Origin of the sequence: Variovorax sp. CCNWLW186 (genome assembly GCF_037203865.1) — a bacterium.
Taxonomy (GTDB): Bacteria; Pseudomonadota; Gammaproteobacteria; order Burkholderiales; family Burkholderiaceae_C; genus Variovorax.
This window is the reverse complement of the sequence record NZ_JBBCBO010000002.1, coordinates 1-57,029: the sequence shown is the minus strand read 5'-3', so window position 1 is coordinate 57,029 and position 57,029 is coordinate 1. Positions and strand designations below refer to the sequence as shown.

The window sequence follows — 57,029 nt, the reverse complement described above, 5'->3', positions numbered from 1 at the left end:
TGCGATGGCAACACGCCTGGCCGCACTGCCGTGGCTGGTCGCGCTGGTGGCCGCGCTGGCCTGGACGCCGGCTGAAATCAACCAGTTGGTGAACGCCAGCTTCGCCGCCGTGGTCGCCACCCATGTGCTCACGGCGCTGGTACTCACGGCGCTGGTCGGCGCGGTGATGTATCGCCTGAAGGCGCTGCGCGCCGACGCGCCCGAGGCCGGCCTGCCCGAGCGGCCGATGTGGGTGGGCCTGCTGGTGGCATGCATCGGCGTGCTCATCGTCACGATCTGGGTGCTGGTCGCGGTGGGGTATGTGGCGCTTGCGAGCTTCCTGGCTTCGCAGCTCACCTGGAGCGGCATCGTCGCGGCTGCTTTCTATGTGCTGTTCAAGTTTGCCGACGACGTTTTCATGGCCGGTGTGTCGTCGCGCAGCACCTTCGGGCAGCGCCTGCAAAAGAGCTTTGGCCTTGCGCCGCAAACGCTCGACCAGGCGGCCACGGTGCTCTCCGGCCTGAGCCGCGTGGCGCTGTTCTTCTACATGCTGATCGCGCTGGCGGCGCCCCTGGGCACCGGGCCCGGCGAAGTGTTCCAGCGCAGCGGCAAGTTCGGCACCGGCGTGAAGGTGGGCGAGTTCCAGCTGGTGCCCGGCGCCATCTTCAGCGCCATTGCCGTGGCGCTGGTGGGCTTCATCGTGCTGCGGGTGTTCAAGCGCTGGCTGGCGCGCAGCTACCTGCCGAGCACGCAGTTCGAGCCGGGCATGCAGAGTTCGATCACCACGCTGCTGGGCTACGTGGGCGGCATCCTGGTGGTGGCGTTCTCGCTCTCGGCGCTGGGCATCGGCATCGAGCGCATCGCGTGGGTGGCCAGCGCGCTGTCGGTGGGCATCGGCTTCGGCCTGCAGGCCATCGTGCAGAACTTCATCTCGGGCCTCATTCTCCTGGCCGAGCAGCCGGTGAAGGTGGGCGACTGGGTGGTGCTGGGCACCACCGAGGGCGATGTGCGGCGCATCAACGTGCGCGCCACGGAAATCCAGCTCGGAGACCGCTCGACGGTCATCGTGCCCAACTCCGAGTTCATCACCAAGACCGTCCGCAACATGACGCTGGCCAATGCGGAAGGCCGGGTGCTCATTCGCCTGCCGCTGCCGCTGACCACCGACGCCCAGCGCGTGCGCGACCTCATCCTGGAGGCCTGCCGCGCGCACGAGGGTGTGCTGGAAACGCCCGCGCCTTCGCTCACGCTCGAAGGCATCGAGGGCGGCCTGCTCATCTTCCAGGCCATTGCCTATGTGCCCAGCCCGCGCCTGGCGGGCAGCGTGCGCAGCGACCTGCTGTTCACCATCCTGGAGCGCCTGCGCGCGGAACGGATCGAGCTGGTGCCCTACGCGGCCGTGGCGCCGCCGGTTGCCGCTTCGGACGGCACCGCGCCGGCCGCGGCCTAGCCGCCTGTTACATCCCGATCACCCAAGCAGGGGGCAAATGCCCGCCCTGATCGATCAATTGTCCGGAGCCCTGAAAACGAACAATCTACAGCCATGAGCAGGCGATCTCTCGCCAAGGCTCGCCCGGAGCATGAATGGCTGAAGAAAGCGACCTCGAAAAAACGGAACCCGCCTCACCGCAGCGCCTTGAAAAGGCCCGCGAGGAAGGGGACGTTGCCCGGTCGCGGGAGCTGGTCACCTTCGTAATGCTGGGTACGGCGGTCGCCGGCCTGTGGCTCACGGCGGGCTCGCTCGGCGGCACCTTGCGCGGCGCCCTGGCGCAGGGCATGCACTTCGACCGGGCCTCGGCGTTCGACCCCACCTACATGACGGCCCGCGCCGGGCTCATGGCGTACGAGGCGCTGATCGCGCTGGCGCCGCTGTTCGGCATGATGGTGGTGGCCGCGGTGGTCGCCCCCATGATGCTCGGCGGCTGGCTGTTCTCGGCCAAGGCCATCGGCCCCAAGTTCAACAAGCTCGACCCGATTGCCGGCGTCGGCCGCATGTTCTCGACGCAGGCGCTGTCGGAGCTGATCAAGGCGCTCGCCAAGTCGCTGCTGATCGGCTGGGTGGCCTGGCTGGTGATCATGGGCAACATCGACGAGGTCAATGCGCTCATGGCGCAGTCGGAGCGCGCCGCGCTGCCGCAGATGATCGCCCTGGTGGCGCGCAACTGCGCCCTGATTGCCTCGGCGCTGCTGCTGGTGGCCCTCATCGACGTGCCCTACCAGCTGTGGAGCTACCACCGCAAGCTGCGCATGTCGCGCGAAGACCTGCGCCAGGAGCACAAGGAAAGCGAAGGCGACCCGCACATCAAGGCGCAGATCCGCCGCCAGCAACAGCAGATGGCGCGCCGCCGGATGATGGCCGAGGTGCCCAAGGCCGACATCGTGGTGACCAACCCCACGCACTTTGCGGTGGCCCTCAAGTATGTGGACCACGACATGCGCGCACCGCGCGTGGTGGCCAAGGGAAGCGACCTCGTCGCAGCGCGCATCCGCGAGCTTGCACGCGAGAACAACGTCGCCATTCTCGAAGCCCCGCCGCTCACGCGTGCGCTGTTCAAGCACACCCGCCTGGGCGACGAAATCCCGGCCGGCCTGTACACCGCGGTGGCCGAAGTGCTGGCCTGGGTCTACCAGCTCAAGCGCTGGAAGAGCGAAGGCGGCGAAGCGCCGCGCACGCCCGTCGACCTGCCCATTCCCGAATCGCTCGAATACTCGTTGGACGCCGCATGAACGCCACGCTGACCCGCCTGCAGGCGCAACTGTTCTCCGGAGCCCAGTGGAAGGGCCTTGCCGGCCCGGTGCTGATCGTGCTCATCCTGAGCATGATGGTGCTGCCGCTGCCGGCCTTCCTGCTCGACCTGCTGTTCACCTTCAACATCGCGATGTCGGTGATGGTGTTGCTGGTGAGCATGTACACCATGAAGGCGCTGGACTTCGCGGCCTTTCCCGCCGTGCTGCTGTTCTCCACGCTGCTGCGCCTTTCGCTCAACGTGGCTTCCACGCGCGTGGTGCTGATGCACGGCCACACAGGTCCGGATGCCGCGGGCAAGGTGATCGAGGCCTTCGGCCACTTTCTCGTGGGCGGCAACTTCGCGGTCGGCGTGATGGTGTTCATCATCCTTGTGCTGATCAACTTCATGGTGATCACCAAGGGCGCGGGGCGCATCGCCGAGGTGGGTGCGCGCTTCATGCTCGACGCGATGCCCGGCAAGCAGATGGCGATCGACGCCGACCTGAACGCCGGTCTCATCGGTGAAGACGTGGCACGCAAGCGCCGCCAGGAAGTCGCGCAGGAAGCCGACTTCTACGGCTCGATGGACGGTGCCAGCAAGTTCGTGCGCGGCGACGCGGTGGCCGGCCTCCTGATCATGGTGATCAACATCATCGGCGGCCTGGTGGTCGGCATGGTGCAGCACGGGCTGGACTTCAGCACCGCCGGCAAGACCTACACGCTGCTGGCCATCGGCGACGGCCTGGTGGCGCAGATTCCTGCGCTGGTGATCTCCACCGCCGCCGGCGTCATCGTGTCGCGCGTGACCACCGACGAAGACGTGGGCCGCCAGCTGACCGGCCAACTGTTCTCCAACCCGCAGGTGCTCTTTCTGACGGCCGGCCTCATCGGCCTGATGGGCATGATCCCCGGCATGCCGAACCTGGCGTTCCTGCTGATTGCGGGTGGCCTGGTGTGGCTGGGTCGGCGCATCCTCAAGCGCGCACCGCAGGCCGCCGCCGAGCAGGCCGCCGCAGCGCAGGCAGCCGCCGCACCCGCGGTGGAAGCGCCCGAGGCCACGTGGGACGACGTGGCGCTGGTCGATCCGCTGGGCATGGAAGTCGGCTACCGGCTGATTCCGCTGGTCGACCAGACGCAGAACGGCGAACTGCTGGGCCGCATCAAGAGCATCCGCAAGAAGACCGCGCAAGAAATCGGCTTCCTGGCGCCGGTGGTGCACATCCGCGACAACCTCGAGATTGCGCCCAATACCTATGTCATCAGCCTGAAGGGCGTCGAGATCGGCCGCGGCGAAGCCTTCCCCAACCAGTGGATGGCCATCAACCCCGGCCAGGTGACCGGCACCCTGCCCGGCACGCCGACGCAGGACCCGGCCTTCCACCTGCCCGCGGTGTGGATCGACGCCAGCCTTCGCCAGGAGGCGCAGGTGCTCGGCTATACGGTGGTCGATGCCTGCACCGTCATGGCCACGCACCTGAACCACCTGATCCAGACCCACGCCGCCGAACTGCTGGGCCGCCAGGAAGTGCAGCAGCTGCTCGACCAGATCGGCAAGACCGCGCCCAAGCTCACCGAAGACCTGGTGCCCAAGGTCATCTCGCTGAGCACGCTGCACAAGGTGCTGCAGAACCTGCTCGACGAAGAGGTGTCGATCCGCGACATGCGCACCATTCTCGACGTGATGGCCGAGCACGCGCCCACCGTGAAGGACGCGGCCGAGCTCACCTCGCTCACGCGCCTGGCGCTTGGCCGCGCGATCACGCAGCAGCTGTTCCCTGGCGATTCCGAACTGCAGGTGATCGGCCTGGACGGCGCGCTCGACAGCGTGCTGCAGCAGGCGCTCGCCAACAACAACGGCATCGAGCCGGGCCTTGCCAACAGCCTGATGCAGCAGACCCGCGCCGCGATTGCGCGCCAGGAGCAGATGGGCCTTGCGCCGGTGCTGGTCGTCCAGCATTCGCTGCGGGTCCTGCTCTCGCGCTTCCTGCGCCGCAGCTTCCGCCAGCTCAAGGTTCTCTCGCACGCCGAGATACCTGACACCCGCAACATCAAGATCACCGCCACCATCGGAGGAAGAGTTTGAACACCCAGACAGACGTGCGGACCAGCGCACGCAAGTTCGTCGCCCCCACCAGCCGGGAAGCCCTGCGCCTTGCGCGCGAAGCACTCGGCGCCGAAGCGATGGTGCTGACCAATCGCGTGGTCGCCGAAGGCGTGGAAATCGTCGCCATGGCGCCGGACGAAGTGGAAGAAGTGCGTGCAAGCGCACCCGCGGCGCAGGCCGCAGCGCAACCCATGCCGGCCCCCGCTCCTGCAGCCGCTCCTGTTGCAGCTCCTGCAGCCGCCCCTGCGTCCGCCTTCATGCTCACCCCGGCGCCCGCCCCCGCACCCGCGGCTGCCCCCGTCGCAGTCGAGAGCGTGCTCGGAGAGCTGCACTCGATGCGCTGCATGATCGAAGAACAGCTTGCCGGCGTGGTGTGGAACGACAAGCAGCGCCGCGACCCGATGCGCGGCCGCCTGCTGCGCACGCTGCTCGGCGCCGGCTTCAGTGCGCGGCTCTCCAAGGCCATGCTGGAGCACCTGCCCACCGGCCAGAGCTATGCCCAGGGCATGGCCTTCGTGCGCTCCGAGCTGATCCGGACCCTTCCGGTGCATGAAGACGAAGACGCGCTGCTGGCGCAAGGCGGCGTGTATGCGCTGATGGGCCCCACCGGCGTGGGCAAGACCACGACCACGGCCAAGCTCGCCGCGCGCTGCGTGATGCGCTTCGGCGCCGAGAAGCTGGCGCTGGTCACCACCGACAGCTACCGTATCGGCGCCTACGAACAGCTGCGCATCTACGGCCAGATCCTCAATGTGCCGGTGTACGCCGTCAAGGATGCAGCCGACCTGCACCTGGTGCTGCAAGACCTGCGCGACAAGCACATGGTGCTGATCGACACGGTCGGCATGAGCCAGCGCGACCGCGCCGTCTCCGACCAGATCGCCATGTTCTGCAACAGCCAGCGCCCCGTGAAGCGGCTGCTGCTGCTCAATGCCGCCAGCCACGGCGACACGCTCAATGAAGTGGTGCACGCCTACCGGCATGGCGGCGGCAACGAACTGGCGGGCTGCATCTTCACCAAGGTCGACGAAGCCACCCACCCCGGCGCGCTGATCGACACCGTGATTCGCCACCGCCTGCCGGTGCACTATGTGTCCAGCGGACAGAAGGTGCCTGAGAACCTGATGCGCGCCGATCGCGCCCAGCTGGTGGACAGCGTGTTCCAGGCCAACAGCCGCAGCGCGCTCTTCGTTCCCGGCGAAAGCGACATGCAGGACGGGTCCGCGGCAAACGCCGATGCGTCCGCCGCGCAGGCCGAGGCCGAACGGCAGCGGCTGCGCTACCGCCAGCTGATTCGCGCCATGGCGCACGATGCGCAAGAGGTGGCCGCCGCCGCGGCCGCGCTCGCAAACGCCCCCCTCGGCTTCGAGCAATCGCGTGCGCTCTGGCGCCAGGCCGCCGACGAGAACGTCGGCCACAAGGCGGTGCTGGAGGCGCTCATGACGCACGCCACGAGCGAGATCGCGACCGGTTGCGACACCCACCTGCTTGCGCTGTCGAGCCAGGTCGGACTCAAGTCGGATGAAGGCGGCGACGCGTACCAATGCCATGGCAGCCTGCTGCTGTCCGACCGCACCGGCATGCCCCTTTCCGCGCCCAACCAGTGGCTTTCCACCGGCACGGCGCGCAACCCCGCCGATCCGGCGCGCAGGCCCGGCGTGCGGCAAGTGCAATGGCTGCGCCAGCAGGACTTCGGCAAGACCGTGGTGCACGTGCTGTCGCGGCTGCCCGCAGCCGAGCTCATGCTGCAGTGGAAAGTGCAGCGCCAGCAATGGCTCGCGCGCGCACCCGGCTCCACCGCGGTCATCGATCCGCGCACCGGCGAATACGCCACCCTCACCGGCCTGGACTTCTCGTTCGGCGAAGAACACCTCGTGACCTTCAAGGGCCGTCCCGCGCTGCAGGCTGAAGCCCAGGCCCACATCACGCTGCGCACCGACGGCGGCCCGCCCGGGCTGCGCTGCGTGGTCACCCGCATCACCGATCCGCGCAGCCGCAAGGTGTTGGCGCAGACCTACGCGCTCTCCAACGTCGGCCAGGAAGTTTCCGTTCAGCAGCTTGCGCAATGGCAGGCCTGGGCCGCCGAAGCGGAGCCCTGCTTCCGCCTGCTGCGCCAGGGCCTCTCGGTCATCGGCGGGCTGGGCGAGGCGGGCGATCCGCACATGATGAAGCGCCTGCTCATCGCGGGCCAGGTCACCACCACCGTGTGGCGGTTGCTGCAGGCTGAGGGCGACTGGGCCGGCCGCACGCGTGCGCTGCTGGGCCAGCTGACCGGCCGCCCGGTGCGGCCGGGCCGCCCGCTGTCGGGCAATGTTCTGTATGCAGGCATGGGCAAGCTGTTCTTCCTGCTGGAGGCGCTGGACACGTGAGCAAGCTGGTGCCGGATCAAGCCGACGGACTGCGGCGGCTGCTCGCCCAATCGTCCGTGCGGCTCATCGCCATCGCGGGTATGGAGCGCCGACAGGGCTCCACCACGGCGGCAATGAACCTGGGCGCGGCCCTGGCCCACATGGGCAAGGACGTGCTGCTGCTGGACGAGCACAAGGCCAGCGCAAATTCAGTTCGCGGCGCATGGGCCGTCGATCCGCTCGGAACGCTGGCCGATGTCGCCACCAGGCGGCTCACCTGCGAAGGCGCGGCCGCGCGCGCCGAGTGCGGCGTCAATGTGCTGCCGGCGGTGCCGGGGGCACAGCCCGACCACGTCGACCCGCGTCTTTTCTGGGACGGCGACGTGGTGCTGGTCGACGCGGCACTCGACAGCGCCGGCCACCTGTCGCCGCTGGCGCGGCTGGCGGACGACCTGGTGGTGGTGCTCCAGCCCAACCCCGCGTCCATCACCGCCACCTACTCGGGCATCAAGCGGCTGCACTACGCGCACGCGCTGCACCAGTTGCGGCTGCTGGTCAACGGCGTTGCCGAACCCGACGCGGCCCGGCGGCTCATGGCCAACCTGATCGACACGGGCAGCCGCTACCTGGCGATTTCGATGCATGCCGCGGGCTGGGTGCGCGCCGATCCGCACCTGAGCGATGCAAGGCGCCTGCGCCGGACCGTCGTGGAGGCGTTCCCGACCAGCCCGGCGGCGGTGGACTTCCGCGTCATCGGCGCCGACGTTGCGCAATGGCCGTGGCGCCCGTCGGTTCGCGCGCGTGACGCGGAGCCGGCGCCCTGGCGGCCCGAGGCACTGGCGCCGCAACAAGCACATGAGGAAAGGGAAGGCCGTGTACACCGCTCAGGGCAATATTGAAAAGTCTCATCTGCTGAAGCAGCACCAGCCCATGGTGCGCCGCATGGCGCTCCAGATGCTGGCCAAGCTGCCCGCCAGCGTCGAGCTCGACGACCTGATCCAGGCCGGCATGATCGGCCTGCTGGACGCCTCCACCCGCTACCAGGACAACCGCGGCGCGCAGTTCGAAACCTTTGCGAGCCAGCGCATCCGCGGCGCCATGCTCGACGAGTTGCGCGCCAGCGACTGGGGCTCCCGCAACCTGCGCCAGCAGGCCCGCAAGGTCGAGCAGGCGATCCAGTCGCTGGAGCACCGGCTGGGCCGGCCCGCCACCGAAGGGGAGATCGCCAAGGAACTGAAGATGGACCTGGACGACTACCAGTCGCTGCTGCAGGAGATCCAGGGCTGCCAGCTGCTGTACGTCGAAGACTTTGCGCAGGAAGGCGAATCCGACAACCCCTGGCTCGACCGCCAGGCGCGCGGCGGCCGCCCCGGCGCCGACGACGACCCGCTGGCGCAACTGCTCGAAGCCGGTTTTCGCCACGAGCTGGTCGACGCCATCGCCGCCCTGCCCGAGCGCGACCAGCTGCTGCTGAACCTCTACTACGAAGAAGAACTGAACCTGCGCGAGATCGGTGCCATCCTGGAAGTGACCCAGTCGCGCGTGTGCCAGCTGCACGCCCAGGCCATCAGCCGCCTGCGCGCAAACCTGAAAGATTCGCTCTAGCGCCGCTTGACCCTCACGTAGCGGCAGGGTCTACGATGCCTTCAACTTGAGAGGGAAGGCATGTTCTTGAAGATCGGCGAACTCGCCCGGCGCACCGGGCTGACGGTTCGCGCATTGCGTCACTACGACGACATCGCACTGCTGGTGCCGTCCGAAAGATCCAGCGCCGGCTATCGCCTGTACGGCCGCAAGGACGTGGCGCGGCTCTACCGCATCCAGGCGCTGCGGCGCCTCGACCTGCCGCTTGCGGACATACAGCAACTGCTCGACGACGACGCCGGAGGGCTGTCGGAAGTGGTCGCACGGCAGGTGGCGCAGCTCGACGAAGAGATCCAGCGGGCCTCCGCGCTGCGCGCCCACCTGCTCGCGGTGCAGGGCCTGCTGCAGGCCAGCGAAGAGCCCGGCATCGACGATTGGCTGCTGGCGCTCGAAAGCATGGTCGCGGGCGCAAAGTACTTCAGCGACAACGAGCAGCGCACGCTCGAGGCGAAGCGCGGCGGCTCCACCGACGCCATGGCGCCCGAGCGCGCGGAACTGTCGGAACTGCTGCGCAGCCTGGTCGCCGCCGAAACGCCGCCCGAGAGCCCGCAGGCGCAAGCCCTGGCGCAACGCTGGATTGCGCTGCTGCTCGAAGAGGCCGGCGGCGACGAAGGCCTGCTGATGAAGCTCTACGCCATGCACTGGAACGAGCCATCGCTGCATGCGCTGACCGGTGTCGACCGCGCGGGCATTCGCTACATCTCGCACGCCATGGCGTTCGCGCGCCTGCAACTCTATGCGCCCTACTGCAGCAAGGAAGACATGGTCAAGCTGCGCCGCCACTACGTTGCGCAGACCGATGCGTGGCCGCCGCTCATCGCGGAAGTCCGGCAGCAGATGATGGCCAACGCCCCACCCCATGGGCCGGCCATGCGCGCGCTGGCGTTGCGCTGGCAGGCGCTGTCCCTCGCCAAGGCCGGCGGTGACGCGGCACTGCATGCAAAGCTGCAGCGGGCGTTCCGCGAAGACGCGGCGCTGCGGGCCGGCTCGGGCATCGACGAGGCGCTGGCTGCCTACGTCGGGCAAGCCATTGCGCAGCTCGACGGCGCACCGCCCCTCATGAACAAACCCGAAGGCACCCAGTGAACGCAGCAGCGCAGAAGAACCCTCACTTCTTTACCGGCAACTACGCGCCGCTGACCGGGGAGCACGACATTGCCGCGCTCGAGATCGACGGCACCCTGCCCACCGAGCTCTCCGGCAGCCTGTACCGCGTCGGCCCGAACCCGCAGTTCGCACCGCGCGACGACAGCTACCACTGGTTCTCGGGCGACGGCATGGTGCATGCCTTCCATATCGGGGGCGGCAAGGTGTCTTACAGCAACCGCTGGGCGCGCACGCCGAAATGGCAGCTCGAACACGAAGCCGGGCGCGCGCTCTTCGGCACCTTCGGCAACCCTGCCACCAGCGATCCGATTGCACATGGCCAGAACGGCGGCACCGCCAACACCAGCATGCTGTGGCACGGCAACCGGCTCTTCGCACTGGAAGAATCGCACCAGCCCTTCGAGCTCGATGCGTTCACGCTGGCTTCCAAGGGGCACCAGAGCTTCGGCGGAAGCGTGGCCTCGCGCTGCACCGCGCATCCGAAGATCGACCCCGAGACCGGCGAACTGCATTTCTTCGCGTACTCGCCCGACGGACCCTGCTCGCCGACCATGCTCTACGGCGTGATGGACCCGCACTGCGAAGTCACGCAAATGCAGTCGTTCACAGCGCCGCACGCCAGCATGGCACACGACTTCATGCTGACGCGCGAGCACGTTCTCTTTCCAGTCACGCCGCTGACGCTCAGCGTCGAGCGCGCGATGCAAGGCAAGCCGCTGCTGGCGTGGGACGCCACCAAGCGCACCCACGTCGGCGTGATGCGCCGCGGCAGCGCGGCCGACACCCTGCGCTGGTTCGAAACCGACGCCTGCCACGTGTTCCACGTCATGAATGCCTGGGACGACGGCGACACCATCGTGGCCTATGTGATGCAGTCGGAAACCGCCCCCGGCCTGCCCGATGCCGAAGGCCGCGCCGGCGACCCGCACGCCATGGCGGCGCGTCTGTGCCGATGGACCTTCGACCTGGCCGGCAAGAGCAGCGGCTTCCAGCGTGAATACCTGGACGACCTGGCAGCGGAGTTCCCGCGCATCGACGAGCGCTACACCGGCCGGCGCAACTGCTACGGCTTCTACACCTGCCATTCGACACCACGCGCGCGGGACGACTCGGAGAGCGTGCTCTACGACAGCCTGGCCCGGTTCGACTTCGAGAGCTCCACGCGCAGCCTGTACACACTGCCGCAAGGAGACGTGGTGTCCGAACCGGTGTTCGTGCCGCGCGCGGCGGACGCGGCCGAGGGCGACGGCTGGCTGCTTGCCGTAGCCTGGCGCGAAAAGGAAAAGCGCAGCGACCTGCTCGTGTTCGATGCCATGCGCCTGTCCGCAGGGCCGGTTGCGGTTGCCCGCCTGCCGCACCGCGTGCCGTTCGGCTTTCACGGGAATTGGCGTCCGTGCAACAAAGTGACTTTAGACACTGGGGCCGATCGTTCCTTCCCCCTAAATTTGCGCGGGGCCTGATCTCGGCCCTTTGCAACAAACGGGGAGGATCGCATGAAGAAGTCCACGGGCAAGCCACGCCGGCTCGCACTTTCAAGATCGGCCATGGCCACGACAGCGGCTGCGCTCATGGCTCTGGCGGGCTGCCAGAACATGCCCGCTCTCGACATGCAGATGGGCAGCCCATCCGCCAAGACGGTGGCCACCGGTAGCGCGGCCGGCTCGGCCACCGCCGGCGAAAGCAGCCAGCTCGAGCGCTGCGAGTCGCCGCTGGGCACCGTCTCGCTGATCGAAAACGTCAATGCCGGCTGGTACACCGTGCTCACCGGCGAATACCGCCTGCCGCCCACGGCCAACCTGCTGCGCTTGCTGGTGCAGCAATCGAACTGCTTCGTGGTGGTCGAGCGCGGCGCGGCCGGCATGAACGCCATGAACCGCGAGCGCGCGCTCATGCAGTCGGGTGAAATGCGCGGCGGCAGCAACTTCGGACGCGGCCAGATGGTGGCTTCGGACTACGGACTTTCGCCCGAGATCGTCTTCAGCAACAACGACGCGGGTGGCCTTGGCGGTGCGCTGGGCGGGTTGGTGGGCGGAGGACGAGGCCTCGCCATCGCCAAGCTGGGCGCGAGCTTGCAGACCAAGGAAGCCAGCGCGCTGTTGACCCTTATCGACAACCGCTCGGGCGTACAGGTGGCGGCGGCCGAAGGCAGTGCCTCCAAGACCGACTTCGCGGGCTTTGCCGGCCTGAGCGGCGTCTCCGCCGCAGGGGGCATCGGTGGCTACACGCGCACTCCGCAGGGCAAGGTGATTGCCGCTGCGTTCATGGACTCCTTCAACCAGATGGTCCGCTCGCTGCGCAACTACAAGGCGCAGACGGTGCGCGGCCAGGGCCTCGGCGGCGGCGGGCGCCTCGGCGTGGATGGCGGAGCGGCGCCCTCGTCGACTTCGGCGCCGTCTGCGTCAAATCGCAGGAGAAAGTAGACCGCGGCCTTGGCTCGACCTGCCCCGGTTCCGGGGCCCTGGCAAGCCTTTAGAACCCGAGGCTCTCCAGCAGGTCGTCCACCTGGGCCTGGCCGGTCACGGCATCCGGGTTGCCGGCCACCACCTGCGGGCCGTTCTGCAGGCTGTTGGCCTCCGCCTCGTGGCGTTTTTCAAGATGCTTTTCGATGTGCGAGTTGTCGATCAGCACCTGGAGCAGTTGCGTCTCCACGTCGTTGACCACTTCCATCATCTTCTTGATGACCTGGCCGGTCAGGTCCTGGAAGTCTTGCGCCATCAGGATTTCGATCAGCTGCGTGTTGATGGCGCCGGCCTTCTGCGGCACTTCCTGCAGGTAGCCACGCGTGTCCATGACCAGCTGGCGCGCATGGTCCAGTTCGACCGGGTTCGCAAACCATTCGTCCCAGCGCTTGCTGAGCCCCTTGGCGTTGCTTGCAAGGTCTTCCTGCAGCGGCTGCGCCAGGTCGATGGCGTTGAGCGCGCGGTGCGCCGCCCGCTCGGTCATCGAGGCGATGTAGCCCAGCCGGTCGCGCGCATCCGGAATGGCCTGCGCGGCCTTGGCCACCTGCTTGTCGAGCCCCAGCTCGCGCAGGCCTTCGCGCAATTGCCGGGTCAGCTGCCCGATGCGCCCGAGCAACTCTTCGGCGGTGTTCCCGTGTTCCACGGGTTCGAGCGCAGCGTGTGTCATTTCAGGCCGCCTCTTTCTGGAGCTTCTCGAAGATCTTGTTGATCTTCTCCTCGAGCGTGGCCGCCGTGAAGGGCTTGACCACATACCCATTGGCGCCTGCCTGAGCGGCCGCGATGATGTTTTCCTTCTTGGCTTCGGCCGTGACCATGAGCACCGGCAGCTTGCCGAGCTCGGGGTCGGCGCGAATGGTCTGCAGCATGGTCAGGCCGTCCATGTTGGGCATGTTCCAGTCCGACACCACAAAGCCGAAGTTTCCGCCGCGCAGCTTCTCGATGCCGGCCGCGCCGTCTTCCGCCTCGTCGACGTTCAGGAACTCGAGTTCCTTCAACAGGTTGCGCACGATGCGGCGCATGGTCGGGAAGTCGTCCACAACCAAAATTTTGATGCTCTTATCGATCACGATTTTTCCAACTCCAACAGTTCGTTTTCAAACCCGGTTCGCGCGTTCGCCGAAGGTGCGCAGATGGGCCAGCACGCGGCGCCCCATCTCTCCCAACGGCGCCACGTCGTCAACGGCACCCAATGCAATGGCCTCGCGCGGCATGCCGAAGACGACGCAACTGGCCTCGTCCTGCGCAAATGTGTAGGCGCCCGCCTGCTTCATGCGCAGCAGGCCTTCGGCACCGTCCTTGCCCATGCCCGTCAGGATCATTCCGATCGCGTTCTTGCCGGCATGCCGCGCTGCCGAGTCGAAAAGCACGTCGATGGAAGGACGATGGCGGTTCACCGGCGGCTCCTCGTTCAGCTGGGCCACGTAGTTGGCGCCGCTGCGGCTGAGCGACAGGTGAAAGCCGCCCGGCGCAATGTAGGCATAGCCCGGCAGCACGCGCTCGCCGTGCTCGGCCTCTTTCACGGTGATGCGGCACAGGCCGTTCAGGCGCTGCGCAAAAGACCGCGTGAACCCGGCCGGCATGTGCTGCGCAATGAGCACGGCCGGTGCGTCCGGCGGCAGCGGCAGCAGCACCTCGCGAATGGCTTCCGTTCCGCCGGTGGAGGCGCCGATGATGATGAGCTTCTCGGTGCTCAGCAGCGGGCTGCGCAGCATCGGTTCCTGCGGGCTCTCCGGCGCACCCTTCGCCGAGGCGGCGTGACGGCTCGGCAGCAGCCGCGCCGCGGCGGCCGTGCGGATCTTGCCCGCGATGATTTCGGTGTACTGCATGAGGCCGTCGCGCACGCCAAGGCGCGGCTTGGTCACGAAGTCGATGGCGCCCAGCTCCAGCGCGCGTAGCGCGATTTCCGAGCCGCGCTCGGTCAGCGACGACACCATGACCACCGGCATCGGGCGCAGGCGCATGAGCTTCTCGAGAAATTCCAGACCGTCCATGCGCGGCATCTCGACGTCGAGCGTGAGCACGTCCGGATTCGTCACCTTGATGAGGTCGCGCGCCTGCAGCGGATCGGCCGCGGTGCCGACCACCGTCATGTCGGCCTGGCTGTTGATGATCTCCGTCATCACGCTGCGGATCAGCGCCGAATCGTCGACGCAAACTACCTTGATCTTCTTCATGCGACCCAACTTCCTTTGCCATACGTGGCAGACCATTTGCGCAGCAGCTCGCCTTCGTCGTGCTGGACCGCCTGAATATCGACTTGCGCGCGCAGCTTGCGCACCACCGCCTTGCCGGTGGGCAGCAGGCACACGCGGCGCGCGTGCAGGCCGCGCAAGTCCTGCGCGGCGATGGTGATGCGCTGCTTCTCGAGGTAGCGCAGCACGAAGTCGGCGTTCCGCCCGCCGATGTTGAGCATGGTCATGTTGGCCAGCACCGCTGCGCCGCCGAAGACCTTGGCCCGCAGGCGTTCGCGCCTGGCGCCGGCGCGCAGCAGCTCGGCAATGAGCACGTCCATGGCATAGGCGCCGTAGCGCATCGACTCCACCTGGTCGCGCGCATCGGCCTCGGCATCGTCCGGCAGCATGAAGTGGTTCATGCCCGCGACGCCTGCTTCCACGTCGGTGATGCAGGCCGCCACGCAGGAGCCCAGCACCGTGGTGAGCAGGATGCCTGCATCGGTCACGTAGTACTCCGCCGGCAGCAGCTTGACTGCCGTGCAGTCGAAGTCGCGGTCGAAGTAGTGGTGAGTGGCCACCGAACCCGGCACGGCCGGCGGCCTGGAACCCCGCTCCTGAAGCAGGCTCGGATTCATGCGCGCGCCTTGCTCAGCGTGTACACCGTCTGCCCGACCGTCTTGAACGTCTGGTTCACCAGCGAGGCGTTTTCGGAATGCCCTGCAAACAGCAGACCGTTCGGCTTCAACAGAGGCACGAAGCGGTCCAGCAGCTTCTTCTGCGTGGGCTTGTCGAAATAGATCATCACGTTGCGGCAGAAGATCGCGTCCACGGGCTCTTTCACCGGCCATCCAGCGTCCAGCAGGTTGAGCCGCGAAAACTTGACCATGGCGGCCACTTCGGGGCGCACCCTCACCTTGCCCGCGTTGGCACCCGTGCCCTTGTTGAAGAAGCGCCGCAGGCGCTCCGGAGAGAGTCGGTTCACCTGCTCCATGGTGAACACCGCGGCCGAGGCCTTGGCCAGCACCGAGGTGTCGATGTCGGTGGCAATCACGCGGGCGGTGCTCGCGCGCTCGCCGAGCGCCTCCATCAGCGTGATGGCGATCGAATAGGGTTCTTCGCCCGTCGATGCGGCCGCGCACCACACGGTGACGGGCTGCGTCGCCTTGCGTGCCAGGTCCGCAAGCACCGGAAAGTGGTGCGCTTCGCGAAAGAAGGACGTCAGGTTGGTCGTCAGCGAGTTGATGAACAGCTGCCACTCGTCGCCGTCGCGGCTGTCTTCCAGCATGCCCAGGTAGGTGGAGAACTGGGGCAGCCCCAGGTCGCGCAAGCGGCGCGAGAGCCGGCTGTACACCATCTGCCGCTTGTGCTCGCCCAGGGCGATGCCGGCGCGGCGGTGAATGAGCGTGCGAATCCGCGAGAAGTCGCTGTCGGTAAAGAGAAATTCGGAGGTCATGCTCAATGCCATCAATGGCCGTCAATGGGCACCGCGTCCTGCGACCAGGCCAGCGCGGAAAGGTGTGCGGCGTTGACCTGGTCGGCGCTCAGCAGCAGCGCCTCCGCCAGGCGCGGCGCATCGCCGGTGTCCAGCTCGCAGGCCTCGGCCAGCGAGAGGAAGGGGCCGTACACGCCGCCGCGCGTCAGGATGGCTTGCTGAACCGAATCGGAAAGCTGCACCTTGCTGAGCACCTCTTGCATCGGAATGCCGAGCAGCTGGTCGATGAGCGAGAACATGCCCACGACGAAAAGGTTGTCCGACTCGCCGCGCGGCAGCATGATTTCGCCCATCAGCTCGACGAACCGGCCGCGCATGATGGCCTTCTTCATCATGAAGGGCGGGCTGCCCGTCGGGTTGCTGGTTGCCAGCAGCATCGACAGCCAGCGGAACAGCGGCGAGTAGCCGAGCATGGTCACCGCATGGTGCAGCGAATGGATCTCGACGCCCGCGCCCACGGCGGGCGAGTTCATGTGGCGCAGCAGCCTGTAGGTGAGCGCCGCATCGCGCTTGAGTGCCGCTTCGATCTCGCGCAGGTCTTCGTTGCGCTGGATCATCTGCAAAAGCCGCATGATCAGGATCGATTCGGGCTCCAGCGCGTGGCTGCCGGTTTTCACCACGGGCGGCGGCAGGCCGCAGCTCGGATCGGCAAACACGTCGATGCGGCGCGCGGCGCAGGCCTCGAAGTCTTTCCACGAAGCCATGCGCGTCGCAATCGGCTGAACGGGCATGTGGTCGGGCTGCTCGCCGCGGCGCGCGGCCGCAACGAGCATGGGGTCTCCGCCGCCCACGTCGAAGTGGGTCACCATGCCCAGCAGCTCGTGGTCTTCGGGCAGCGCCGTGGCGCCGCGCAGCATGAAGCTGAACCCCTGCTCGCGAAGGAACAGCAGCACCGGCCGGAGGTCCTCGTTCGCAAGATCGGCAAGCTCCACGCAGAACACGGTGTATTCGGGCGGCAGCGATTGCAGCGCGCCGTGCGCCAGCGATTCGGCGTTCACATCGAAGAACAATTCGCTGCGCCCCAGCTGCCAGGGAGTATCCGGCGGATTGAGGTGCTCGGTCACGCAGGCCACCAGGGCCTTGAACTGCGTGATCGCGTCGGGCGCCTCTTCGGGCTTGGCCGCCGGGCGCCAGTTGAGCTTGTAGCCCGCAACGCGCTTCTGGGCATCCAGCAGCAGGGTGTAGGCCACATAGCCGTCTGCATTGCGCAAGGCCGTCAAGTCTTTCGACTGTCCGGCTGCCGCGGTTTCTTCGGCGGTGGAGCGCCGGAAAAAATCAAAACGCATTGCATCGTCTCCGTATGGTTATCGTTTTCAGGCGGCAACCGGGTCCAGCCGGGCCGCATGCGCCAGGGCGGTGGTGCGCGTCACGTGCGCGCGCTGGATGCGCGGCATGGCATCCACGTCGATGATGAAAGCCACGCTGCCGTCGCCCAGGATCGTTGCGGCCGAGATGCCCGGAACCTTGCGGTAGTTGGTTTCCAGGTTCTTCACCACCACCTGGTGCTGGCCGAGCAGTTCGTCGACCAGGAGCGCAAAGCGCGTTTCGCCGGCCTGCACGATCACCAGGATGCCCTGCGTGGGATCGGTCTGCGCGCCCGACACGTCGAACACGCTGTGCAGCTCGATGAGCGGCAGGTATTCGCCGCGCACCTTGATCACGTGGCCGTCGCTGGTAATCGAATGCAGGTGCTCGGGCCGCGGCTGCAGCGACTCGATCACGTAGCTGAGCGGCAGGATGTAGGCCTCGGTGCCTACCTTGACGGACATGCCGTTCAAAATGGCCAGCGTGAGCGGCAGCACGATGCGGGTGGTGGTCCCCCAGCCTTCGCGCGAGCTGATCTCGACATGCCCGCCCATCTCCTGGATGTTGCGCTTGACCACGTCCATGCCCACGCCGCGGCCCGAGATGTCGGTGACCTGCTCGGCCGTGGAGAAGCCGGGCGCGAAGATCAGCTGCCACACCTCGTCGTCGGGCATGGTCTCGGTCACGGGCAGCCCCTGCTGCATGGCCTTGGCCAGGATCTTTTCGCGGTTGAGGCCAGCGCCGTCGTCGCTCACCTCGATCACGATGTTGCCGCCGTGGTGCTGGGCTGACAGCAGCAGCTGCCCTTCGGCTTCCTTGCCCTTGGCAATGCGCTGCGACGGCGTTTCAATGCCGTGGTCGAGGCTGTTGCGCACCAGGTGCGTGAGCGGATCGATGATGCGTTCGATCAGGCCCTTGTCGAGTTCGGTTTCCTTGCCGAAGGTGTCCAGGCGCACCTCCTTGCCGAGCTTGGCGCTCACGTCGCGAATCACGCGCGGGAAGCGGCTGAACACATAGTCCATCGGCATCATGCGGATCGACATGACCGACTCCTGCAGGTCGCGGGCGTTGCGCTCCAGGTGGCCCAGGCCGCTCAGGAAGCGCTCGCACTCCACCGGGTCGAGCATGGTGGCGGCCTGCGTCAGCATCGACTGGGTGATGACGAGTTCGCCGACCAGGTTGATGAGCTGGTCGACCTTCTCCACGTCCACGCGGATCGAGCTCGAGTCCTTTGCGGCCGTGGCCGCACCCGCGGCGGACGGCTTGGCGGCCGCGCCTGCGGGTGCCGCGGCGGGGCGGGCCGCTGCCGGGGCAGCCGGCGCGGCGGCCACTGCTGCCACTGCTGCCACCGCTGCCACCGCGGCAATAGGCGGCGGGTTTGCCGCGCTCGCCGCGCTTTCGGCGCCCGCCGCAGCGGCGGCCTCCGGCGTGATCTCGATCTGCGATTCGTCGATGACGAAGCAGCACACGGCAATGATGTCGTCCGGCGAGCAGGTGGTCTCGAGCACCACCGTGAGCTGGTCGTTGCTGCGCGTGCGCGACAGCAGCTTGCCGAGGTTTCCGAGTTCATCGGCCAGCAGGTCGCATTCGCTGTCGGAAAGGCGCGAGAACTTGATGCGCAGCGCGTCGTGCCCCGATGCGGCCGCAGCGGCAACCACAGGGGCAGCCGCCACCGGCGCGGGTGCGGGCGCCGGGGCCGGTGCGGCGGTTGCGCCGCCCTCGGTCTCGAGCGCGAGCTGCCGGAGCACGCCGCAGATGTGGGCGACCATTTCGGGATCGGGTTCGTTCTCGGCCTGATAGGCAATCAGTTGTTCTTGCAAGGCGTCCTTCGTTTCCAGAAATGCATCGATCATCGAGCGGCTCAGGTTCAGCTGGCCATGGCGCGCGCGGTCGAGCAGGGTTTCAAGCAGGTGCGTCGTATCGGTCAGCGCAACAAAGCCGAACGTGGCCGCGCCGCCCTTGATGGAGTGCGCGGCACGGAAGATGGCGTTGAGCTGCTCGCTGTCGGGCGCATCGGCGTCCAGCTCGAGAAGCAATTGCTCCATCTGCGCCAGAAGCTCGACGGCTTCGACAAAAAATGCCTGGGTGAACTGACTGAGATCCATCGTTGCTCCGAACCGGCTTGCTGTAGGGCCGGCATCAATTTCTATGGGTGCTCTGCGGAAGCGCCGCCGCCGGCGCTCCCCCTGGCCGTTACCTTGACGCTCTGGGCGGGCAGCAGCGGCGAAGGCGACGACAGTGACTTGGCGGGCCAGCTCGCGGCGTTGCCGCTTCCGCTGTTCTCGCGCTCTATCTGGTGCTGGGTGCGGTGGTTGAGCAAAATGATGCTGATGCGCCGGTTGATCGGGTTGCGCGGATTGCTCCTGTCCAGGTGCATGCTGTCGGCCAGCCCAACCACGCGCAGCACCTTGTTCTCGGCCATGCCGCCCACCACCAGTTCGCGCCGCGAGGCGTTGGCCCGGTCGGCCGACAGCTCCCAGTTGCCGTAGGAGCGGTCTCCGTTGGTGTAGACGATGGCGTCGGTATGCCCCGACAAGGTGATCTTGTTCGGCAGCTCATTGAGCGTGGGGCCGATCTCCCGCAGGATGGCGCGCATGTGCGGCACCAGCTGCGCGCTGGCCAGGTCGAACATCGGGCGGTTCTCGCTGTCGACGATCTGCAGGCGCAGCCCCTCGGTGGTGATGTCGATCAATATCTGCGAGCGGAACTGCTTGAACACCGGGCTGTTCTCGATGAGCTTGTCCAGCCGGTCCTTCATGCTGGCCAGGCGCTCGGCGTCGGCGTCTTCCTCGGCGTCGGCCCGCTGGACCTCGCCGTCGGCGCGCGTGCTCGGGTCCATGCCGCCGCCCGGAATCACGCTTTCGCTGGTGCTGCTTTTCTCGCCGCCGCTGATGGCCACCTTCAGCGGCATGCGAAAGTGTTCCGCAATGCCTTCACGCTGCTTGGGCGAGGCATTCGACAGCAGCCACATCACGAGAAAGAACGCCATCATGGCCGTCATGAAGTCGGCATAGGCGATCTTCCAGCCGCCGCCGTGCCCCCCGCCTCCGTGGGCGGGAACGCGCTTGACGACGACCCTGTGTTTTTCCGTGCTCATGGCAATGTTCCACGCCGTGTATCAGCGGGCCTTGACCTCGCGCACGTGGCTGTCCAGCTCGGTAAAGCTGGGCCGCTCGGTCGAGAACAGCACCTTGCGGCCGAATTCCACCGCCAGCTGCGGTGCATACCCGTTCAGGCTTGCGAGCAGCGTGACCTTGGTGCACTGGTACATCTTCATGCTCTCGGCCACCTTCTGCTCGATGAGCGAAGCCAGCGGCGAGACGAAGCCGTAGGCCATCAGCACGCCCAGGAAGGTGCCCACCATCGCGTGCGCAATCAGCGCGCCCATCTCCGAAGGCGGCAGGTCCGCCGAGGCCAGCGCATGCACCACGCCCATCACGGCCGCAACGATGCCCAGCGCAGGCAGCGCGTCGCCCACGCGCGAAAGGCTGTGCATGGGCACTTCGGCTTCGTGCTTGATCGTCTCTATCTCGTGGTCCATCAGCGCTTCGATCTCGAATGCGTCCGTGTTGCCGCTGATGACCAGCCGCAGGTAGTCGCACAGGAACTCCATCACGGCCTCGTCGGCCAGGATGTTGGGATAGCGGGCGAAGATCTCGCTCTTGGCCGGGTCCTCCACGTCGGACTCCAGCTTCATCATTCCTTCCTTGCGCGCCTTGGCCAGCAGCTCGTAGAGCAGCGCCAGCAGGTCCAGGTAGAGCTGCCGGTTGTGCTTGGACGAGCGCAGCAGGAGCGGCAGCTCCTTGAGCGTCGACTTGATCGTCTTGCCGTTGTTGCCCGCAATGAAGGCGCCCAGCGCGGAGCCGCCGATCATCAGCAGCTCGACCGGCTGGAACAGCACCCCGAAGTGCCCGCCCATGAGCGCATAGCCGCCGAACACGGCGCCTATGACCACCAGATAACCAACCAAAAGGAGCACGCGCTTCCCCTACTGCCCTTGAGGCGTCGATTCAAAAGCCTTGCCCGCGGGGGCAAGGTCCGCTTTTTTCAATGAAGTCCACCGCCGTCGAGCGCCGCTTCCACGGCCAGACCAATGCTTTCCATGCCCGGCACAGCGATTTCGCCGCCCGCCGCGCGCTTCGAGCCGCGCGCCTTGCCTGCCCGCGACGGGGGCCGGCACAGCACGCAGACGTACCCGCTCTTGTGGTCGTGCGCATGCGCCACGAACTGCCCCGCGCACCGGCAGCAGGTGCTCAGTTGCAGCATGTCGCTGTCGAAGAAACGAACCATCGTGTACGCACGCGTGAAATCCAGAACTGGCTCGCTTTCCTGCGCTTCAATTTGCTGCAAATACAATTTGTAGCTTTTAATCAATACCCAAACCTTTTCTTCATCGGAATGGGTTTTCATGAATTGATACATGTTGTAAAACATTGACGAATGGATATTCGCCAACCAAGTCATATACCAATCCGTTGAAAAAGGGAGCAGCCCCTTGGGCGGAGAGACGCCCTTGATTTCCTTGTAGAGGCGGATCAGCCGCTCGCGGCTCAGGCCCACTTCCGACTCGAGGAACTGCAGGCGGGCGCCGAGGTGGATCAGCTGGATCGCCAGCTGAACTTCGCGCACCTCGCCAAGGACGCTCTTGGTGCTCATACGGCTGCGGTTTCTTTTTGGCTCTGCAGGCTTCGTGCCGACATCAGTATCGACATGTGCGCTTGTTGCAGCATCGTGTCCTTACCTTCGCCAACCACCGCCGACATCGAGGCATGCTCGTCAAGGCGGAAACTGCACAGCAGGAAGTTCGACGCCGCCAGTTTGAGGATCTGCGCCAGCGACATGCTGGCCAGCATGTCGGCCAGTTCGCGGCTCACGCCCAGGCGAAACATTGCCGCCACACGGTCCTGCTTGACCAGCTTCTGCGCAAGCAACATGTAGGCGAGATTGATGTCACCGATCTCGCGGGAGATCTCGCCGTTGGCCACGTTCATCACAATATCCGTTTCCAAAATTGCACTCCGTTCAGTCATGTCTTGAGTGAATTATTCCAACTATTTAACACTTTGTAACTTTCGATCACGGGGAAACTGTAAAGCGAGCTACAAGTACATGTAAGCTTTTGTTGCAAACACGTTACATGGTTTCCACCGATGAAATTAGTTCTCATTTATTCTCGATAGTTAATTACAAAGCATTAACTTTTCCGGGCCCTGCGGCACCCTGGTCGGCTTCGATCCCGTGGATCCACGCCATCACCTCTGCCACGGCCAGATAGAGCTGCGGCGGGATCTGCCGGTCGAGATCCACCTGCATCAGCAGCTTGATCAGGTCCGCAGAGGCGTGCACGTACACGCCGTTCTCCCGCGCCTGCCGCAGGATCGATTCCGCCGTTACCCCGTAACCCTTGGCCACGACCACCGGCGCCTTCGCCTGGTCGGCATAGGAGAGAGCCACCGCGCTCGGGCGCGTATCGGTCGAGGCAGTCATTCGGCATGCCCCACCGGGCTCATCGCCGTGATCTGCAGGTCTTGCAAGCGCAATCCGGCGGCCTCGAGGCGCGGCCCCAGTTCGCCGCTGTCATTGCGCAAGCGCGCGAGCGTTGCGGTTTCGCTTGCGGCAAGGCGGGCCTGAACGAGTTCACCCGTCAGGCTCAGCCGCAGATCGACGGCACCCAGCCTGGGCAGCGAGAGCGAAACGGTGGTCGACCAGCTGCGCGGGCGCTCCTTGCGTTCGTCGTTGCGTTGGTCTCCAGGCGCATCGGCGGGCTGGTCGGCCTCTTCGTGGATCGACCACTCCATTGGCACGTTCGGCCATGCCTGGCCGCTCCAGCGAAAAACCGAGGTGGCCAGCAGATCGAGCTGCTGGTGCACCAGTGCCACGGTTTGGGGGTGAATCATTTCAGCCGGTACGGCCACTGAAGCAGCCGTGCGCGCGGAAGAAGCAGCGGCACTGTTTTCGCCGAGGCTGCGGCTCGCGAGGCGCTCGTCGGAAACCACGCCCGCATCACTCGCATTGCCCGCAAGAGCCGGAACCGCGGCCGAAGCCACCGGAACTCCCTGGCTCGTGTAGACCGACGCGGGCGGTGTTTGCGTGGCTGCACCTGGCGGAACAGCAACGGGTTGCCCTTGGACGGGTGCGCCCTGCAAAGGCTGGCTCGCCGTGGGAACGGATGCGCCCGCGGTCGCAACCGGTTGGCCAGCGGCGGGAACCGCCAAAAGCTGACCCGCGGCAACCGGCCGACCCGGAACTACCTGGGCGGGCTGGGGCTGTGCATGCGCCTGGGATGCAGGCTGCGCCGCCCCAGCATTGGTGGGCGTGGCCGCCTGCGTCAACCGCATTTGCGGCTCCTGCGCCAGTTGCTGCACGGTGCGAAGTCCGTTGACAAATTCGACCAGGTGCGATTCGTAGAACAGGCCGCTTGCTGCCACGGTCTGCGCCAGCGCGCCGGCGAGCACGGGCGCCGCGGGCGTCTGCGCCGAGGGCCACAGGGGCGCCGCGCCACGCACAGGCTCGGGGTCGGCATGAAGATCGGCCAGCACGGCGCTGATGGCGCGGGCCGCCGCCGACCACTGGGTAGCCACCGAAGGCGGTGCATCGGAGGCGCGCGGTGCGCCCGCCGGCACCTTGGCCGGCAGCACGGCCTCGAGCAGGGAGTGGGACGGCAGCCGAACATCGTTCTTGACCTGCTGGACCTCGGCCACGGCGCCGGCCGGCAAGCTGGTGCCGACCTCGGTCTGCAGCGCAGCGAGCTCCGGCCGCAGTGCGGCGAGCTTCGTTGCGAGCGGCGCATCGGCGAGTCCGATCGATCTGTTCATTGCGTTTGCCGTGCTCTCTTGCAGGTCAATACGGCGTGCCGTATGCCCTGCCGAGTTCGCTGCGCATCTGCAACTGGGCCATCTTCGACACCAGGTCCTCGAGCTGCGGCTTGACCATGTCGCACACCTCTTCCTGGTCGGAATGGATGCAATCGATCAGGTTGCGCACCTGCTCCAGCTGCACGGGGTCCAGCGACACCTTGCCGATGGCCTTGAGGCGGTCGACCAGCGCCGCGCAACGGGCTTCGAGCTCGGCAAGCCGTTCCCATTCCTTGGCGCGGGCGAGCGCCGCCATGAGCGACATGGTCGAGGCCAGTTCGCTGTAGCAGTGGAGGACTTCGTGGCGGACCGGCATGGCCTGCGATTCCGGTGTTTCAGTTGTCGGCACTTGCACCGCCGACTTCGCGCCATGCGGACGCAATGTTCTCGAGAATCGCTTCGGCCTCGTCGAGCGCCTTCACGTCGTGGTGCAGGTTTGCGTACAGCAGCCGGCGAATCACGAAGTCGTACAGCGCCGACAGGTTGGCCACCAGCTCGGCGCCCGCGGCGCCTGCCGCCTTGGCGTCCAGGCTGGCCTTCAGCCCGTTGTCGACGATGCTGATGGCCTTGGAAATCGCGTTGCCCTTGGCCACGGTGTCGCCGCTCGTCATGTGGTGCCGCGCCATGCCGATGGTGGTGACGACGCCGTCGAACAGCATGACGATGAGCTGGTGCGGCGAGGCACTCATGGCCTGCGTTTCCACGCCGACGCGGGCATACGCGTTGGCACCGGCCCTGAAGTTGTGAGAGGTGTACATGGATTGCTCTGCTGGAATTACTTGCTGCTGCTGCTTTGCATGCTTGCGAACTGCTGCGTGAGATAAGTGCTGGTGCTGCTCATCTGGCTCATCAGCAGGTCAAGCTGGGTGAACTGCGCGCGATAGCGCTCCACCTTGGCATCCACGCGCATCTTCATGTCGGTGAATTGCTGGTCGAGCTGCTTGAGGGAGGCCGTCATGCCGTCCGAAGCCACCTTGAGCGCGCCGCCGGTGGAGGTGAGGTTGTCCACCACCGCGCTGATCTGCTTGCCGTAGCCAGCGGTGCTGCCGGTCGCGCTGGCAAAGAGCCCCGCAACGCCCGAAAGATTGGTGCTGACGGCCGTCTTGAGCTTGGCCGAATCGACGGCCATGGTGCCGTCCTTCTGGAACGTGACGCCGATTTCCGACAGCACCTTCAGATCGGTCGGGCCGCCGGCCTGCGGCGTGGTGAGCGCCTGGCGAATGCGGGTCTGCAGGTTGCGCAGCGTGGAGTCGCCGACCAGCGCGGCGCCGGTCTTCGAATCCTTGTCGTAAGTGGTCAAGGTGTTGGCGGTGGCCTGCAGGCTGTTGTAGGCCTTGACGAAATCATTGATCGCTGCCTCCACCGTGGCGGTGTCGGGCTGCGTTGCAAGGTTGCTGGAGCCGGTCTTCAGCAGGTTCAGCGTGGTGCCCTGGATGGCTTCCTTCACGGTGTTGCTCGCGCTGGTCACGGCAATGCCGTTGACCGTGAGCTGCGCGTTCTGCGCGGCCACCGTCTGGCGCAGGTTCTGCGTACCGGCGGGGTCGTTGTTCAACAGGCCCTGCAGCGACGCATCGCCGGCCACCGAGATGCGCATGCTCGATGCTTCGCCCGTTTGCGAGGACGTCAGCACCAACCGGTGCGGCGTGCCGCTGCCGTCGTTCACGATACTGGCCGACACGCCGGCCTTGGCCGCGTTGATCGCGTCGCGGATGCCTTCGAGGGTGTTGTTGGTGCCGTTGATGGTGATCGGCACGGCGGTGCGGCTCGCATCCTTCGTGAAGCTCGCACTCGTGTAGGTTCCGGTTGCGGCATCGAGCGTGCCGCCGCCCACGGTGCCGAAGTCGATGGTGATGGTGCCGGTGCCGACGGCGGCCTTGGCGTCGGCCCGACCAGCTGCCACCAGCGATTGCGACTGCGCAAGCTTGGTTACGTCAACCGTGTAGGTGCCGGCCGTGGCCGTGCTGCCGGCCGATGCGGTCAGCACCTCGGGCACGCTCGACGTGACCTTCGCGCCCTGGAACAGCGCGGGGTCGGACAGCTTCTTGGCCGCCGCCTGCAGCGTGCTGAGCGAGTTCTGCAGCGTGCCGTAGGCCGAGAGCTTGCTCGTGTAGCTCACCTGCCGTTGCTGCAACAGCACGAGCGGCTGGCTCTCCGCCGTTTCGAGCTGCGTAAGCAAGGTGCTCAGGTCGAGCTTGGAGCCAACGCCAAGGCTGCTGATCGATGCCATGTTGAGATGTCCTGAAAACTACGAATAGGAGAAAAAGAAAAAAGAAGGAGATCCGTCAGGCTTCCTGGCTCACCAGCAGGCCGGGCGCCTTGCCCAGCACCTTGGCGATGCGCACCACTTCCTCCGAAGGAATCTGGCGGATGACTTCGCCGCTCGCGCGGTCGACCACCTTGACGATCATCTTGTCGGTGTCCTCGTCCAGCTCGAACTGCAGCCCGACCGAACGGCTCTGCAGCGAGGTGTTGATCTCGCGCACCGCCTCGGCAACCTGCGTGGGCGTTGCTTCCTCGACCACGGCCGCCGGCACTGCCGACGACTCCGCCGAAGCGGGCGCGACTGCGCCGGCCGTCCGCTCGGAGAGCATCTGCATCCACTGCTGGCCTTCCGCCGCCGGGGCTACGGGAATCGACATGATTTCCACCTTCTTGATTGCTTTCGCTGTCGTCTGCAGCCTGGCCGGAGCCAAGCCGCAGGGAACAGCGCAGGCGGAGCCGGGTTTGCACCCGGGCGCCTGCGCAATGCCTTACTGGATCAACGCAGGAGCGACAGCACGCCTTGCGTGGTCTGGTTCGCCTGGGCCAGCACCGAGGTACCAGCTTGTTGCAGGATCTGAGCGCGGGTCATGTTCGACACTTCGACTGCGTAGTCGGCGTCTTCGATGCGCGAACGCGAAGAAGACAGGTTGGTCACCGTGGTGCCGAGGTTGGCGATCGTGGAGTCGAAACGGTTCTGCACCGCACCCAGCGAGCTGCGCAGGTCGTCGACCATCTTCAGAGCTGCGTCGAGCTTCTTCATCGGGTCGATCGAAGCCGCACCGGCGAACTCGGCCGTCTTGCCAGCACCGCTCAGGACGATGTCCGTGCCGGTGTTGTCGAAGTCGGTGGGCGTTGCGCCGCCGTTGGCCAATGCGCCACCGCCGACCGCGAAGTTCTTGCCTTGCACGGCAACGTAAGCGGTAGCCGCGCCAGCAGCGTCCACACCCACCTTCACCAGCTGGTCGGCCAGTGCAACAGCGGTCGTCACGCCGTTGTCGGTGTCGGTGAACTCGACGTCGGCCACGTTCAGGACCACGTCGCCGGTCGTGTCGTCAACCGAAGCAGCGTAGAAGTCGTCACCCGACTTGACCACGAAGTTGGCGGTTGCGGCGCCGGTGGCGTCCTTCACGTTGTGCAGGCTCAGCGAAGAAGCATCCACGCCCAGCGAGGTGGCAGCCGACGAGAGGTCGACGTCTGCCGGCGTGCCGCCGAGGTTGGTCTGCGTGATCGGAGCGCTGACGGGCAGAGCGTTGCTGCTGACAGAGAAGCCAGCCAGGCCGAGCGTCGTCGAGTCGATCTGCTTGAGGTCGATCTTGATCGTTTCGCCGTCGTTGGCACCGACTTGCACGGTCAGCGGCTTGGCGCCGGCCGACAGGACCTTCACGCCGTTGAAATCGGTCTGTGCCGAGACACGGTCGATTTCGCTCATGCGCTGGGTGATTTCGTCCTGGATGGACTTCAGGTCGCTGGCCGAGTTGCTGCCGTTGGCGGCTTGCACTGCGAGCTCACGAACGCGCTGCAGGTTGTTGTTCACTTCCTTCAGTGCGCCTTCAGTCGTTTGCGCCAGCGAGATGCCGTCGTTGGCGTTGCGCTGGGCTTGCGACAGGCCCTTGATGTTGGCGGTGAAGCGGTTGGCAATGGCCTGGCCCGCTGCGTCGTCCTTGGCACCGTTGATGCGCAGGCCCGAAGACAGGCGCTGGATCGCGGTGTTCAGCGACGATTGCGACGCGTTGAGGTTGTTCTGCGTAAGCAGCGAGAGACTGTTGGTGTTGATGACTTGCGCCATTTTCGACTCCTGATAGACAAAGGTTGTGGACTCCGGCCGTCCGGCCGCAACGCTGGACCCGCTCCCACTGTGAGACTCAAGCCATCGTTGGTTTAGTTATCGGCAGGGGTTTCCAAACATTTAGAGTCCGGCGCAAAAAAGTTGCGCTGCCCACACAACCCACAGGGATCAGGCGGGCAGGTTCATCACTTCCTGATAAGCAGCCACCAGGCGGTTGCGCACCTGCAGGCCGGTCTGGAAAGCCACGTTGGCCTTCTGCAGGTCGACCATCACGTCGTTCAGCGCAACGCCCGGCTTGCCCATTTCAAAGTCTTCGGCCTGGCCGTAGGCCTTGGTCTGCGCGGTGCTGATGTTGTCCAGCGAGCGGCGGAGCTCGGCGGCAAAGCCTCCCGGCTCGGCCGCTTCGGCGGCGGGCTGGGCAATGCCCGTCTGGAGCGAGGTGACCCGCATCTGCTGCAAGACGGACTCGATGGCGGCAATCGACATGGAATGCTTTCTATGTGTGTGAATCTGGGGGTGGACAAGGAAGCACCGGGGCGCCTCCGCGTGTTTTCAGCGTATCAGGGGAAGCCCTTGGGACATGCCCCCAACTGACGGCAAAACCCCCAGTTGTTCGACCAATCGAATATGGCGCGCCTGCTGAGAATCAACGCCGATCCCCAAGCCCGCTGACGACACCACAGCCCACCGGCATGACTCCAGAACATCGAAGCCTCCAGCCCCTCACCATGACCCCGCGCCGCCCGGTGCTCCTGGCCGTGACCGGGGTACTCGCATGAGCCGCCGGGCCGCTCCCAAGGCGAATACCGCAGCCCGCAGGGCGGAGGTTTTCCAATGAGTTCGGCGGCGCCCGCGGGCGCAATGCCGTCGCCCGGTTCCGCAATTGCGGACCGCCTGCGCGCACAACCGAAACTGCCCCTGATCGTCGGCGCCGCCGCGATCGTCGCCGCTGCCGCCGCGTTCCTGCTCTGGAGCCGCGGTCCCGACTACGGCGTGCTCTATACCAACGTGTCCGACCGCGACGGCGGCGCCATCATTGCGTCGTTGCAGCAGATGAACGTGCCGTACAAGTTCGCCGAAGGCGGCGGCGCGATCCTGATCGCCAGCGACAAGGTGCCTGAAGTGCGCCTGAAGCTTGCCTCCCAGGGCCTGCCCAAGGGCGGCGGCGTCGGCTTCGAACTGCTGGACAACCAGAAGTTCGGCACCAGCCACTTCGCCGAGCAGGTCAACTACCAGCGCGGCCTGGAAGGCGAGCTTGCGCGCTCCATCGAATCGATCGGTTCGGTCGAATCGGCGCGCATCCACCTGGCGCTGCCCAAGCCCTCGCTCTTCGTGCGCGACCAGAAGAAGCCTTCGGCCTCGGTGGTGCTCACGCTGCACCGCGGCCGCAGCATCGACGAAGGCCAGGTCAGCGCCATCGTGCACATGGTGTCGAGCAGCGTGCCCGAACTGAATGCCAAGAGCGTGACCGTGGTCGACCAGCACGGCAACCTGCTGTCGGCCGCCAACGCCGGCGCGCGCGGGCTGGACGTGAGCCAGCTGAAGTACGCGCAGGAAATCGAGCAGGGCTATATCCGCCGCATCGAGGCCATCCTGCAGCCGATTCTTGGCGCTACCAACGTGCGCGCGCAGGTCGCCGCGGACATCGACTTCTCCGTGGTCGAGCGCACCGAAGAAAGCTACAAGCCGAACCAGGACCCGCGCAACGCGGCGATCCGCAGCCAGCAGTCGAGCGAATCGACCCAGCAAGGCGCCACGCCGCCGGGCGGCATTCCAGGCGCCCTGTCGAACCAGCCGCCGCAAACGCCGAACGCGCCCATCACCACGCCGCCGGCGCCCAATGCCCCGGCACCGGGTGCAGCGGCCGCGGCGGGTGTTGCAGCAACGGCCGGCTCGGCGCCGGGCAGCGCACGCAAGGACGTGACGACCAACTACGAGCTCGACCGTTCGATCCGCCATGTGCAGCAGGGCGCGGGCGGCGTCAAGCGGCTGTCGGTGGCGGTGGTGGTCAACCATCGCAGCGCGCCGGATGCGAGCGGCAAGCTCGTGCAGCGCGCGCTCACGCCGGCCGAGATCGAGCAGATCCGCAACCTGGCCAAGGAAGCCATGGGCTTCAGCCAGGAGCGCGGCGACTCGCTCAACGTGGTCAACAGCGCCTTCACCCGCGACGGCGAAGACGGCCAGGCCGGACCCGAGCTGCCCTTCTGGCGCGACCCGGCCAACCTGGGGCTCGCCAAGACGATCGGACAGTACGTGCTGCTCGCCTTCCTGGCCCTGTTCGCCTGGTTCGCCGTGCTGCGGCCGCTGCTGCGCAAGCACCTCGCGCCGCCGGCGCCCCCGGCCGCCGCCGCGCCAACCGGCCCCGGCGCCGCCGCGGAGACGGACGGCATGAGCGACGAGGACGAAGCGAACGCATCGCGTCTCAGCGCAAAGGCACGTGAGATCGAACGCCAGAAGGCCGACCTTGCCTACGCACACGAAACCGCCGACCAGGACCCGCGCCTGGTGGCCACGTTGATCAAGCATTGGATGAACACATGAGCGATGCCGGCACAAGAAAAAGCGCGATCCTGCTGATGTCCCTCGGCGAGGACCGCGCAGCGGCCACGCTGGCCCACCTGCCCGCCACCGAAGTGCAGGCGCTGGGCGCGGCAATGGCCAAGCTGAGCCAGGTTTCCAAGGACGAGCTGGCGGCCGTGCTGGCCGAGTTCCGCATGGAGACCGAGCAACTGTCCGCGCTGCACCTGGGCTCGGGCAGCTACATTCGCGCCGTGCTGCGCAAGGCGCTCGGCGACGACCGCGCAAGCAACCTGCTCGAAGACATTCTCCAGCCCGAGCAGCCGCACGGCGGCATCGAGCGGCTGAACGACCTGGAAGCCGGCGAAGTGGTGGAGCTCATCCGCGACGAACACCCGCAGATCCTTGCCACGCTGCTGATCCACCTGGACCGCAAGAAGGCCTCGGAAGTGCTCGAGAAACTGCCGGAGCGCCTGCGCCACGACGTGATTCTTCGCGTGGCCACCTTCGGCGGCGTGCAGCCCGCGGCGTTGGCCGAGCTGACCGACGTGCTGACCGAAATGCTCTCGGGCGAAGGCCTGAAGCGCAGCCGCCTGGGCGGCGTGCGCACGGCGGCGGAAATCGTCAACCTGATGAACAGCGCGCAGGAAGAAGGCGCAATCGCCCATGTGCGCGAGCACGACGATGCGCTGGCCCAGCGCATTCTCGAAGAGATGTTCGTGTTCGAGAACCTGCTCGACCTGGAAGACCGCTTCATCCAGCGCCTGCTCAAGGACATCGAGTCCGATTCGCTCATCGTCGCGCTCAAGGGCTCGGCGCCCGAGCTGCGCGAGAAGTTCCTCAAGAACATGTCGCAGCGCGCCGCGGAAACGCTGCGCGAAGACATCGAACTGCGCGGCCCGGTGCGCGTGTCGCAGGTCGAGACCGAACAGAAGGCAATCCTGCAGGTGGTGCGCCGCCTGGCCGATGCCGGCGAGATCGTCATCTCCACGCCCGGAACCGATGACTTCGTCTGAAACCATGTTGCAAGTCCAATTTCGCGGCAAGTGCGGCAAGCGCGCTAACGCGGGGAGTCGATGAGATGACCTTGGCCAACCAATCCTTTGCGTCCCGCGCGCGGCAGAGCACGCCGCCCATGCCCGCGAGACCGCGCCTTTCGGCCTGGCAGCGGTGGGAGATGAGTTCGCTCGACGAAGACACGCTCGCAGCGGGCGTGCCCGCTGAAGCGGCCGCGGCGCCGCGCGTGGACCCCGCGGCGCTGGCCCGCGAGGCCGAGCTCGAGCGCCTAAGGCTGGAGGCGCGTGCCACCGGCGAGGCCGAAGGCCGGCGCGAGGGCTGGGCCCAGGGCCATGCCGAAGGGCATGCCGCCGGCCTGGCCGCGGGCCTGGCCGGCGCAAGCGCGCATGCGGAGCAACTGCGCGCACTGGCCGCTGCGCTGCCTGCCGCATTGCGCAGCGCCGAAAGCGAACTGGCCGATGCCGTGATGGCGCTTGCATTCGATGTGGCACGCCAGGTGATCCACCGCACGCTGCGCGTCGAACCCGAATGGGTGCTTGCGCTGGTGCAAGACCTGCTGCACGCCGAGCCCGCCCTGCAAGGCGAGCCCCGCCTGCTGCTGCACCCTGAAGACGTGGCACTGGTGAAGAACAGCCTCGGCAACGAACTGCAGGCCGCCGGTTGGCAGGTACGTGCCGACGACACGCTGGCCCGCGGCGGCTGCCGCGTGCGCTCCGCGAGCGGCGAAGTGGATGCGAGCCTGGAAACGCGCTGGAAGCGCGTGGCCGATGCGTTCTCGCCCAACGGTGGCGAGTCGGCCGGAGGCTGAAAACGATGTCCGCCACAGCACAAGCCGCAGCACCTTCCGCGTCTGCCGCCAATCCGCACCTCAAATCCTGGCTGGGCACGCTCGCGCAAGCCCGCCACGACGTCGGCCTTTGCTCGACCATTGCCACCTCAGGCCGGCTCACCCGCGCGGTGGGCCTGGTGCTGGAGGCCGTGGGCCTGCAGCTGCCGGTCGGCAGCGACTGCCTGATCGAACTGCCGCCCGGTTATCCGCAGCGCCATGCGGAGGCCGAAGTGGTCGGCTTTGCCGGCGACCGACTGTTTCTGATGCCGCAAAGCGAAGTGGCCGGCCTGCTGCCCGGCGCCCGCGTGTTCGCGCGGCCCGGTCCGGCCCAAGTCAATACGGGCGGCAGCTCCGGCGATGCGCATACCAAGCGGCTGCCGGTGGGCGAAGGCATGCTTGGCCGCGTGGTCGATGCCGCCGGACGCCCGCTCGACGGACTCGGCCCGCTCGACGTGAGCCGCCGCGTGCCGCTGAGCTCGCCGCCGATGAACCCGCTTGCGCGCGCGCCGATCGATTCGGTGCTCGACGTGGGCGTGCGCGCCATCAACGCCATGCTCACGGTGGGCCGCGGCCAGCGCATGGGCCTGTTTGCCGGCTCCGGCGTGGGCAAGAGCGTGCTGCTGGGCATGATGGCGCGCTACACCAGCGCCGAGGTCATCGTGGTCGGGCTGATCGGCGAACGTGGCCGCGAGGTGAAGGACTTCATCGAGAACACGCTCGGCGAAGAGGGCCTGGCCCGCGCCGTGGTGGTGGCCGCACCGGCCGACAACTCGCCGCTGCTGCGCCTGCAGGGTGCGGCCTATGCCACCTGCCTGGCCGAGTACTTTCGCGACCAGGGCCGCGACGTGCTGCTCATCATGGATTCGCTCACGCGCTATGCCATGGCGCAGCGCGAGATCGCGCTGGCCGTCGGCGAGCCGCCGGCCACCAAGGGGTATCCGCCCTCGGTGTTCGCCAAGCTGCCGGCGCTGGTCGAGCGGGCCGGCAACGGCTCGCGCGACGCCAATGGGCGGGGCGGCTCGATCACGGCCTTCTATACCGTGCTGTCCGAAGGCGACGACCAGCAGGACCCGATTGCCGATTCGGCGCGGGCCATCCTGGACGGCCACGTGGTGCTGTCGCGCACGCTGGCCGAAGCCGGCCACTACCCGGCCATCGACATCGAGGCTTCCATCAGCCGCGCGATGACGGCGCTGATCGAGCCTTCGCAGTTCGACACCGTGCGCCGCTTCAAGCAGGCGCTCTCGCGCTACCAGCGCAACCGCGACCTCATCAGCGTCGGGGCGTATGCGGCCGGCCACGATCCGCAGCTCGACCAGGCCATTGCGTTGTACCCGCGCATCGAGGCCTTCCTGCAGCAATCGATGGAAGAGCGCTGCGACTACGCCACCTCGATCGCCCGCATGGGCAGCCTGTTCGAACCCGCCTGAGCCACAACCACCACGGAGCCGCCATGCCGCACAAACTTCCGCTCGACACGCTCACCGACCTCGCCCGCAACAAGACCGACGACGCGGCGCGGCAGCTCGGCCTGCTGCAGAACGCGCAAGTCAGCGCCGCGCAGAAGCTGGAGCTGCTGCTGCAGTACCGCCAGGACTACAGCGACCAGCTGCACGTGCTGATGCAGAACGGCCTGCCCTCGGCGCAGTGGCACAACTACCGCAACTTTCTCGGCACGCTCGACGGCGCCATCCAGCAGCAGCAGGCCATCGTCGCGCAGGCCGCCAGCCGGCTGGACATCGGCCGCAACGAATGGCAGCACCACAAGCGCCGCCTCAACTCCTTCGACGCACTGGCCGAGCGCATGCGGCGGCAAGAGCTCGTGGTCGGCGCACGGCGCGAGCAACGCGACAGCGACGAACGCGCGGCGCGCAAGTTCTTCGACCGCGCCTCCCAACCGACACCCTGACGTTTTCCTGAAAAACCGCCATGCCCACCTTCATCGCTCCTTCCTTCGCGCCCAATGCAGCCGGCGCCTCGGCCTCTTCGACTGCTTCGGGCCCGCGCGGCCGCAACGCCGAGGAAGCCGACGGCCGCAGCTTCAATGCGGTGCTGACCCGCTCGCGCGGCACCGGCCAGTCGCAGCAATCGCAGCAAGCGCAGGAAGATTTCGCCTCGCCCGCGCTCGAAGGCAAGGCACGGCAGAAGCCCTCTCGCGCCGGCGACCGCAAGGACGACCTGCCCATCGAACTGCCGCTGGCATTCTTTGCACCGACCATGACCGCGTTGGCTTCATCGCCCGCGGCGGCCTCGGTGCTCCCCGGTGGCGCAACCGTGGCGGCCACCCTGCCTGAAGGCGCCCAGAGCCTGTTGACCGCCGACGCAGCCGTGGCGGCCCTGCCCACCGACGCTGCCATGGATGCGCTGCCCGGCGACGCGACTGAGGCCGAAGGGGCCGAGGGCGAAACCCCGGCAACGGCCGCGCTGCCGCGCGATGCCCAAGCCGTGGCATCGGAAACCGCACAACCGACGAACAAGGGCCGTGCCGAAGCGGCCGTCGCCCAGTCCGTTGCCGAATTGCCGGCAGTTACAGCGCTGCCAGCAGCAGGTATCGCCGCAGCGGCGGGCGCCGTGCCAATCGTCGCCACGGCGCCGTCCGGCGATGCAAGCGCCGCAACCGTCACCGCCATTGCCTCTGAAGCGGCCAAGGCAGCTGCCGCTTCCCCGGCGACCGACGAAGTGCTATCGGCACCCACAGCCGCAATGCTCGCAGCCGACAAACCCGACATTGGCGCCGCAACGTCCAATGCAGCCGATCCGTTCACCCTGCCGCAAGCGATGACGTTCGCCACGGCCGCGGCCGACCGCGCGAACCTGCCGGCCGGCACCAGCCAGGTATCCGTCATGCACGTGGCGCCGCCGGTGGGCTCCGACGAATGGGGCCCGGCGCTCGGCCACCAGATGCTGCGCATGAACGCGGCCGGCGCGCAGGTTGCCGAGCTGAACCTGAACCCGGCCGGCCTCGGCCCGCTGAAGGTCACGCTCTCGATGGGAGACAACCAGGCGCAGGCGATGTTCGTCTCGGCCCATGAAAGCGTGCGCAAGGCCGTGGAGGCGGCGCTGCCGCAATTGCGCGCGAGCCTTGCGGAACAAGGCATCAGCCTGGGCCAGGCCTCGGTGGGTGCGGAGGCGCATCGTTTTGCCGGCCAGGGCGGCGCCTTCGACCAGCAAGCCCAGCAGCAGCAGGGTTCGGGCCGGCAGCCGCAGTACCCGGCGCCCGGCCGCGCCGAGGCTGCAGCCCTCGCCGAGCCGCTGCACGGCAGCCTGCCGCCCGCCGTACCGCGCACCTCCAGCGCCGGCGTAGACACCTTCGCATGAGACGAACGCGGGATCTGAGGCCTTTTCCCGCGCTTGATCAGCCCTTCGTTTGCCGGGCACCTGGCAAAGAATAGTCCCAACCAGACATTGTTTTCGCAGTTTCAAATATGGCTACCAGTCCTTCTGTCGCAATCGCTCCCCCCGCCGCCGCGCCTCGCTCTTCGAAGCTGAAGATCGTGATTCCGGCCGCTGTGCTGGCCTGCGGTCTTGCCGGCGGCGGCGGCTATTACCTGATGAGCCAGCGCGCTCCCGCCGCGGCCGCCGAATCGGCCGCACCGGCGCTCGTGCCCGACAAGCCGATCTTCGTCACGATCGAGCCCTTGACCGTGAACGTGCAGTCCGAAGGCCGAGCGCGCTTCCTGCATGTGGGCATGGCCCTGAAGGTGCGCAACGAGCAGGCCAAGGCGCACGTCGTCGAGTACATGCCCGAGGTGCGCAGCCGGCTGCTGCTGCTGCTGTCGAACCGCCCGCCCGAGTCGCTGGTGACCACCGAGGACAGGGCCCGGCTGGCGGAGGAAATCCGCCTCGAGCTGAGCCGCCCGCTGGCTGCCGGCTTTCCCCCGCAGGAGATCGGCAGCGTTTCCTTCAACACCTTCATGGTGCAGTAAATCTTTTTCCGGACCGGCGATTCATGGCCTATGAACAGGTGCTCTCCCAAGACGAAGTCGACGCGCTGCTGCAGGGCGTCACCGGAGGCAGCCCCGAGCAAAGCGAAGGCGCTGCCCCCAGGTCGGACGGCCTGCCGGTGTACGACCTCGGCGCGCCCGACCGCGTGGTGCGCAGCCGCATGCACACGCTCGAGGTCATCAACGAGCGTTTTGCACGCCATCTGCGCAGCTCGCTGTTGAACTTCATGCGCCGCAGCCCCGACATCTCGGTGGGGCCGGTGCACATCCAGCAGTACGGCGAGTTCGTGCGGCACCTGCCGGTGCCCGCCAACATCAACATGCTGCACATGAAGCCGCTGCGCGGAACGGCCCTCTTCGTGTTCGACCCGAAGCTGGTGTTCCTGGTGGTGGACAACCTCTTTGGCAGCGACGGGCGCTATCACGTGCGTGTCGAGGGCCGCGACTTCACGCGCACCGAGCAGCGCATCATCAAGCGCCTGCTGAACCTCACGCTGCAGTGCTATGCAGACGCCTGGCAGCCGGTGTTCCCGCTGAGCTTCGACTACGTGCGCGCCGAAATGCACGGCAAGCTGGCCAACATCGTCGCGCCGAACGAAGTGGTGATCAACACGACGCTGCAGATCGAGTTCGGCCCCGTGGGCGGCTTCCTGCACGTGTGCATTCCCTATTCGATGATCGAGCCGATCCGCGACCTGCTCTCCAATCCGGTGCAGGACGAGATCGAGGTCGACAAGCGCTGGGTGCGGCAGATGTCGCAGCAGATGCAGAGCGCCGACGTGGAGCTCAGCGCCGAATTCATTACCTTGCCTTCGACCATCGGCGAGGTCCTCAAGCTGCAGGCGGGCGACGTGCTGCCCATTGAACTTCCCGAGTCGATCACCGCACGCGTCGACGGCATTCCGGTGATGGAGTGCGGCTACGGGGTCTCGAACGAACGCTATGCCCTGCGCGTGCTGCAGATGATCTCCCACCAAGACAGCGATCTGAAGAACGAACATGACTGACAACACCCCATCCTCCAGCGATGCGGACGACTGGGCCAGCGCGCTGGCCGAGCAGACCGCGGCTTCCGCTCCCGCCCCCGCCCCGGCACCTGCGCCGGCCCCCGCCTTTGCGCCCGCGCCCGCTGCCGCCCCCGCGGGCAGCCGCGTCTTCCAGCCGCTGCAGCCGGCACCGTCCGCATCGGGTTCGCCGGTGGATGTGGAACGCATCCTCGACGTGCCGGTGCAGCTGACGGCCGAACTCGGCCGCACCCGCATCACCATCAAGAGCCTGCTGCAACTGTCGCAAGGCTCGGTGGTGGAGCTGGACGGCCTGGCCGGCCAGCCGCTGGACGTGCTGATCAACGGCTACCTGATTGCGCAGGGCGAAGTGGTTGTGGTGAACGAGAAGTACGGCATTCGCCTGACCGACATCGTCACGCCCTCCGAGCGCATGCAGAAGCTCGGCCGCTCATGAACCCTCTTGCAAGGCCTGGCAGGCAGTTTCGGCGCATTGCCGCATCGATTGCGGCCGCGGCATGCAGCCTGGCCGCGCACGCCGCCCATGCCGCGCTACCGACGGTGCCTTCGCCCGTCGAAACGGCGGCCCCGGCGGTCGGCGCATCCAGCCTGCTGCAGGCCGGCTTCGGCATGTTCGCGGTGCTGGGCCTCATCTTCCTGTGCGCCTGGGCGGCACGCCGCTTCGGACTGCAGCGCCTGGGCGGCGGCCAGTTCGTGAAGGTGGTTTCGAGTGCCATGGTCGGCCAGCGCGAACGCGTGGTGGTGGTCGAGGTTGGCGGCACCTGGCTGGTGCTGGGCGTTACATCGAGCCAGGTGAACACGCTGCATTCGATGCCGGCCCAGGCGGTGCCCGCAACCCCGGGCGCAACGGCCACCATGCCGGATCCACGCTTTGCCGGCGCGGCTGGCCTGTTCGCTCAAAAACTGCGCGACTCCCTCGGACTCAGGCAGCGGCCGAACCCATGATTCGCATTGCTTCCCAGCGACGCTTTCGCAGCGTCGTGCTGACCCTGCTCGCCCTCGCGCTGCCGATGACGGCTTGGACGCAGGGCCTGCCCGGCCTGACCAGCTCGCCCGGCCCGGGCGGCAGCCAGACCTGGTCGCTCAGCGTGCAGACGCTGGTGCTGCTGACCTCGCTCACGTTCCTGCCGGCGCTGCTGCTGAGCATGACGAGCTTCACCCGCATCCTCATCGTGCTGGGCCTGCTGCGCACCGCCATCGGCACGCAGTCTTCGCCGCCCAACCAGATTCTGGTGGGCCTGTCGCTCTTTTTGACCTTCTTCGTGATGTCGCCGGTGTTCGACAAGGTCTACAACGACGCCTACAAGCCGTTCTCCGAAAACAAGATCACGGCCGAGAAGGCACTCGAAAAAGGCATTGCGCCCTTCAAGTCGTTCATGCTCAAGCAGACCCGCGAGAACGACCTGGCCCTGTTCGCCAGGCTCGCGAAGATTCCCGACATGCAAGGGCCTGAAGAAGTGCCGCTGCGCATCCTGCTTCCCGCTTTTGTGATCAGCGAGCTGAAAACGGCGTTCCAGATCGGCTTCACCATCTTCATCCCGTTTCTCATCATCGACCTGGTGGTTGCCAGCGTGCTGATGTCCATGGGCATGATGATGGTGCCGCCCGCCTCCATTGCATTGCCGTTCAAGCTGATGCTGTTCGTCATGGCCGACGGCTGGCAATTGCTGATCGGCGCACTCGCACAGAGCTTTTATCTTTAGAGGACCGGAATGACACCCGAATCCGTCATGTCCCTGGGAAGCCAGGCAATCCATGTCTCGCTGCTGCTCGGCGCGCCGATGCTGCTGGTGGCGCTGGTGGTCGGCCTGATCATCAGCATCTTCCAGGCGGCCACGCAGATCAACGAAGCCACGCTCTCGTTCATTCCCAAGCTGCTGGCCGTGTGCGCGGTGCTGGTGATTGCCGGCCCGTGGATGCTGGCGCAGATGCTCGACTACATCCGCACGCTGTTCTCGAGCATTCCGCAACTCGTGGCCTGAGGGCACGCGCGCGATGCCCGCCATCTTCTCCGTCACGTCGACGGAGCTCACCGCCTGGATGACGGCCTTTCTTTGGCCGTTCGTGCGCATGCTGGCGCTGGTCAGCACCGCGCCGGTGTTCGGCGAGCCCGGCGTTTCGCGCCAGCTCAAGGTCGCCATTGCGGCCTTGCTGACCATTGCCATCGCACCGACGCTCGGGCCGATGCCGCCGGTGCCGGTGGTTTCGGCCGGCGGCATCTGGATCATCCTGCAGCAAGTGCTCATCGGCGCCGCCATCGGCTTCACCATGCGCATGGTGTTTGCCGCCGTGCTGGCCGCGGGCGAATACATCGGCCTGCAGATGGGCCTTTCCTTCGCTTCGTTTTTCGACCCGATGGCCGGCGGCGCCACGATGGTGGTCGCGCGGCTGATGCACATGCTGGCCATCCTGCTCTTCCTGGCGGTGGACGGCCATCTGCTGATGGTGGCCGGCCTGGCCGAAAGCTTCAGCACGCTGCCGATTGCCGATGCGCCACTGGCCGCACAAGGCTGGATGTTCCTGGTGCTGGGCGGCGGGCAGATCTTCATCAACGGCTTCATGCTTTCGCTGCCGCTGGTGACCGCGCTGCTCACGCTGAACCTTGCAATGGGCATCCTGAACCGGGCCTCGCCGCAGTTCAGCATCTTTGCGGTGGGCTTTCCGCTCACGCTGCTGGCGGGCATCGGCATGATGCATCTGCTCATGCCGCAGTTCGGCGCGTTCCTGGAGCCGCGCTTTGCCGCGGGCCTTTCTTCGGTGCTCCAGCTCACGCAAACCCTCAGGCCCTGAGGGGCAGCCGGGGCCGCCCCGCTCTTCATCACAGGTAGTTGAACAGCGCAATGCTGTGCAGCCGCGCAAAGGTCTGCTGCGTGGCCTTGAGCGAGGTTTCGCGCTGCAGGTATTCCGAAATGGCGCTGGCCGGGTCCAGGTCCACCAGTTCCGACAGGTAGCCCTTGTCGATCAGGAAGCGCGAGGCGCCGCCTGTGTTGAGCGCGTCGAGCTCGTTCATGCGCGAACCGATCGACGAGGTGACCGTGAGCACGTTGTCGTGCGCGTTGGTGATCTTCACGTTGAAGGTGCTGAGTGCGTTGAGCAGCTCAGCCTGGGCCGCATCGCCGCCGCCGGTCAGCGGCTTCTTCAGTGCGGTGATCATGTCGCCGATGGCGGCGAACACATCGGTGCCGGCGTTGCGGGCCGTGGCCACCTGGAAGGTATCGCCGTCAGCGGGCGTGCCGCTCATCTTGATCTGCAGGCCGCCGAACGAAATGGGCGTGTCGGGCACGTAGGGGCCCGATGCGGCGACCACGGGAGGCGTGTCCTGCGTGGACACGGTGTAGTTGCCGCCCGCGAAGCTGATCGTGAAGTCCTTGCCATAGTTGGCCGCGGTCGCATCGGTCAGGCCCACGGGGCCGAACACGCCCGAGCCGGTGTTGGCCGCGCCGGCGGAGCTCACGTAGCCCGCCCCGCCCTGCACCGACTGGAACACGCTGCGGCCGTCGTCCGTGGTCGACATCTGGCGCGACACGTCGATCTGCATGAGGCGCTGGCCCTGGTCGCCCATGTACTGGATGCCGCCGCTGGCATCGGCCACGAAGGGCGGGCTGCCGCTCTTGAAGCCGGCAAACAGGAACTGGCCGTTGCCGTCGTCGGCGTTGGCCACGTTCACCAGCTGGTCCAGGTTGCTCTGCAGCGTGGTGGCCAGCGAGGCGCGGTCGGCGTCCGACAGCGTGCCGTTGCCGGCCTGCACGGCCAGCGTCTTCATGTTCTGCATGATCGAGGTGGCCGACTTCAGCGCGGTTTCCTCTTGCGAGAGCGAGAGCATCGCGCGGCTGCGGCTGCTGGCGTACTGGGCCGACTCGGCCATCGACTGGCTGACGCCCAGCGCGCGCGCGGCCGCCACGGGATCGTCGGCCGGCGTCAGGAACTTGGTGCCCGCGGCAAGCTGCTGCTGAATGCGGAACAGCTGCTGCTGCTGCGAACCCAGGGCGTTCATGCTCTGGGCGTAGAAGGATTGGGTGCTGATGCGCATCTCGACTCCTGAAATCTGTTCTTAAAAGCGAGGGCCGGATCAGCCGCGGATGCCCAGGATGGCGTCGAACATGGTCGATGCGGTCTGGATCACCTTGGCATTGGCCTGGTACATCTGCTGGTACATCAGCAGGTTGGCGGTTTCCTCGTCCTGGTTCACGCCCGAGATCGAGTCGCGGCTCGCGCGGATCTGGCCCGTCACGCTGTCTTGCGTTTGCGTTGCCACGCGAATCTCCATGGAGCGGTTGCCCACCTCGCTCACCAGCTTGGCGAAGGCGCCGTTGAAGGTGGAGGTGCCGCCGTCCATGGCGTTCTTGCGCTGCAGCGCGCCGAGCTTCAGCGCATTGCTGCCGTCCGACACGCCGGCCACGTTCTTGCCGATGGTGAAGGTGTCGCCCTGCGCGGGTGCGCCCGTGAGCTTGACCTCGATGCCGTCGAAGCTGATGGCGGCACCGGCGGTGTAAGGCACGGCCGTGCCCGCGGCGTAGGTGGTGGAAGTGCCGTCGGCCAGCGTCACCGTGACGGGCGAGGTCGCCGGAAAGCCCGACAGCGTGTTGCCGCCCGCGTCATAGGCGAGCGTGACCGTTGCGGCTAGCGGCGCGGCCAGGTAGTCTGCGTTGACGACGGCGGGGCTCAGGGCGCCCGTGCCCTTGTTGCCGACGGTCTTGCCGGTGACGATCGGTGACGCGGCGGCCACCTTGGCCGTTTCGCGCACCAGCACGTCCATGTCGCGCGCGCCGGTGCGCGTGGGCTGCACCAGGAACGAGTCGCCCGCCTGCGCGGTGCCGCTGGCCACCGAGAGGCTCACGCCGTCGAAGCCGGCCGGGAACGCGGTGTAGTCGCCCATCACCTGCTTGTCGGACAGGCGTGTGACGGTGTAGGTGAGCGTGCCGGCCACGTCTTTCACCTGCACCGAATAGTCGCTGGTCGAGAGCTGCGAGGTGTCGGTCACGCTGGCGCCGAGCACCATGTTGCCGGCGTTCTTTGCGTGGGAGAACACGCCCGGCGCGGCCTGGGAGAAGAAGTTGGTGCCCAGCGCGCCGTTCAGGTCCACGCCAAGCTTGTGCTGGTTGTTGAACTCGCTGGCCAGGGCCATTGCGAGGCGGCCGACGGCGTTCTGCGTGCTGGTGAGCGTTTCAGAACGGAAGGCCAGCAGCCCGCCGAGCGAACCGCCGGTGAGCACGTTGTCGTTGAGTTCGGAGACCGTGCCGGTCAGGCCGACCAGCGCCATCGACTGGCGCGTGGGATCGGCGGCGGACTGCACGGACTGCATCTTCGCGGCGCGGTCGCCCAGCACCAGCGTCTGGCCGTTGCCGATGAAGACGTTGTACTGGCCGCTGTCCTGCTCCATCACCTTGACGTCGACGATCTTGCCGAGATCGCTCACCAGCTGGTCGCGCTGGTCCATCAGGTCGTTGGGCGGCTGGCCGCCGGCCATGGCGCTGAGCTGGCTGATCTGCTGGTTCAGGCTTGCGATCTGCGTGGCGTAGGTGTTGATCTTGGCGGCGCTGCCTTCGATCTGCTCATTGACCGAGCTGTTCAGGTCCGTGAGGTACTGGTCGGTGGAGCGAAACTTGTTGGCCAGCGACTGCGCCGCGCTGATGAGCTGCTGGCGCGCGGCCGGGTCGGCCGGCGTGTTGGCCACGTCCTGCACGCTGGCGAAGAAACTCTGCATCAAAGGCGTGATGCCTGCGGTCTTGTCGGCCAGCAGCGAATCGATGCGGTTGATCTGCGAACCGTAGCTCGCCAGCGCCGCGCCTGCGGCCTCCGCGCCGTTGAGCTGGGACGTCAGGTAGCGGTCGTAGCTGCGCTGCACCGTGGTCACGCGCGCGCCATTGCCCACAAAACCCGCGCCGGTGACCGTGCCGCCGAGCGAAGAGACCAGCGCCGTCTGGCGGTTGTAGCCGGTGGTGTACACGTTGGCCGTGTTGTGGGCCGTGGTCATGAGCGCGGTTCGCGCCACGCTCAGGCCCGAGAGGCCCGTATAGAACATCGACATGAGGCTTTACCTGTAAAACGTTTCTTTTGTTTGGACGGTAGGTGCCGGTTCGGGCACCTGTTGCTTGTTTATCGGCAGGACGCGCGAAAGTTGAAGGCCTTTTGCGTTTCGCGTTCAGACCTGGGCGAGAGCCTGGTGTCCGGTGCCAAGGGCGCGGACTTCGCGGTACGAGGCACTCGGCGCTGTCGATGCGGCGCGGCCTTCGCTCGCGGCGGGCTCTAGCCTGAACACGCTCACCGCCTCCACGAGGCTGGCGGCTTGCTCTTGCATTGATTGGGCGGCAGCCGCCGCTTCTTCGACCAAGGCCGCGTTCTGCTGCGTCACCTGGTCCATTTGCGCGATGGCCTGGTTCACCTGCTCGATGCCGGTGCTCTGCTCCTGGCTGGCCGCCGTGATCTCGCCGATGATGTCCGCCACGCGCTTGACGCCGCTCACGATCTCTTCCATCGTCTTGCCCGCTTCTCCCACGAGGGCGCTGCCCACGTCGACCTTGCCGACCGAGTCGTCGATCAGGCCCTTGATTTCCTTGGCGGCGGCGGCCGAGCGTTGCGCCAGGCTTCTGACTTCCGATGCGACCACGGCAAAGCCCCTGCCCTGTTCGCCGGCGCGCGCGGCTTCGACTGCCGCGTTGAGCGCCAGGATGTTGGTCTGGAAGGCAATGCCGTCGATCACGCCGATGATGTCGACGATCTTTTTCGACGAGGCATTGATCGAGGCCATGGTGTCGACCACCTGGCCGACGACGTTGCCGCCCTTGATGGCCACTTCGGAGGCCGAAAGCGCGAGTTGATTGGCTTGGCGGGCGTTGTCGGCGTTCTGCTTGACGGTGCTCGTGAGTTCTTCCATCGAGGCGGCGGTCTCTTCGAGCGAGCTGGCCTGCTCTTCGGTGCGCGAAGACAGGTCCTGGTTGCCCGCGGCAATCTGGCCCGAGGCGGTGGCAATGGCGTCGGTGCCGGTGCGCACGCCGCCGACCACGTTGGCCAGGCCGGCGCGCATCGATTCGACGGCCCGTGTGATGACGCCGATCTCGTCGCGGCGGTTCGAACTCAGCTGGCGCGAAAGATCGCCCTGGCCGATGGTCTGCACGTGTTCGCCCAACACGCTGAGGGGCCGCACGGTACGCCGGAGGAAGATGATGAGCGCCGCACCCAGTACCACCGCAGCCAGCGCGATGAAGCCGCCGAGCACGGTCATCTCGCGGTAGAGCTCGGCCATCACCTCCGAAGCGGGGACTTCCGCCACCACGAGCCAGCCGGTGGCTTCGCTCTTGCTCACGGATGCGTAGTGCTTTTCCTGCTGCGCCGGCAAAAGCACCGCGGGCGCGTTGTCCAGCCACTCGGCGTCATCGCTCTTCAGCCGGCCGATCCAATCCGCGGCCTCGGCATCCTTGAGCACTTCGGAAAGTTTTTTTCCGCCCGCGGTCGGATGGAAGACGATCGTCGCCGCGGCAGGGTCCGCCCCCGGGTTGACGATGTAGAGCCCGCCCGTGTCGAAAATGCGGGTCTGGCCCACAGCTTCACCGAACGAAGCCTGCTGCTGCGAGATGTCCAGGCCGATGTAGAGCACCGCAACCACATTGCCCGCAGCGTCGCGCACCGGGTCGTAGACCGTGATGTAGGGCCGCCCGAACAGCGTGACGCGGCCGACGAACCGCTTGCCCGAGCGCAGCAGCGGATATGCGGCGCTCTTGCGGTCGAGCAGCGTGCCGATCGCGCGCTCGCCGTTCTCCTTCTTGACCGACGTGGTCACGCGGCGGAAGTCTTCGCCCTGGGCCACGAACACCGTGGCGTTGGCGCCGGGAAAGTCGCGTGCGAACGCATCCACCTCTGCGGTGCTGCCTCCGTTGATTGCCACGCCGAAGCTGCTGACGACGCCCTGCGCCGCATCTTCGACCGCGAAAGTGCCCGCAAACTGGCGCCGGAAAACGCCGTATGCGTTCTCCGCGGTCATCTGCATGGTGCGGTCGAAGATGTCCAGCGAGCGGGCGATGGCCTCGGCCTTGGCGTTGGCGTACTGCGAGGCGCTGTGCTGCTGTTGCGCAGAGCCGATGACGTAGAACACGCCCAGGAGAAACACCGTGACCGCAAAGATGGCAATGGTGACCCTGACGGTCAGCGTGCGCGCCAAAGAGACAAAGGGGCGCTGTGGCTGGGACGAATCCGTGGCTGCTGCGTTCATCAGGGGCCTCCTGTTGAGGTGTGGTTAAAACTCGGTCCAGTCGCCTGCGGTGCCGCGGGCCAGGGCCAGGGGAGGTGTGGAGGCAATCGCCTCCTTCTTGCGCGAGCTCGCGAGAGGCCGGGCGGGCGCCTCGTGCGTGTGCGAAGGTTCGATACGGGTGGCATGGCCGCCGTGTGCGCCGGCCTCGAGCCTGAACACGCTCACCGCCTCCACGAGGTTCGCGGCCTGCTCCTGCATCGACTGCGCTGCGGCGGCTGCTTCTTCGACCAAGGCCGCGTTCTGCTGCGTCACCTGGTCCATCTGTGCGATGGCCTGGTTCACCTGTTCGATGCCGGTGCTCTGCTCCTGGCTGGCGGCCGTGATCTCGCCGATGATGTCGGTCACGCGCTTCACGCTGCCCACGATCTCGGCCATGGTCTTGCCGGCTTCACCTACCAAGGCGCTGCCCACGTCGACCTTGCCTACGGAGTCGTCGATCAGGCCCTTGATTTCCTTGGCGGCGGCGCCTGAGCGCTGTGCGAGGCTGCGCACTTCGGCGGCCACCACGGCAAAGCCGCGGCCCTGCTCACCGGCACGGGCCGCTTCCACCGCGGCATTGAGCGCCAGGATGTTGGTCTGGAAGGCGATGCCGTCGATCACCCCGATGATGTCGACGATCTTCTTGGACGAAGCATTGATCGAGGCCATGGTGTCGACCACCTGGCCCACGACGTTGCCGCCCTTGACTGCCACTTCGGAGGCCGAGAGGGCCAGTTGGTTGGCCTGGCGAGCGTTGTCCGCGTTCTGCTTGACGGTGCTCGTCAGTTCTTCCATCGAGGCAGCCGTTTCTTCGAGCGAACTGGCTTGTTCTTCGGTGCGCGATGACAGATCCTGGTTGCCCGCGGCAATCTGGCCCGAGGCGGTAGCGATGGCATCGCTCGATGTCTTGATCCGCACGACGACGTCGGTCAGCTGGTCTTGCATCCGCTTGATGGAGAACAGCAGGCTGCCGCTGCGGGCCGTGCGGGCCTGCACGCTTTCCGTCAGGTCGCCGCTGGCGATGCGGCCGACCACATCGGCCGCGTAACCCGGTTCGCCGCCCAGCTGGCCCGCCAGGAGCCGCGCCACCACCACACCGAGCCCGAGGCTGATGGCAACGCCGGCCAGTGCCAGCAGCAGCATCAGCAGCCGCGAGTGCTTGAACGTGCCGGCGGCGTCTTCCATGCTGGCGCGAGCCTGCTGGTCGCTGAATGCCACCATGTTCTGCAGCACCTTTTCAAGCGCGCGAGATTCCTTCAGCAGCAACGCGCTTTCTTCGGGCACGTTGCCTTCGAATTGGGAACTGTCCAGCGTCTGCCTCGCGATGAGGTCCGCAAAATCGGCCAGGTGCTTCTTCAGCGGCGGCATCAGCTTCTGGTACTGCTCGTGGAGCTCGCGCCCCTCGGTGGTTTGCTCGAGCAGCGGCTTCACATCGGCCACATTGGACTCGAGCGCCGCCACGGCCTCCTTCAGTTCCTTGAAGCCGACGTTGCGCTCGCCCTTGGTGCCCGCCGACAGCAGGCCCATCTGCGCGCGGCTGGCATCGAGCAGGTGGATGTTGGCCGCCTGCACCGCCTTGATGGCGCGCAGATCGTTGTTGTAGAGGCTCTCGGTCGAGGCATTGATGCGCCCCATGTGGAAGATGCCCAGGCCGCTGACCCCCGCACCCACCGCCGCGACGACGAGAAAGCTGAGAACCAGCTTTGCGGCGACAGGAAGCCCTTGGAACCATTTCATTTTTTCCCTCCTGAGAGACGTTGAAAGTCGTTGGAACTCGTTAGAACTCTTTAGAACTCGGTCCAGTCGCCCGACGAGGCATGGGCTGCGGCAAGCCTGGGAGGGGACTTGGCTTCCGCCGCAGCCCGGGCCGGGGCCTTCAGCGCCGGCATGGGCTTGCGCGATGGCAGCGCCGGCTGCAGCTTGGCGTGCACTTGCGCGAGCGGTCGGATGGCGGCGTTGCTGTCCAGCTTGAACACGCTCACCGCTTCCACCAGGCTGGCGGCCTGCTCCTGCATCGACTGCGCTGCAGCGGCTGCTTCTTCGACCAAGGCTGCGTTCTGCTGCGTGACCTGGTCCATCTGCGCAATGGCCTGGTTCACCTGTTCGATGCCGGTGCTCTGCTCCTGGCTGGCCGCGGTGATCTCGCCCATGATGTCGGTCACGCGCTTGACGCTGTCCACGATCTCGTCCATCGTGCGGCCCGCCTCGGCCACCTGGCGGCTGCCGGCCTCGACCTTGCCGACGGAGTCGTCGATCAGGCCCTTGATTTCCTTGGCCGCTGCGCCCGAGCGCTGGGCAAGGTTGCGCACTTCGGAAGCCACCACGGCAAAGCCCCTGCCTTGTTCACCGGCACGTGCCGCTTCCACCGCCGCGTTCAGCGCCAGGATGTTGGTCTGGAACGCGATGCCGTCGATCACGCCGATGATGTCGACGATCTTCTTGGACGAGGTGTTGATGGAGCCCATGGTGTCCACCACCTGGCTGACCACCCCGCCGCCGCGCACGGCCACTTCGGAGGCCGAGAGCGCGAGCTGATTCGCTTGGCGGGCGTTGTCGGCGTTCTGCTTGACGGTACTCGTGAGCTCTTCCATCGAGGCGGCCGTCTCTTCGAGCGAGCTGGCCTGCTCTTCGGTGCGCGAAGACAAGTCCTGGTTGCCTGCGGCAATCTGGCCCGAGGCCGTGGCGATGGCGTCGGTGCCGGTGCGCACTTCGCCCACCACCTTGGCGAGGCTGCCGTTCATGCCCTTGAGGGCGTGCATGAGTTGGCCGGTTTCGTCGCGGGTCGTCACTTCGATGCGGCTGGTCAGGTCGCCGGCGGCAACGGCTTCGGCCACTTCGACCGCGCGGCGCAGCGGATGCGTGATGCTGCGGACCAGGAGCCAGGCGAGCACCAGGCCGAGGCCCAGCGACAGCGCGCCGCAGACGATCAGGATCAGGCTGGTGCTGGCGCGCGTCTCCTTGCTGCGTTCCGCCGCGGCGTCGAGCTGCGTGCGCTCGGCGTCCACCATCTGCTGGACACCGGCAAGATAGCTGCGCGACGTGGGCTCGAAACGCTCGTTGAAGATCCGGTTGGCGCCTTCCATGTCGCCGGCCAGCTTGGCCTTGCTGACTTCTTCGCGGGCCGCGAGGTAGGCCTTGCGAAGCTCACCGACCTTGTCGTAGACCTGCTTCTTCTCCGGCGTGTCCATCTGTTCTTCGATGAACTTCTGCAGGTCGTTGGTTTCCTTGATGGAGAGGGCCGTGGCGGGCGCGAAGTAGGCAATGAGGTTCGAATCGCTGCTCTTGGCGATGGCCGCGGCGCGCTGCACGCCCGCCGTGGTGTTGCGCAGCCAGTCGGCGCCCGCGCGCTCGGTCTTGATGTTCTTCTCGACCATGGCATTGATTTCCGCGCCGAGCTGCCGCAGCTTCAGCACGGCAAGCACGCTGCTCGTGAGAGACAGGGCGAGGATGACGCCGATCACGACGGCCAACCGCTTGCCGATGGAAATATTGCTCAGAAACATGCTCATGACTCCAGAAGATCAGGAAAGGGCAAGGGCGCGCAACGCGCACTTGCCGTAAGAAAGAGTTGTGTGCGCCGGCCGCATTGGCCGGTGCCTTGCAGTGCGCGGAACCGCGGCGGTCAGGACGCCTCCCATCCACCGGCGGTAGCCAGCGCGGGCATGGCCCTGCGCGATGGCAGCGCCGGCTGCAGCTTGGCGTGCACTTGTGCGAGCGGGCGGGTTGCGGCGTTGCTGTCCAGCTTGAACACGCTCACGGCTTCCACCAGGCTGGCGGCCTGCTCCTGCATCGACTGGGCTGCGGCCGCTGCTTCTTCGACCAGCGCCGCGTTCTGCTGCGTGACCTGGTCCATCTGCGCAATGGCCTGGTTCACCTGCTCGATGCCGGTGCTCTGCTCCTGGCTCGCAGCCGTGATCTCGCCCATGATGTCGGTCACGCGCTTGACGCTGTCCACGATCTCGTCCATCGTGCGGCCCGCTTCGGCCACCTGGCGGCTGCCGGCCTCGACCTTGCCCACGGAGTCGTCGATCAGGCCCTTGATTTCCTTGGCGGCGGCGCCTGAGCGCTGTGCGAGGTTGCGCACCTCGGAAGCGACGACCGCGAAGCCTCTGCCCTGTTCACCGGCACGTGCCGCTTCCACGGCCGCATTGAGCGCCAAGATGTTGGTCTGGAACGCGATGCCGTCGATCACGCCGATGATGTCGACGATCTTCTTGGACGAAGCATTGATCGATGCCATGGTGTCGACCACCTGATTGACCACGCCGCCACCCTTGACCGCAACCTCGGAGGCCGAGAGCGCGAGCTGGTTGGCCTGGCGGGCGTTGTCGGCGTTCTGCTTGACGGTGGAGGTGAGCTCTTCCATCGACGCAGCCGTCTCTTCGAGCGAGCTGGCCTGCTCTTCGGTGCGCGAAGACAAGTCCTGGTTGCCCGCGGCAATCTGGCCCGAGGCCGTGGCGATCGCGTCGGTGCCGGTGCGCACTTCGCCCACCACCTTGGCGAGGCTCTCGTTCATGTGCTTCAGCGCATTCATCAGCTGGCCGGTCTCGTCGCGCGAGCCGGTTTCAATGGTCGAGCTGAGGTCGCCGCTTGCCACGGTTTCCGCGACCTTGACCGCATGGCCCAGAGGCCGCGTGACGCTGCGGGCGATCAGGAATGCGCAAAGCGCGCCCAACACCAGCGTGAGCGCGGTCAAGAAGATGCGGAGGTTGAAGCTGCGCGCATTCGCCTCGTCGATCGCGTGGCTCATATCGTCGATGGCCTTGCGCTCGAGCGCCAGCAGTTCAAGCACGCGCGTTTCATAAGCCTTGGCGGCCGGCACGAACGTGTTCTTGAAGGCCGCTTCGGCTTCCGCGGGGTTGCCGCCGGTCTTGGCCTTCTGCACGGCGTCCTTGGCGGCCTGGTACTTGGCGCGCAGCTCGACGATGTTCTTGAAGGTCGACCTCTCCAGGTCGGTGACGAGCAGGGCCTCGACCTTGGCCATGGTTTCCCCGCCCTTCTTGACGCTGTCGGAGATGACGTCGGCAAAGGTGACGGGCAGCGATTCGTCGGTGCTCCTGGCGATCATCGCGGTGCGCGCAATGGCCGAGTAGGTCAGCACGTACCAGTCGGAGATGAGCCGCTCTTTAGCGAGCGGGCTCTGCATCATCTGGCGGGTGGCTTCGGCATTGCTGCGTGCGGTGATCAGCGCAAAGGCGGCCGAGACCAGCGTCAGGACGAGGACCAGGCCAAAGCCGATGGCCAGGCGCGTTCCGATGCGCATGTTGGAGAGGAAGTTCATGGTGGGGTGATGAAGTGAAATGGACAGGCGATCGAAATGCCCTGAAAGGCCTACGCTTCGACCAGCCTCATGCCGTTGTGCGCGCCGGACGCCACCCGCGGTGCGCTTGTGTAAGTGGGGCCCGTTTGGCGGGAGGCAGGCGCAGCCTGTTGCGGCGTGTCCAGCTTGAACACGCTCACCGCTTCCACCAGGCTGGCGGCCTGCTCCTGCATCGACTGGGCTGCGGCCGCTGCTTCTTCGACCAAGGCTGCGTTCTGTTGCGTGACCTGGTCCATCTGCGCAATGGCCTGGTTCACCTGTTCGATGCCGGTGCTCTGCTCCTGGCTCGCAGCCGTGATCTCGCCCATGATGTCGGTCACGCGCTTGACGCTGTCCACGATCTCGTCCATCGTGCGGCCCGCTTCGGCCACCTGGCGGCTACCGGCCTCGACCTTGCCCACGGAGTCGTCGATCAGGCCCTTGATTTCCTTGGCGGCTGCGCCAGAGCGTTGTGCGAGGTTGCGCACCTCGGAAGCCACCACGGCAAAGCCGCGGCCCTGCTCGCCGGCACGTGCCGCTTCCACCGCCGCGTTCAGCGCGAGGATGTTGGTCTGGAATGCGATGCCGTCGATCACGCCGATGATGTCGACGATCTTCTTGGAAGATGTATTGATGGAGCCCATGGTGTCCACCACCTGGCTGACCACGCCACCGCCGCGCACGGCCACTTCGGAGGCCGAGAGCGCGAGCTGATTGGCTTGGCGGGCGTTGTCGGCGTTCTGCTTGACGGTACTCGTGAGCTCTTCCATCGAAGCGGCCGTCTCTTCGAGCGAGCTGGCCTGCTCTTCGGTGCGCGAAGACAAGTCCTGGTTGCCTGCGGCGATCTGGCCCGAGGCGGTGGCGATGGCGTCGGTGCCGGTGCGCACGCCGCTGACCACGTTGGCAAGGCTCGTGTTCATGCTCTTGAGGGCTTGCATCAGCTGTCCCGTCTCGTCGCGGCTCTGGACTTCGATGCGCCTCGTCAAGTCGCCCGCGGCAACCGACTGCGCAACTTCCACGGCCTCGGCCAGTGGCCGCGCCACGATGCGCGCGACGCACAGCGCCAGCACAAAGCCCAGCCCGATGCTGCCCAGCAACAGCGCCACGATCCACAGCCGCGCCCGCGCATAGAGGGCATCGCCATTGGCGCTGGCCTGCTGGCCACCCTCGACATTAAGGGCGACGAGCCGGTCGACCATCTCGGTCAGCTGGTGATTCAGGCGCGACGCATCCGCGCGAATGAGAGCAACGGCCTGGTCCTTCTGCTGCGCGCGGGAGAGCTCCATCACCTTGTCGTGCTCGCGCGCATACAGGCCCAGCGTCTTCACGTATTCCGGGTAGATCTTCTTTTCTTCGGGCTCGGACATGAGCGCCTCGTAGCGCGCCCGCGCCTTGCCCAGTGCCTCCCAGAGCGCGGCCATCGACTTCTCGTAGCGCGCCGTGTCTTCGGGGGACGTCGACAGCAGGTGCTGCATTTCCTCGGAGCGGTAGCGAGCCATCAGCCCCCTCATCTCGAGCAGCGACTGGGCCGACGGCATCCAGTTGGTAGCGATGTCGGTCGACATCTGGTTGACCTTGGAAAGCTGCAGCACCGACACGACGCCGAGCACCGCGGTCAACGCCAGGACAGCCACAAAAGACACGAGCAGCTTGGTCGCAATCCTGAGGTTGTAGAACGCTTGCATGAACTTCTTCTCTCTATCTCTCTAACGCGGCGAAATCAGGCGGCGATCTTCTCGACCAGGCCCATCTCGTCGCTGGACATCAGCTTGTCGATGTCCACCAAAATCAGCATCCGCTCGTCCAGCGTGCCCAACCCGATCAGGTAGTCCGTGTCCAGCACGGCACCCATCTCCGGCGCGGGCTTGATCTGCTCTGCGCTCAGCGTGATCACGTCCGACACGCTGTCCACCACCATGCCCACCACACGGCCGCCGATGTTCAGCACGATCACCACCGTGAACTGGTCGTACGTCGGCGCGCCCAGCTGGAACTTGATGCGCATGTCGATGATCGGCACGATGATTCCGCGCAGGTTCACCACGCCCTTGATGTATTCGGGCGCATTGGCAATGCGCGTCACCGCGTCGTAGCCGCGCAGCTCCTGCACCTTCTGGATGTCGATTCCGTACTCTTCCTGGCCCAGCGTGAAGGAGAGAAATTCCAGGGGCCGGCCGGCACGGGACGGTGCGGCGTTGCGGATGTCCGCGGTTTGTTGGGTTGGGGTTGCGCTCATCGGGAAACCTGTGGCTGTTGGCTTAAAACTCTGTCCAGTCGCCGCCGGCAGCGCCGGCCATGGCCAGCTGCGGAGACGAAGGTGCTTGTTGGGTCTTCTTGGCCGGCGCCGCGCGCCGGGGCTTCGAAGAGGGTTCGGAGGGGCGCGCCGCCTTGGTCGCGGCAGAGGCGAGCTGTGCATTCGCCGGTGCGGCAGAGGCCTGGCCGCCTTCGAGCTTGAACACGCTCACCGCTTCCACCAGGCTGGCGGCTTGCTCCTGCATCGACTGGGCCGCGGCCGCTGCTTCTTCGACCAATGCGGCGTTCTGCTGCGTTACCTGGTCCATCTGCGCAATGGCCTGGTTCACCTGTTCGATGCCGGTGCTCTGCTCCTGGCTCGCCGCGGTGATCTCGCCCATGATGTCGGTCACGCGCTTGACGCTGTCCACGATCTCGTCCATCGTGCGGCCCGCTTCGGCCACCTGGCGGCTGCCGGCCTCGACCTTGCCCACGGAGTCGTCGATCAGGCCCTTGATTTCCTTGGCGGCTGCGCCAGAGCGTTGTGCGAGGTTGCGCACCTCGGAAGCCACCACGGCAAAGCCGCGGCCCTGTTCACCGGCACGAGCGGCTTCCACGGCCGCATTGAGCGCGAGGATGTTGGTCTGGAACGCAATACCGTCGATCACGCCGATGATGTCGACGATCTTCTTGGAGGATGTATTGATGGAGCCCATGGTGTCCACCACCTGGCTGACCACGCCACCGCCGCGCACGGCCACTTCGGAGGCCGAGAGGGCCAGCTGGTTGGCCTGACGGGCGTTGTCGGCGTTCTGCTTGACGGTACTCGTGAGTTCTTCCATCGAGGCAGCCGTCTCTTCGAGCGAGCTGGCCTGCTCTTCGGTGCGCGAAGACAAATCCTGGTTGCCTGCGGCGATCTGGCCCGAGGCGGTGGCGATGGCGTCGGTGCCCGTGCGCACTTCACCCACCACCTTGGCGAGGCTGTCGCGCATGCCCTGAATCGCATGCAGCAGGCTGGCCTGGTCGCCGCGTTTCAGCTCGATGCGAACCGCCAGGTCGCCGTCGGCGATGCGGTGCGCAATGGCGGTCGCGTCCGCGGGCTCTCCGCCGAGCTGCTTCAGCAGGCCACGCGAGATTGCCCAGCCGAGGGCCAGCAGCCCCGCGGCAAGCACCGCCGCACCAATCGACAGGGTGATGATCCGGCCCATGATCGTGGTCTGCACCGTGTCCACATAGACACCCGAGCCGATGATCCAGCCCCAGGGTTCGAAGCCCTTCACGTAGGAGACCTTGGGCACCGGCTTGTCGCTGCCCGGCTTGGCCCAGAGATAGGGAACGAAGCCCGCGCCGTTGGCCTTGACGGTCTCGACGAAAGAGACGAACAGCCGCTTGCCGGTGGCGTCCTTGTTGGAAGAGAGATCCTTGTTCTCGAGCGCCGGGCTGATGGGGTGCATCACCATGCGCGGCTGCATGTCGTTGATCCAGAAATACTCGCTGCCGCTGTAGCGCAGGCCGCGAATCGCCTGCATGGCCTGTTCCTTTGCCTGCGGCTCGGTCAGCGTGCCCTTGGCCACGAGGCCGTGGTAATGGGCCAGCAGGCCATGGGCGCTTTCCACCACCTGGCGGACGCTGGCTTGCCGCTCTTCCATGATGAGCTTGCGCTCCGAAATCAGGAAAAGGGCTGTCAGGGCCGCCACGCCCATGATGGCGCTGGCCGTGAACAGCCCGAGCTTCTGGCCGATGCGAAGGCCGCGGGAATTCAAACGGTTGAACATAGTCTCTTCCTAGGGTGGATGTCTTTTGTGCGGTGCTACCGATAGGTTTATCGGCAGATGCGCGCAAGACTTGAGGCCATTAGTTCAAAATTCTGTCCAGTCGCCAGCCGCCGTGCCGGCCGTGGCCAGTTGTCGGGGTGCGGCAGCCTCGGTTTTTCCGCCCAGAGCCGGCCGCAGGGTCTTGGGTACGGCTTTGAGCGGGCCGAACACCGTTCGCGCCGCCGCCGGCGCTGCGAACTCCGGCTCGCTTCGCTGGAGCTGCGTGCCGGGCTCGAGCCTGAACACGCTCACCGCGCTGACCAGGCTGGCGGCTTGCTCTTGCATTGATTGGGCGGCAGCCGCCGCTTCTTCGACCAGCGCCGCGTTCTGCTGCGTCACCTGGTCCATCTGCGCAATGGCCTGGTTCACCTGCTCGATGCCGGTGCTCTGCTCCTGGCTGGCCGCCGTGATCTCGCCGATGATGTCCGCCACGCGCTTGACGCCGCTCACGATCTCTTCCATCGTCTTGCCGGCTTCGCCGACCAGGGCGCTGCCCACGTCGACCTTGCCCACGGAGTCGTCGATCAGGCCCTTGATTTCCTTGGCCGCGGCGGCCGAGCGTTGCGCCAGGCTTCTGACTTCCGATGCGACCACGGCAAAGCCACGGCCCTGTTCGCCGGCGCGCGCGGCTTCGACTGCCGCGTTGAGCGCCAGGATGTTGGTCTGGAAGGCAATGCCGTCGATCACGCCGATGATGTCGACGATCTTCTTGGACGAGGCATTGATCGAGGCCATGGTGTCGACCACCTGGCCCACCACGTTGCCGCCCTTGATGGCGACCTCGGAGGCCGAAAGGGCCAGTTGGTTGGCCTGGCGAGCGTTGTCGGCGTTCTGCTTGACGGTGCTGGTGAGTTCTTCCATCGAGGCGGCGGTCTCTTCGAGCGAGCTGGCCTGCTCTTCGGTGCGCGATGACAGGTCCTGGTTGCCCGCGGCAATCTGGCCCGAGGCGGTGGCAATGGCGTCGGTGCCGGTGCGCACGCCACCGACCACGTTGGCCAGGCTCGTGTTCATGTTCTTCAACGCCTGCATCAAGAGGCCCGTCTCGTCGGTGGACGACGATTCGATGTGGCTCGTGAGGTCGCCGTCCGCCACGGTTTGCGCCACGCGCACCGCCTCGTTCAACGGCCGCGTGATGCTGCGGGTCAGGAGCCATGCCAGCACGGCGCCGAGCAGCAGCGCAACCACGGCCAGCACGATCACGTTGGCGCGGCCCGCGTGGTTCAGGCCTTCCACGGCCTCCGCCGCCTTGTCGATCCGCTCGGCCTGGTGCGTCAGCATGCTGCGGATGCTCGCGTCGTACACGTCGAGCATCGGCACCAGCTTGTCGTTGGTGAGCTGGGCCGCCTCGTCCTGCTTGCCATCGGCCTTGAGCTTGAGAATGGTGTTGCGCAGGCCCACGTACTGGGTGCGCTTTTCCTTGATGTCGGCGCTGATCGCCTGCTCTTCGGGCGAGTCGAGCATGGCCTCCAGCTTCGACTGCGTCTCGGAAATGCTCGCGCTGGTCTTGCTCATGTGCTTTTGCAGGTACTCCTGCACTTGCGCATCGTTGCTCTTGACCAATGCGAAGGTGCGCACGCTGTTGCTGCTGGTGTTCAGCAGCCAGTTGGCGGCCAGCCGCTCTTTCACGAGCGAGCGCTGCACCATCTCCTGCACTGCGTGGCCCACGCCTTGCAAACGGAACACACCGATGCCTGCGATGCACGCCATGAGCGCCAGCACCAGCGCAAAACCAATGCCAAGCCGCGTGCCGATTTTCAGGTTCTTCATTTCGGTTGCTCCGTATGCGTCACGTCAGATGACTTTTTCGATCAGGCCCATCTCGTCGCTGGACATCAGCTTGTCGATGTCCACCAAAATCAGCATCCGCTCGTCCAGCGTGCCCAACC

Annotated in this window: 51 protein-coding genes and 1 pseudogene (1 of these 52 running past the window's edge); 22 read left to right on the top strand and 30 right to left on the bottom strand. The window is 66.4% G+C overall.

Features of this window, described 5'->3' with window-relative positions; genetic code table 11:
• The 9 genes from V9K97_RS02695 to V9K97_RS02655 all read left to right on the top strand — a co-directional run.
• A protein-coding gene (locus V9K97_RS02695) for a DUF3772 domain-containing protein (RefSeq protein ID WP_443302438.1) crosses the window boundary here: on the top strand, positions 1–1,429 show its 3' portion. 995 nt of this gene lie to the left of the window's left edge; 1,429 of the gene's 2,424 nt are visible here — the last part of the coding sequence; its start codon lies beyond the left edge, outside the window; it ends in the stop codon at positions 1,427–1,429.
• Between the two features lie 134 nt (positions 1,430–1,563).
• The gene (flhB, locus tag V9K97_RS02690; RefSeq protein WP_337316054.1) at positions 1,564–2,706 is read left to right on the top strand and encodes a flagellar biosynthesis protein FlhB; all 1,143 of its coding nucleotides are present in this window, start codon (positions 1,564–1,566) and stop codon (positions 2,704–2,706) included.
• Positions 2,703–4,790, top strand: coding sequence for a flagellar biosynthesis protein FlhA (gene flhA, locus V9K97_RS02685; RefSeq protein ID WP_258502079.1), 2,088 nt, complete (start codon positions 2,703–2,705; stop codon positions 4,788–4,790). Before flhB ends, flhA begins: the two co-directional genes overlap by 4 nt.
• Positions 4,787–7,180 carry a flagellar biosynthesis protein FlhF gene (flhF, locus tag V9K97_RS02680; RefSeq protein WP_337316053.1) on the top strand — a complete coding sequence of 798 codons (2,394 nt, stop codon included), beginning with the start codon at positions 4,787–4,789 and terminating at the stop codon, positions 7,178–7,180. The genes flhA and flhF overlap by 4 nt, the downstream gene beginning before the upstream one ends.
• On the top strand, positions 7,177–8,058 hold the full coding sequence (locus tag V9K97_RS02675; protein WP_337316052.1) for a MinD/ParA family ATP-binding protein: 882 nt from the start codon (positions 7,177–7,179) through the stop codon (positions 8,056–8,058). The genes flhF and V9K97_RS02675 overlap by 4 nt, the downstream gene beginning before the upstream one ends.
• A complete protein-coding gene (locus V9K97_RS02670) occupies positions 8,015–8,764 on the top strand; it encodes an RNA polymerase sigma factor FliA (protein ID WP_258502083.1) in 750 nt (249 codons plus the stop codon). Before V9K97_RS02675 ends, V9K97_RS02670 begins: the two co-directional genes overlap by 44 nt.
• A 60-nt stretch (positions 8,765–8,824) precedes the next feature.
• The gene (locus V9K97_RS02665; RefSeq protein WP_337316051.1) at positions 8,825–9,889 is read left to right on the top strand and encodes a MerR family transcriptional regulator; all 1,065 of its coding nucleotides are present in this window, start codon (positions 8,825–8,827) and stop codon (positions 9,887–9,889) included.
• On the top strand, positions 9,886–11,370 hold the full coding sequence (locus V9K97_RS02660; protein ID WP_337316050.1) for a carotenoid oxygenase family protein: 1,485 nt from the start codon (positions 9,886–9,888) through the stop codon (positions 11,368–11,370). Before V9K97_RS02665 ends, V9K97_RS02660 begins: the two co-directional genes overlap by 4 nt.
• A gap of 84 nt (positions 11,371–11,454) precedes the next feature.
• Entirely contained in the window at positions 11,455–12,330 is an 876-nt protein-coding gene (locus V9K97_RS02655) for a CsgG/HfaB family protein (protein WP_337316465.1), read from the top strand.
• Between the two features lie 49 nt (positions 12,331–12,379).
• On the opposite strand, the gene cheZ is transcribed toward V9K97_RS02655, so the two are convergent.
• The 19 genes from cheZ to fliE form a co-directional block, all read right to left on the bottom strand.
• Entirely contained in the window at positions 12,380–13,036 is a 657-nt protein-coding gene (gene cheZ, locus V9K97_RS02650) for a protein phosphatase CheZ (RefSeq protein ID WP_258502086.1), read from the bottom strand.
• Between the two features lies 1 nt (position 13,037).
• Complete coding sequence (gene cheY, locus V9K97_RS02645; protein WP_185868148.1) at positions 13,038–13,433, bottom strand: chemotaxis response regulator CheY; 396 nt, start codon at positions 13,431–13,433, stop codon at positions 13,038–13,040.
• A 30-nt stretch (positions 13,434–13,463) separates the two neighbouring features.
• A complete protein-coding gene (locus tag V9K97_RS02640; RefSeq protein WP_337297187.1) occupies positions 13,464–14,543 on the bottom strand; it encodes a protein-glutamate methylesterase/protein-glutamine glutaminase in 1,080 nt (359 codons plus the stop codon).
• Positions 14,540–15,178 carry a chemoreceptor glutamine deamidase CheD gene (cheD, locus tag V9K97_RS02635; protein WP_258502088.1) on the bottom strand — a complete coding sequence of 213 codons (639 nt, stop codon included), beginning with the start codon at positions 15,176–15,178 and terminating at the stop codon, positions 14,540–14,542. Before cheD ends, V9K97_RS02640 begins: the two co-directional genes overlap by 4 nt.
• Positions 15,175–15,996 carry a CheR family methyltransferase gene (locus V9K97_RS02630; RefSeq protein ID WP_337297188.1) on the bottom strand — a complete coding sequence of 274 codons (822 nt, stop codon included), beginning with the start codon at positions 15,994–15,996 and terminating at the stop codon, positions 15,175–15,177. Before V9K97_RS02630 ends, cheD begins: the two co-directional genes overlap by 4 nt.
• 11 nt (positions 15,997–16,007) lie before the next feature.
• Positions 16,008–17,321 carry an EAL and HDOD domain-containing protein gene (locus V9K97_RS02625; RefSeq protein WP_337297189.1) on the bottom strand — a complete coding sequence of 438 codons (1,314 nt, stop codon included), beginning with the start codon at positions 17,319–17,321 and terminating at the stop codon, positions 16,008–16,010.
• Between the two features lie 27 nt (positions 17,322–17,348).
• The gene (gene cheA / locus V9K97_RS02620) at positions 17,349–19,445 is read right to left on the bottom strand and encodes a chemotaxis protein CheA (protein WP_337316049.1); all 2,097 of its coding nucleotides are present in this window, start codon (positions 19,443–19,445) and stop codon (positions 17,349–17,351) included.
• Between the two features lie 41 nt (positions 19,446–19,486).
• Entirely contained in the window at positions 19,487–20,437 is a 951-nt protein-coding gene (gene motB, locus V9K97_RS02615; RefSeq protein ID WP_337308584.1) for a flagellar motor protein MotB, read from the bottom strand.
• 21 nt (positions 20,438–20,458) lie between these two features.
• Positions 20,459–21,319, bottom strand: a complete 861-nt coding sequence (gene motA / locus V9K97_RS02610; RefSeq protein WP_258502096.1) for a flagellar motor stator protein MotA — start codon at positions 21,317–21,319, stop codon at positions 20,459–20,461.
• 68 nt (positions 21,320–21,387) lie between these two features.
• Positions 21,388–21,996, bottom strand: a complete 609-nt coding sequence (gene flhC / locus V9K97_RS02605; protein ID WP_337316048.1) for a flagellar transcriptional regulator FlhC — start codon at positions 21,994–21,996, stop codon at positions 21,388–21,390.
• The gene (flhD, locus tag V9K97_RS02600; RefSeq protein ID WP_258502099.1) at positions 21,993–22,331 is read right to left on the bottom strand and encodes a flagellar transcriptional regulator FlhD; all 339 of its coding nucleotides are present in this window, start codon (positions 22,329–22,331) and stop codon (positions 21,993–21,995) included. Before flhD ends, flhC begins: the two co-directional genes overlap by 4 nt.
• Before the next feature lie 193 nt (positions 22,332–22,524).
• Positions 22,525–22,827: an EscU/YscU/HrcU family type III secretion system export apparatus switch protein gene (locus V9K97_RS02595; protein WP_337297193.1), complete on the bottom strand. Its 303-nt coding sequence runs from the start codon at positions 22,825–22,827 to the stop codon at positions 22,525–22,527.
• The gene (locus tag V9K97_RS02590) at positions 22,824–24,155 is read right to left on the bottom strand and encodes a flagellar hook-length control protein FliK (protein ID WP_337316047.1); all 1,332 of its coding nucleotides are present in this window, start codon (positions 24,153–24,155) and stop codon (positions 22,824–22,826) included. The genes V9K97_RS02595 and V9K97_RS02590 overlap by 4 nt, the downstream gene beginning before the upstream one ends.
• 25 nt (positions 24,156–24,180) lie before the next feature.
• Positions 24,181–24,510, bottom strand: coding sequence for a flagellar protein FliT (locus V9K97_RS02585; protein WP_258502102.1), 330 nt, complete (start codon positions 24,508–24,510; stop codon positions 24,181–24,183).
• A 19-nt stretch (positions 24,511–24,529) separates the two neighbouring features.
• A complete protein-coding gene (gene fliS / locus V9K97_RS02580) occupies positions 24,530–24,952 on the bottom strand; it encodes a flagellar export chaperone FliS (RefSeq protein WP_258502103.1) in 423 nt (140 codons plus the stop codon).
• Positions 24,953–24,969: 17 nt separating this feature from the next.
• A complete protein-coding gene (gene fliD, locus V9K97_RS02575) occupies positions 24,970–26,421 on the bottom strand; it encodes a flagellar filament capping protein FliD (protein ID WP_337316046.1) in 1,452 nt (483 codons plus the stop codon).
• A 55-nt stretch (positions 26,422–26,476) separates the two neighbouring features.
• A complete protein-coding gene (locus V9K97_RS02570; protein WP_337316045.1) occupies positions 26,477–26,833 on the bottom strand; it encodes a flagellar protein FlaG in 357 nt (118 codons plus the stop codon).
• A 119-nt stretch (positions 26,834–26,952) separates the two neighbouring features.
• On the bottom strand, positions 26,953–28,242 hold the full coding sequence (locus V9K97_RS02565; RefSeq protein ID WP_258502107.1) for a FliC/FljB family flagellin: 1,290 nt from the start codon (positions 28,240–28,242) through the stop codon (positions 26,953–26,955).
• Positions 28,243–28,410: 168 nt separating this feature from the next.
• Positions 28,411–28,728: a flagellar hook-basal body complex protein FliE gene (fliE, locus tag V9K97_RS02560; RefSeq protein ID WP_258502108.1), complete on the bottom strand. Its 318-nt coding sequence runs from the start codon at positions 28,726–28,728 to the stop codon at positions 28,411–28,413.
• 348 nt (positions 28,729–29,076) lie between these two features.
• Between fliE and fliF the strand changes: the two genes are divergently transcribed.
• From fliF to fliR, 13 genes are all read left to right on the top strand, one after another.
• Positions 29,077–30,783, top strand: coding sequence for a flagellar basal-body MS-ring/collar protein FliF (fliF, locus tag V9K97_RS02555; RefSeq protein WP_337316044.1), 1,707 nt, complete (start codon positions 29,077–29,079; stop codon positions 30,781–30,783).
• Positions 30,780–31,775, top strand: a complete 996-nt coding sequence (fliG, locus tag V9K97_RS02550) for a flagellar motor switch protein FliG (RefSeq protein ID WP_157615469.1) — start codon at positions 30,780–30,782, stop codon at positions 31,773–31,775. Before fliF ends, fliG begins: the two co-directional genes overlap by 4 nt.
• Before the next feature lie 65 nt (positions 31,776–31,840).
• Positions 31,841–32,584: a flagellar assembly protein FliH gene (gene fliH / locus V9K97_RS02545; RefSeq protein ID WP_337297198.1), complete on the top strand. Its 744-nt coding sequence runs from the start codon at positions 31,841–31,843 to the stop codon at positions 32,582–32,584.
• A 5-nt stretch (positions 32,585–32,589) separates the two neighbouring features.
• The gene (gene fliI, locus V9K97_RS02540) at positions 32,590–34,035 is read left to right on the top strand and encodes a flagellar protein export ATPase FliI (RefSeq protein WP_337297199.1); all 1,446 of its coding nucleotides are present in this window, start codon (positions 32,590–32,592) and stop codon (positions 34,033–34,035) included.
• A gap of 23 nt (positions 34,036–34,058) precedes the next feature.
• Entirely contained in the window at positions 34,059–34,514 is a 456-nt protein-coding gene (fliJ, locus tag V9K97_RS02535) for a flagellar export protein FliJ (protein WP_258502113.1), read from the top strand.
• 20 nt (positions 34,515–34,534) lie between these two features.
• On the top strand, positions 34,535–35,923 hold the full coding sequence (locus tag V9K97_RS02530; RefSeq protein WP_337316043.1) for a flagellar hook-length control protein FliK: 1,389 nt from the start codon (positions 34,535–34,537) through the stop codon (positions 35,921–35,923).
• Between the two features lie 176 nt (positions 35,924–36,099).
• Positions 36,100–36,531 (top strand): flagellar basal body-associated FliL family protein, encoded by a 432-nt coding sequence (locus V9K97_RS02525; RefSeq protein ID WP_258502115.1) that lies wholly within the window; start codon positions 36,100–36,102, stop codon positions 36,529–36,531.
• A gap of 23 nt (positions 36,532–36,554) precedes the next feature.
• A complete protein-coding gene (fliM, locus tag V9K97_RS02520; RefSeq protein WP_126748335.1) occupies positions 36,555–37,556 on the top strand; it encodes a flagellar motor switch protein FliM in 1,002 nt (333 codons plus the stop codon).
• On the top strand, positions 37,549–38,010 hold the full coding sequence (gene fliN, locus V9K97_RS02515; RefSeq protein WP_126748334.1) for a flagellar motor switch protein FliN: 462 nt from the start codon (positions 37,549–37,551) through the stop codon (positions 38,008–38,010). The genes fliM and fliN overlap by 8 nt, the downstream gene beginning before the upstream one ends.
• Entirely contained in the window at positions 38,007–38,519 is a 513-nt protein-coding gene (fliO, locus tag V9K97_RS02510; RefSeq protein ID WP_337316042.1) for a flagellar biosynthetic protein FliO, read from the top strand. Before fliN ends, fliO begins: the two co-directional genes overlap by 4 nt.
• Before the next feature lie 65 nt (positions 38,520–38,584).
• Entirely contained in the window at positions 38,585–39,277 is a 693-nt protein-coding gene (gene fliP / locus V9K97_RS02505) for a flagellar type III secretion system pore protein FliP (protein ID WP_258508106.1), read from the top strand.
• Between the two features lie 9 nt (positions 39,278–39,286).
• Entirely contained in the window at positions 39,287–39,556 is a 270-nt protein-coding gene (gene fliQ / locus V9K97_RS02500; RefSeq protein ID WP_157615484.1) for a flagellar biosynthesis protein FliQ, read from the top strand.
• 13 nt (positions 39,557–39,569) lie between these two features.
• Positions 39,570–40,364 (top strand): flagellar biosynthetic protein FliR, encoded by a 795-nt coding sequence (gene fliR / locus V9K97_RS02495; RefSeq protein WP_337316041.1) that lies wholly within the window; start codon positions 39,570–39,572, stop codon positions 40,362–40,364.
• Between the two features lie 28 nt (positions 40,365–40,392).
• Here fliR and flgL read toward each other — a convergent pair whose 3' ends face one another.
• The 11 genes and pseudogenes from flgL to V9K97_RS02440 form a co-directional block, all read right to left on the bottom strand.
• Entirely contained in the window at positions 40,393–41,604 is a 1,212-nt protein-coding gene (gene flgL / locus V9K97_RS02490; protein WP_258502119.1) for a flagellar hook-associated protein FlgL, read from the bottom strand.
• A gap of 39 nt (positions 41,605–41,643) precedes the next feature.
• Positions 41,644–43,602 carry a flagellar hook-associated protein FlgK gene (gene flgK, locus V9K97_RS02485; RefSeq protein WP_337316040.1) on the bottom strand — a complete coding sequence of 653 codons (1,959 nt, stop codon included), beginning with the start codon at positions 43,600–43,602 and terminating at the stop codon, positions 41,644–41,646.
• 114 nt (positions 43,603–43,716) lie between these two features.
• Positions 43,717–45,780, bottom strand: coding sequence for a methyl-accepting chemotaxis protein (locus tag V9K97_RS02480; RefSeq protein WP_337316039.1), 2,064 nt, complete (start codon positions 45,778–45,780; stop codon positions 43,717–43,719).
• 24 nt (positions 45,781–45,804) lie between these two features.
• A complete protein-coding gene (locus tag V9K97_RS02475; RefSeq protein ID WP_337316038.1) occupies positions 45,805–47,535 on the bottom strand; it encodes a methyl-accepting chemotaxis protein in 1,731 nt (576 codons plus the stop codon).
• Positions 47,536–47,585: 50 nt separating this feature from the next.
• Complete coding sequence (locus V9K97_RS02470) at positions 47,586–49,301, bottom strand: methyl-accepting chemotaxis protein (RefSeq protein WP_337316037.1); 1,716 nt, start codon at positions 49,299–49,301, stop codon at positions 47,586–47,588.
• A 119-nt stretch (positions 49,302–49,420) separates the two neighbouring features.
• The gene (locus tag V9K97_RS02465) at positions 49,421–51,079 is read right to left on the bottom strand and encodes a methyl-accepting chemotaxis protein (protein ID WP_337316036.1); all 1,659 of its coding nucleotides are present in this window, start codon (positions 51,077–51,079) and stop codon (positions 49,421–49,423) included.
• 50 nt (positions 51,080–51,129) lie between these two features.
• Positions 51,130–52,782, bottom strand: a complete 1,653-nt coding sequence (locus V9K97_RS02460) for a methyl-accepting chemotaxis protein (RefSeq protein WP_337316035.1) — start codon at positions 52,780–52,782, stop codon at positions 51,130–51,132.
• 35 nt (positions 52,783–52,817) lie between these two features.
• A complete protein-coding gene (locus V9K97_RS02455) occupies positions 52,818–53,333 on the bottom strand; it encodes a chemotaxis protein CheW (RefSeq protein ID WP_258502128.1) in 516 nt (171 codons plus the stop codon).
• Between the two features lie 22 nt (positions 53,334–53,355).
• A complete protein-coding gene (locus V9K97_RS02450; protein ID WP_337316034.1) occupies positions 53,356–55,104 on the bottom strand; it encodes a methyl-accepting chemotaxis protein in 1,749 nt (582 codons plus the stop codon).
• A gap of 84 nt (positions 55,105–55,188) precedes the next feature.
• The gene (locus tag V9K97_RS02445) at positions 55,189–56,910 is read right to left on the bottom strand and encodes a methyl-accepting chemotaxis protein (RefSeq protein WP_337316033.1); all 1,722 of its coding nucleotides are present in this window, start codon (positions 56,908–56,910) and stop codon (positions 55,189–55,191) included.
• 24 nt (positions 56,911–56,934) lie between these two features.
• Positions 56,935–57,029 (bottom strand): annotated as a pseudogene (locus tag V9K97_RS02440) (chemotaxis protein CheW); the annotation flags it as partial.

What these genes read in the sequence shown, in the direction of transcription:
- fliF (WP_337316044.1), top strand. Translation starts at nt 29,077, where the DNA reads ATGAGTTCGGCGGCGCCCGCGGGCGCAATGCCGTCGCCCGGTTCCGCA.
- V9K97_RS02595 (WP_337297193.1), bottom strand. Translation starts at nt 22,827, where the DNA reads ATGACTGCCTCGACCGATACGCGCCCGAGCGCGGTGGCTCTCTCCTAT.
- cheZ (WP_258502086.1), bottom strand. Translation starts at nt 13,036, where the DNA reads ATGACACACGCTGCGCTCGAACCCGTGGAACACGGGAACACCGCCGAA.
- V9K97_RS02530 (WP_337316043.1), top strand. Translation starts at nt 34,535, where the DNA reads ATGCCCACCTTCATCGCTCCTTCCTTCGCGCCCAATGCAGCCGGCGCC.
- V9K97_RS02450 (WP_337316034.1), bottom strand. Translation starts at nt 55,104, where the DNA reads ATGTTCAACCGTTTGAATTCCCGCGGCCTTCGCATCGGCCAGAAGCTC.
- V9K97_RS02455 (WP_258502128.1), bottom strand. Translation starts at nt 53,333, where the DNA reads ATGAGCGCAACCCCAACCCAACAAACCGCGGACATCCGCAACGCCGCA.
- flhD (WP_258502099.1), bottom strand. Translation starts at nt 22,331, where the DNA reads ATGAACGTGGCCAACGGCGAGATCTCCCGCGAGATCGGTGACATCAAT.
- V9K97_RS02570 (WP_337316045.1), bottom strand. Translation starts at nt 26,833, where the DNA reads ATGTCGATTCCCGTAGCCCCGGCGGCGGAAGGCCAGCAGTGGATGCAG.
- fliS (WP_258502103.1), bottom strand. Translation starts at nt 24,952, where the DNA reads ATGTACACCTCTCACAACTTCAGGGCCGGTGCCAACGCGTATGCCCGC.
- V9K97_RS02670 (WP_258502083.1), top strand. Translation starts at nt 8,015, where the DNA reads ATGAGGAAAGGGAAGGCCGTGTACACCGCTCAGGGCAATATTGAAAAG.
- fliO (WP_337316042.1), top strand. Translation starts at nt 38,007, where the DNA reads ATGAACCCTCTTGCAAGGCCTGGCAGGCAGTTTCGGCGCATTGCCGCA.
- fliE (WP_258502108.1), bottom strand. Translation starts at nt 28,728, where the DNA reads ATGTCGATTGCCGCCATCGAGTCCGTCTTGCAGCAGATGCGGGTCACC.
- V9K97_RS02625 (WP_337297189.1), bottom strand. Translation starts at nt 17,321, where the DNA reads ATGCGTTTTGATTTTTTCCGGCGCTCCACCGCCGAAGAAACCGCGGCA.
- cheD (WP_258502088.1), bottom strand. Translation starts at nt 15,178, where the DNA reads ATGAATCCGAGCCTGCTTCAGGAGCGGGGTTCCAGGCCGCCGGCCGTG.
- V9K97_RS02445 (WP_337316033.1), bottom strand. Translation starts at nt 56,910, where the DNA reads ATGAAGAACCTGAAAATCGGCACGCGGCTTGGCATTGGTTTTGCGCTG.
- motB (WP_337308584.1), bottom strand. Translation starts at nt 20,437, where the DNA reads ATGAGCACGGAAAAACACAGGGTCGTCGTCAAGCGCGTTCCCGCCCAC.
- V9K97_RS02470 (WP_337316037.1), bottom strand. Translation starts at nt 49,301, where the DNA reads ATGTTTCTGAGCAATATTTCCATCGGCAAGCGGTTGGCCGTCGTGATC.
- V9K97_RS02585 (WP_258502102.1), bottom strand. Translation starts at nt 24,510, where the DNA reads ATGCCGGTCCGCCACGAAGTCCTCCACTGCTACAGCGAACTGGCCTCG.
- V9K97_RS02590 (WP_337316047.1), bottom strand. Translation starts at nt 24,155, where the DNA reads ATGAACAGATCGATCGGACTCGCCGATGCGCCGCTCGCAACGAAGCTC.
- fliM (WP_126748335.1), top strand. Translation starts at nt 36,555, where the DNA reads ATGGCCTATGAACAGGTGCTCTCCCAAGACGAAGTCGACGCGCTGCTG.
- fliR (WP_337316041.1), top strand. Translation starts at nt 39,570, where the DNA reads ATGCCCGCCATCTTCTCCGTCACGTCGACGGAGCTCACCGCCTGGATG.
- cheA (WP_337316049.1), bottom strand. Translation starts at nt 19,445, where the DNA reads ATGGATCTCAGTCAGTTCACCCAGGCATTTTTTGTCGAAGCCGTCGAG.
- flhA (WP_258502079.1), top strand. Translation starts at nt 2,703, where the DNA reads ATGAACGCCACGCTGACCCGCCTGCAGGCGCAACTGTTCTCCGGAGCC.
- V9K97_RS02640 (WP_337297187.1), bottom strand. Translation starts at nt 14,543, where the DNA reads ATGAAGAAGATCAAGGTAGTTTGCGTCGACGATTCGGCGCTGATCCGC.
- flgK (WP_337316040.1), bottom strand. Translation starts at nt 43,602, where the DNA reads ATGTCGATGTTCTATACGGGCCTCTCGGGCCTGAGCGTGGCGCGAACC.
- fliJ (WP_258502113.1), top strand. Translation starts at nt 34,059, where the DNA reads ATGCCGCACAAACTTCCGCTCGACACGCTCACCGACCTCGCCCGCAAC.
- V9K97_RS02460 (WP_337316035.1), bottom strand. Translation starts at nt 52,782, where the DNA reads ATGCAAGCGTTCTACAACCTCAGGATTGCGACCAAGCTGCTCGTGTCT.
- V9K97_RS02655 (WP_337316465.1), top strand. Translation starts at nt 11,455, where the DNA reads ATGGCCACGACAGCGGCTGCGCTCATGGCTCTGGCGGGCTGCCAGAAC.
- fliP (WP_258508106.1), top strand. Translation starts at nt 38,585, where the DNA reads ATGACGGCTTGGACGCAGGGCCTGCCCGGCCTGACCAGCTCGCCCGGC.
- fliQ (WP_157615484.1), top strand. Translation starts at nt 39,287, where the DNA reads ATGACACCCGAATCCGTCATGTCCCTGGGAAGCCAGGCAATCCATGTC.
- fliI (WP_337297199.1), top strand. Translation starts at nt 32,590, where the DNA reads ATGTCCGCCACAGCACAAGCCGCAGCACCTTCCGCGTCTGCCGCCAAT.
- V9K97_RS02480 (WP_337316039.1), bottom strand. Translation starts at nt 45,780, where the DNA reads ATGAACGCAGCAGCCACGGATTCGTCCCAGCCACAGCGCCCCTTTGTC.
- fliD (WP_337316046.1), bottom strand. Translation starts at nt 26,421, where the DNA reads ATGGCATCGATCAGCAGCCTTGGCGTTGGCTCCAAGCTCGACCTGAGC.
- fliH (WP_337297198.1), top strand. Translation starts at nt 31,841, where the DNA reads ATGACCTTGGCCAACCAATCCTTTGCGTCCCGCGCGCGGCAGAGCACG.
- V9K97_RS02475 (WP_337316038.1), bottom strand. Translation starts at nt 47,535, where the DNA reads ATGAAATGGTTCCAAGGGCTTCCTGTCGCCGCAAAGCTGGTTCTCAGC.
- V9K97_RS02565 (WP_258502107.1), bottom strand. Translation starts at nt 28,242, where the DNA reads ATGGCGCAAGTCATCAACACCAACAGTCTCTCGCTGCTTACGCAGAAC.
- fliN (WP_126748334.1), top strand. Translation starts at nt 37,549, where the DNA reads ATGACTGACAACACCCCATCCTCCAGCGATGCGGACGACTGGGCCAGC.
- V9K97_RS02665 (WP_337316051.1), top strand. Translation starts at nt 8,825, where the DNA reads ATGTTCTTGAAGATCGGCGAACTCGCCCGGCGCACCGGGCTGACGGTT.
- flhC (WP_337316048.1), bottom strand. Translation starts at nt 21,996, where the DNA reads ATGAGCACCAAGAGCGTCCTTGGCGAGGTGCGCGAAGTTCAGCTGGCG.
- V9K97_RS02465 (WP_337316036.1), bottom strand. Translation starts at nt 51,079, where the DNA reads ATGAACTTCCTCTCCAACATGCGCATCGGAACGCGCCTGGCCATCGGC.
- flgL (WP_258502119.1), bottom strand. Translation starts at nt 41,604, where the DNA reads ATGCGCATCAGCACCCAATCCTTCTACGCCCAGAGCATGAACGCCCTG.
- fliG (WP_157615469.1), top strand. Translation starts at nt 30,780, where the DNA reads ATGAGCGATGCCGGCACAAGAAAAAGCGCGATCCTGCTGATGTCCCTC.
- V9K97_RS02630 (WP_337297188.1), bottom strand. Translation starts at nt 15,996, where the DNA reads ATGACCTCCGAATTTCTCTTTACCGACAGCGACTTCTCGCGGATTCGC.
- flhB (WP_337316054.1), top strand. Translation starts at nt 1,564, where the DNA reads ATGGCTGAAGAAAGCGACCTCGAAAAAACGGAACCCGCCTCACCGCAG.